The sequence below is a fragment of the Mesorhizobium sp. B2-3-13 genome, assembly GCF_006442195.1.
In the GTDB taxonomy this organism is placed as follows: Bacteria; Pseudomonadota; Alphaproteobacteria; order Rhizobiales; family Rhizobiaceae; genus Mesorhizobium; species Mesorhizobium salmacidum.
In genome coordinates this window covers 1-53158 of the sequence record NZ_VFVQ01000030.1, presented here as the reverse complement: position 1 = coordinate 53158, position 53158 = coordinate 1, and the positions used below count along the sequence as shown (strand labels likewise).

Below are 53158 nucleotides of genomic sequence, written 5' to 3'. Positions count from 1 at the left end.
CGCTGGACTGCCTTCCCAAAGAATCTCTTCTCAGACCAATTTCAACTCCCAAAACGCCATATGCGATTCCCCTGCCCACTTGGGGGAGACCGGATATCACGCCGGCTTTCGCCAAATTCCAACGTTGCAGGACACGGCGGGGCGCCAAAGCTGCCGATCTCCCTCCTCGTGGGGGAGATATCCGGCAGGGCGGAGGGGCGCCGGCCCGCCAGCTTCTAAATAAGCGCCCCTCAATGCTTGAGCCTATCCCGCATCGCGTACCACAGCATTCCCAGCACATAGAGCGGCCCGCGCAAGGCCGTCCCACCCGGGAACGGCATTGGCGTCAGCGTCGAGAACAGGTCGAGCCGCGAGGCATCGGCGGTGATCGCTTCGGCGAGCAGCTTGCCCGACAGCGTCGACAGGATGACGCCCTTGCCGGAATAGCCATGCGCGAAATAGACCTCGCCATAGTGCCCGACATGCGGCAGCCGCGACGTTGTCACCGACACTAGTCCGCCCCAGGCGTGGTCGATGCGGCATCCCTTCAACTGCGGGAAGGTGCTTTCCATGTGCGGCCGCACGAAGCCGGCAATGTCGGCCGGCGGTGACGGCGTATAGCGCTCGCCGCCGCCGAACAGCAGGCGTCCATCCGCCGACATGCGGTAATAGTTGACGACGAAGCGTGTGTCGGACACCGCGACATTGGCGGGGATGACGTTGCGAGCGCCCTCCAGCGGCTCAGTGGCGACGATGTAGTTGCCGACCGGCATGATGCGGCTGTTGACGCGCGGCTCCAGCCCGTTGAGCAGCGCATCGCCCGCCAGCACGACATGTCTGGCACGGACCGATCCCTTTGCCGTCGAAACCCGGATCGACGGCTTCCGCTCCAGCTTCACGGCCACCGAATTCTCGTGGATGGTGACGCCGGCCGCGACGGCCGCGCGGGCAAGGCCCAGCGTGTAGTTCAAGGGATGCATGTGGCCGCCGAGCGGCTCGTACATCGCGCCATGATAAGGCGTGTCGACCTTGGCCCGCGCGTCCGCCGCCGAGAGAATCTCGACGTCGCGGAATTTCATCACGCTCTCGAGGCACCTGGCCTCTTCTTCCAGATCCCTGAGGTCGGAGCCGTTGACCGCACCGACCAGATGGCCGGTCAGCCTGAGATCACAATCGATGGCGTTGCGCTCGATGATGTCGAGCACCAGTCCGCGCGCCTCGAAGGCAAGGTCGAACAGCACCTTGGCGCGCTCAGGCCCATAGAGCTTGACCAAACCCTTGGCGCCCTTGCGCAGGCCGGGGATCATCTGGCCGCCATTGCGCCCCGACGCACCCCAACCGATCCTGCCGCCTTCGAGCAGCACCACCTTCAGGCCGCGCTCGGCGGCGTGAAGGGCGGCCGACAGCCCGGTGCAGCCGCCGCCGACGACGACCAGGTCGGCATCGACATCGCCGGCGAGCGCCGGATGGTCCGGCGCCGGATTGGCGGTGGCGACGTAGTAGGATTTGTCGATATCGAGACCGGAATTGAAACCCGTTGAAGATGCCACGGTCACACCTTCAGCAAGAGGTGGTCGCGCTCCCAGCTCGTCACCACGCTCTGGAACAGGTCGAGCTCGACACTCTTGACGCGCACATAGGTCTGGAAGAAGTCCTCACCCAGCAGTTCCCGCACCGGACCGCAAGCCGTGAAGCGGTCGAGCGCTTCCTCCATGGTCTTCGGCAGCGTGCTCCTGATCTTGTAGGCATTGCCCGAGGCTTCGGCCGAGCGCGCCAGCTTCTGCTCGACGCCGAGATAGCCGGCAAGCAGCGAACCGGCGATCGCCAGATAGGGATTGCAATCGGCGCCCGGTAACCGGTTCTCGACCCGCCTTGCGGCGCGCCCTCCCGCCGGCACGCGCAGCCCGCAGGAGCGGTTGTCATGCGACCACTCGATGTTGGCCGGCGCGCTGTGGTTGGGCCGGATGCGGCGGAACGAGTTCACGTTGGGCGCGAACAGTGGCATGATTTCGGGAATGTATTTCTGCAGGCCGCCGATGAAATGGCCGAACATCGTGGTGTCGGCATCGTCAGCGCTGGCGAAAAGCGCGTTGCCGGCCTCGTCGGCGACGGACATGTGCAGATGCATCGAGCTGCCGGCCTGGGCCGCGATCGGCTTGGCCATGAAGGTCGCATGCATGCCGCATTGCTGCGCGGCCTGCCGCGTAAACCGCTTGAACAAAAGCACCTGGTCGGCCAGCGGCAGTGCGTCGCCATGCAGCAGGTTGATTTCCAGCTGCGCCGTGCCCGATTCATGGATCAGGGTGTCGAGCGGCAGGCCGGCCGCCGCTGAATAGTCATAGATACGCCGGACCACCGGCTCGAACTCCTCGAGCGCCGCCATGTCATAGGGATGCTGCACGCCCTCGGCCCGGCCATTGGCGCCGAGCGGGGCGGTCAGCGGCTTGTCCGGATCGGGATTGTGTGCGGTGAGATAGAATTCGAGTTCCGGCGCCACCACCGCGCGCCAGCCGCGCTGGCGGTAGAGATCGAGCACGGCGCGTAGCACATGGCGCGGCGAGGCCATCCACGGCCTGCCGTCCATGTGGAAAGCGTCGGCAAAGACATAGGCCTTGCCAGCGCCAGCGCCCGGCGCCAGGCACAGCGTCGAGACATCGGGCACCATGCGCATGTCGGGGTCCGAATAGGCAAAACCCTCGTCGATAGAGCCGGAATAGCGGCCATCGATGCTGACCAGGAAGGCGCTGCTCGGCAAATAGAGCGCGCGGTCTTCCAGCGCCTTGAGGAATTTGGCCGTCGGCAGCGCCTTGCCGCGCAGCACGCCATTCATGTCGGGCACCAGGCACTCGACCTCATTGATGCCGTGCTGCGTGAGCCAGGCCTTGGGGTCGTTGATTGCGGTATTCGTGTTCTTATCGAGCATTTCGTTCATGTCCGTATCAGGGAGAGTATGGCTTGCGCGGCCACGTCCGTTCCGGGTTTCAGCGCCATCTCGGCTGCATTGTTCCTAAGGCGGGCGCGCATGGCGTCATCGGCCAGCAGGCCGAGAATGGCTCTCTCCAATCCTCCTTCGGTCCAGCCGTCACGGCCGATATGGTCGCCGACGCCGGTCTCTCCGGCGCGTTGCGCATTGTCGTGTCCGTCCCAGCAATAGGGCATGATCAGCGACGGCACGCCGAAACGCAGCGCTTCGCAAAAGCTGTTGTTGCCGCCGTGGTGGATGAACAGGTCCGACTTCGCCACCACCGAGGGCTGCGGAAACCAAGCGTCGAGATAGACATTGTCGGGCACCGCGCGATGCTGGATGAAGGCTGGGCGCCCCGGGCCCGCAAGGCCTGTGCGATGCCCATGGAATTCAGCGCGGCGCCAGAGCCCGTCTTGGAAAACAGCGCCATGGTCGGGCTGGCTTTACGCGTCAATTCATCCTCTTCAATCCGGCCGGCTGATCGCGCCGAACAGTGCGGCCCCGTGCCTGGCCGCCTGCTGTCACCGGCTGCGAGGCGCAGGTGGACGCGAAACAGATCGGCACCCATTTCATACTTCCGGTTTTCGAGATGGTCGAGTGTATTGAGGTGTTCGCGCAACGATTGCCTCGGCCGGAAGACGCCGTCAGTTGCGGCGGCCCGCCAAAGGACGCCAGCAGCAGATTGGCCGCCATTGTCGCTGACGGTCACGGCGGCCTCGCACAACCGCGCCACCGTCATCTCGCTGCCGGCGAATTCTGGTCGTCGGAGAGTTGGCGACGGCGGCGTCATGCGGAACCTTGATGCCGCGGTCGAGCTGCTCGATGCCGCCGTCGACACGATGCAGGACGAGCGCCGCCATAAGCGCCTTGAACGTGCTGCACACCGCCTTGTCGTTAAACGGGAACGGCTCCAGGAAAAACAATGCCGCCGGGCGAAGCCCAGCGGCATCTTCTTTGACTGGCTACCGCCTTTTCAGTGACGATCCGCTACGGCGTCGTTCCCGCTTGAAGCTTGGCCGCCGTCTGGTCGATCTTGCCGCCAAGGACGCCTTGGGCCCAGGCCGTGACCTCGGCGTCGACAGGCTTGTTGGCCATGTCCGTCAGCGCCGCGTCGAGCGATGCGTCATCGGTGCCGACCGCTGCCGCGGTTGCCGCGGCCGCGGCTTCGTCGGCAGCCGCATTATCGGCGGCGACCACAGCCTGCTGAGCTGTGACATCGGCCTGCAAGGCCGATATCTGCCCAGGCAGGGCCGCCTGCTGTTCGGGTGTCATGGCGTCGATCTCGGCCTGCGACAGCGACGTCAGTGCGCTCAGCTGCGAATTCAGCGCATCCAGCTGGGCCTGGGCAGCGGCAGCCGTGGTGGCAGCCGCCGCAGCCGCGGTCTGCGCATTCTTGGCTTTCGCCGATTGTGTCACGAATGCCTGAATGGCACCGAACTTCTTGCTCTTGGAGTTCATATAGGCGTTGATGTTGCGCTGCAGCGAGTTCAGCCGGCCGAGTTTGGCGTGGATGTTCTTCTGCTTCGACGAGACTTCTGTATCGACCGTGGTGCTGGCCGTGATGTCCGTTTCCGTCTTGGCTGCCCGTCCCGGTGCCGACGACGACTTGCCGTGCGAAGCGCCGCTGTTGCCGCCACTATTCCCGTGGGTGCCGCTATTGCCGTTGCCCCCGGAATTGCCGTTGCCGCCGCCATTGCCTCCAGCATTGCCGCCGCCGTTGCCATGCCCATTGCCGGCGAGCGCCGGAGACGCCAGAAGCGCCAATGCAACCAGCGCCGCGAACAGAGTTTTCCGGTTTGTCATGGTAATCTCCTCGGGAATCGCGTTCTCGCCCACCGCTGAACCATCTGCGTATGAGAAATCGCTAATTGTACCCGGTAAACTTTAAACAAATGCGGTCGCAATCCGAGAGCGGGCGCCAAGCCGGAAACGTAAGCCACTGAAAAGCAACTGAATTCACTGCCTTTGACTTGCGATGGCACTGAAGTCCCATGCCAGCCAGACCTTGGTCTTGTGCCGTCCGGCGCCACGCGAAACCGCAGGAAAAAGGGGGCTGAATAGGTAGGGCGATAGATAAAAGCAGAGGTCTCAGCCGATGCTTTCACCGCCGTCGATCACCAGCGCCTGGCCGGTCATGAAGGACGATCGGTCCGACACGAGAAACAGGATCGCTTCGGCGATCTCTTCGGCCACGGCCCAGCGCCCCATCGGGATTTTGGTGCGGACATAGGTTTCGATCGCCGCGCGTCCTCCCATCTGGGCGATGAATGGCTCGTTGAAGGGCGTGTCGACCCAGCCCGGGCAGAGCGCGTTGACGCGCACATTGTGCCGGGCATAGTCGAGCGACATCTGCCTGGTCATCGCCACCACGGCATGTTTCGACGTCGCATAGGCGATCATCTCGCGGTCGTAGAAGACGCCCGAATTCGAAGCCGTGTTGAGGATGACGCCGCCCCCTTGCGCGATCATCGACGGCATGACGATCCGGGCCGCGAGGAATTGCGCCCGCACATTGACCCGCCAGGAGGCGTCCATGCCGTCGGTCTCGACCTCGGTCAGCGTGCCGCCGACCTGGATGCCGGCATGATTGTGCAGGATGTCGATGCGCCCATGCTTTTCCAGCGTACGGGTTATGAGTTGCTCAACAGCCGCGTCCTCGCCGACATCGGTGGCGATAGCCTCGGCCCGGCCGCCCATTACCCGAATGCCTGAGGCCGTTGCCTCGCCGTTGGCCGCATCCCTGTCGGCGATGACGACCATAGCGCCTTCCCTGCCCATGATCATGGCGCCAGCACGTCCGATGCCGGAGCCGGCGCCGGTCACCACGGCAATGCGGTCTTTGAGGATCATGGAGCGGCTTTCAGTTTGATGGCCTGCGCTGGCGCAGCTGCCATTGGGCAAGCACCACGAGCAGGACGGAAGCGACGAGCACGATGGTCGCGACGGCGTTGATCTCCGGCGTCACGCCGCGCCGGATGGAGGCGAAGACATAGATCGGCAGCGTCGTCTGCGCGCCGGCGACGAAGAAGGCGACGATGAAATCGTCGAAGGAGAAGGTGAAGGCGAGCAGAAAACCGGCGACCACCGCCGGCATGATCTGCGGCAGGACGATCGAGCGGAACGTCGTCAGCGGCGTGGCGTAGAGGTCGCTCGACGCTTCGACCAGATTGCGGTCGAGGCTGCCCAGCCGCGTGCCGACGATCATCGCCACCAGCGCCATCGAGAACAGGCCATGCGCGGCGATGATCGAGCCGTAGCCGAGCGACAGGCGCGGCGGTTGGTCGCCGGGCCAGACTGAGGCGAGGAACGGATTGACGACTGCGAACAGCTGGACAAGCGCGACCAGCGTCGAGATGCCGATGACGACGCCGGGAACAACGATCGCCGCGCCGAGCAATCCGTCGAAGACGGCGCGGGTTCTGATGCCGACACGCGCCAGGCCGAGGGCTGCCGCGGTGCCGAACACCGCCGCCAGAAAGGCGCTGGTGCTGGCAATGAACAGGCTGTTCTTCAGCGCCTCGACCAGGAACGGATTGGACAGCGCCTTGCCATACCATTGCACGGAGAAGCCGGTGAGCTCGCTGGCATGGTGGCCGGCATTGAAGGAGAACAGCACGACCAGCACGATCGGCAAATAGAGGAAGGCGAAGACGGCAATGACGAAGGCGCGCATCAGATCAGGTCCACCCTGCGGGCGCCCGAGACCCGGGTCGAGATGCGGTTGGCGGCAATCAGCACCACCACCGAAACCAGCACCAGCGTGATCGCGATGGCCGACCCGAATGGCCAATTGCGCGACTGCAGGAACAGATCGACCAGCGCATTGCCGATGAAGAAGACCTTGCCGCCGCCAAGCAACGTCGGGATCAAATATTCGCCGAGCAGCAGGATCATGACCAGCGAGAAGCCGGTCATCACGCCCGGCAGTGACAGCTTCAGGGTCACGCCCAGAAAGGTTGACAATGGCGTCGCGCCGAGATCGGCGGAGGCTTCCAGCAGCCTCCGGTCGAGCCGCTCGAGGCTGACATAGATCGGCAGGATCATCAGCGGCAGATAGCCGTAGACGATGCCGAGCAGGACGGCGCCCGGCGTGTTGATCAGCCTGACATCCTCAATGCCTGCAAAGGCGAGCAGCGCCGGTATGCCGCGTCCGCCCAGAATGTACATCCAGGCATAGGTCCGCATCAAAAGGCTCGTCCAGAATGGAATGACGACCAGCGCGAGCAGGATCAGCCGCCAGCGCTGCGGCGCCTGCAAGGCGAGGTAATAGGCGACCGGATAGGCAACGAGCAGGCAGGCAAGCGCGCCCACCGGCGCCAGCACCATCGTGTTCCAGAACGCGGTCGCCCGCGCCGGAAGATTGGCGTATTGCGCCAGCGTGAAGGCTGCCTGATAGCCGCCCTCGGGCGCCCGCTCGCCGACGCTGAACACGGCGATGGCGATGAACGGCAGCACCAGGAACACCATCAGCCATGCTGTCGCCGGCGCGAGCAGCAAGGCAGTCAGGAAATTATGCCGAAATCTGTTGCCGTGCATTTGAAAAACCGCCCCGGTACCGGCGGACATGGGCCCGCCGGTCGATTGTCTTTGTTCAGGCCAGTCTCAAGCCGATTTGAAGCGCGCCATCAGTTCGGCGCGGCCCGGATCGGTCAGCGTCGCCGCCGCGCCGAATTCGAGCGGCGTCAACAGGTCCGCCGCCGGATAGAGGATCGGATTGTCGAGCACCTCCTTGGGCAGCAGCTTGTTGACCCGCGCATCGGTCGAAGGCGCGCCATTGGCCAGGTGCTCCTTCACCGCGACCTGCGGGTTCATCAGATAGTTGAGCAAGGCATAGCCGGCAGGCTTGTTCGGCGCGTCTTTCGGGATGGCATAGAAATCGGTCCAGATCTCGCCGCCTTCCTTGCCAAGCACATAGGCGATCTCGGGAATGTCGCGATGCAGCTGCGCACCGTCATTGGTCCAGCACATCGTCATCCACGCGTCGCCCGCGCGCATGCCCGGCTGGTAGTCGGATGAGACGGCGAACAGGTGCGGCTTGACCTTCAGCAGCAACTCCTCCGCCTTGGCGAGCTCGTCCTGTTTCAGCGAATTGAACGAATAGCCGTAATATTTCAGTGCATTGCCGATGGTCGTGAGCTGGTAGTCATGCACCATGGTGCGGCTGTCGCCCTCGGCCATGGCGGTATCCCAGAATTCCTTCCAGCTCGTCATCGGCTTGGTGAGCTTCTTGGTGTTCACCGCAAAGCCTGTCGTGCCCCAGTTCTTCGGCACGGCGTAAATAGTGCCATCGATGGTACCCTCGGAGGTGAAGCGCGGATCTTCCTGGGTGCCGTCGAAATTCGGCAGCTTCGTCATCTCCAGCGCCTCGATGATGCCGAGCTTCTTGTAGGTCGAGATGGTATAATTGGTCGGCACGAACAGGCTCCAGCCCGAGGCCCCGGCCTGCAGCTTGGCCAGCATCTCCTCGTTGGAGCCGAACACGTTGACCTCGACGGCGACGCCGGTGTCCTTCTTGAAGTTCTCGAAGGTCTGCGGGTCATGGTAGTTCGGCCAGGTGGCGATCGACATACGGTCGCCAAGGCTTTCGGCGGCGAAAGCCGGCGTCGGCATGATGCCGATCTCGCGCGCCATCATCGCCGTCGCGATGCCGAGTCCGGTGAGGCCGAGGAAGTCGCGGCGGCCGATTGAGCCACGCTTCAGGCGCATCAGTTGGTCGACGAAATTCTCGGGGCTTATCGGCAGTCCGTCACGATATGATTTCGACATGTTTGTTTACCCTCTGGTTGGTCCCGTTGTTCTTGGTTTCCGGAAACGCCAGCGGCGTTCCGGAGGCATAGCCGATGGCGACGGGTTCGCCCGGCTTGAAGAGATTGCCCTGGCCGATCAGGTGATCAGCCTTGGCGAGCAAAGTGCCGATGCCCTGGACCTCGATCGCGTATTCCGCCGTCGAGCCCAGGAAAATTCGGTTGCGAACAACGCCCTTGAGCGGACCGCTTGTCGGAGCGCCAAGGCTGAGTGATTCAGGACGCAGGCTGACCGAGACGGTCTCGCCTTGTTGCAGGGCAGTGCGCTTGCGCGCCGTAATGACGGTGCCGTCCGCCAGCGCCACGCTGACAAGATCACCCGCATGACCGGCAACCTTGCCGGCAAGAAGATTGGTCTTGCCGACGAAATCGGCCACGAACAGGTCGGCCGGTTCGTCATAGATCTCGCTCGGCTGGCCGAGCTGGACGATGCGCCCGCCATTCATGACGCAGACGAAATCGCTCATCGACAGCGCTTCCTCCTGGTCGTGGGTGACCAGCACGAAGGTGATGCCGATCTCGCGCTGCAGGTTCTGCAGCTCGATCTGCATGTCGGTGCGCAGCTTCTTGTCGAGCGCCGCCAGCGGCTCATCGAGCAACAACACTGCCGGCTTGTTGACCAGCGCGCGCGCCAGCGCGACACGCTGCTGCTGGCCGCCGGACAGTTCGTGGATTTTGCGGCCGCCATAGCCGGCGAGTCGCACCATTTCGAGCGCTTCGCCGGACCGCCGGCCGATCTCGCGCGACGACAGCCGTGGCCTTGCCTGGCGCAGGCCATAGGAAACGTTGGCTTCCACGTCGAGATGAGGGAACAGCGCATATTGCTGGAACACCATATTGACCGGCCGCCGGTAGGGCGGCGTGCCGGCCATGTCCTGGCCGCGGATGAACACCTGGCCCTCGCTCGGCTGCTCGAAGCCACCGATCATGCGCAGGCAAGTCGTCTTGCCGCAGCCGGACGGTCCAAGCAGGGCAACGAAGGCGGACGGTGGCACGGCAAGGTCGATGCCGCTGACCGCGGTCACCGCGCCATAGCGCTTGGTGACGCCGCGAAATTCGATGTCGGGCACTGCGGTCAAGGCTGTGGGCTCCAGCGACAGGACGTGATTTCAAGACGCTACCAGAGCCAATGGCAGCTAGTATATACCTCGCAGGTGGTATATCTGATCTATTTTCTCATTTGAGGGGGTATGGATTGAGTGGATCCCGCAGCGACGAATACAGCCGGCTCGCCACCCTTGTCGCGGCGACGCGGGAGACGAGCGGCGACCTTTTCGGCCAAGCGATGGTCGACTGGCTGCGGCAGCATGTCGGCTTCGACCACTGCGTGATCTTCGGCTATCGCGGCGCCGCGCGCCCGTCGCTGCTGTTCGAGACGTTCACACCGGCCGAAAGCCACGTCTTCGTCGCGCTCTATCAGGAAGGGCCCTACCTGCTCGACCCGTTCCATCACGCGGCGGTCGAGCGCAAGGAAGGGTTCTGGCGCATGCGGGAACTCGCGCCTGATCGTTTCTACGCCAGCGAATATTTCCGCTCCTACTACAGCCAGACCAGGCTGGCCGAGGAAGTCGGCTTCTTCGTGCCGCTGCCGGGCAAGGACGCGCTGGTGCTGTCGCTGATGCGGCTCAGCACTTCCGGCCCGTTCGGCACCGCCGATGCCAGGCTGCTGCGCGACATGGCGCCGACCGTGATCAGCTTCATCCGATTGCGCTGGCCTGCCCTTCCCGCCGACGAGCCGGCCGAGACGAAGCAGGACGAGGAAATAGCCGCGGTCAACGAGTTCGACCGCGCCCATATCTGGAAAAGCCTGTCGCTGACGCCGCGCGAAAAACACGTCGTCGACCTTGTGCTGCAGGGACACTCCACCGAGTCGATTGCCAGGGCCATGCGCATCGTGCCGGGAACGGTGAAGGTCCATCGCCGCAACATCTACCGCAAGCTCAAGATCAAGTCGCAGGCCGGCCTTTTCGCCCGCTTCGTCGAGATCATCGACGCGCGGATCCGATGATTCCCGCAGGCCGCTGACTACCCTCGGATCCCGGCTGTTGACCCGGCTTCCCAGGAGCCGGTCTCAGCCATCCGCTTCAGCAAAGGCGCTGGCTTGAAAACATCCTTGCCGGTCCGCTCGTGCCAATATTCGAGCCGCTCGACGATCCTGGCCCCGCCTTCCAGGCCGGCCCAGAACATCGGACCGCCCTTGCCGACGGGAAAGCCGTAGCCATTGACCCAGACGACATCGATGTCGGAGGCGCGGGCAGCAATCCCTTCCTCCAGTATCTTCGCCCCCTCGTTGACCAGGGGATAGAGGGTGCGCTCGATGAGCTCGTCGGCGCTGATCGTGCGCGGCGCGATGCCCTTCTCGGCTGCCTTGTCACGGATCAGCGCCTCGACCTCGGGATCGGGTACCGGCGTGCGCGAACCGTTCTCGTAGAGATAGAAGCCACGGCCGGTCTTCTGACCGAAACGGCCCTGTTCGCACAGCGTGTCGGCGATGACGGCCGTCAGGCCGCGCGCCTTGCGGTTGCGCCAGCCGATGTCGAGGCCGGCCAGGTCGCCCATCTGGAACGGCCCCATCGGCCAGCCGAAATCGGTGAATGCCTTGTCGATCTGGGTGGGAGCCGCGCCCTCCAGCAGCAGCGCTTCCAATTCCGAGCCACGCGCCGCCAGCATGCGATTGCCGACGAAGCCGTGGCAGACGCCGACGACGACAGCCACCTTGCCGATCCGCCTCGCCAGGTCGACCACGGTCGCCAGCGCATCCGGCGCGGTCTTTTGCGCTCGCACGATCTCCAGCAGCTTCATGACGTTGGCCGGCGAGAAGAAATGCAGGCCGAGCACATCCTGCGGCCGCGAGGTCGAGGCGGCGATCTCGTCGATGTCGAGATAGGAGGTGTTGGTGGCAAGGATAGCGCCAGGTTTCGCCACTGCGTCGAGCTTGCCGAAGATTTCTTTCTTGACCGCCATGTCCTCGAACGCCGCCTCGATAATCAGGTCGCAATCCGCGAGATCGGCATGGTCGATCGAGCCTTTGAACTGACCGAGCCGCTGCCGCTTGGCGTCTTCGCTCAAGGAGCGGCGCGCGACCGAGACGGCATAGTTCTTCTCGATCGTCGCCAGCCCTCGCCGCAACGCTTCCTGGCTGGTTTCCAGCAAGGTGACGGGAAAGCCGCCATTGGCGAAAGCCATGGCGATGCCGCCGCCCATCGTGCCGGCGCCGATAACGCCGACGCGGGCGATCCTGCGCTTGACGACATTGCCGGGAAGCTTGGCCGCCTCGCGTTCTGCGAAGAACAGATGCCGCTGCGCGCGCGACTGGTCGCTGGCGACGAGCTTGGCGAACAGCGCCCGCTCCGCCGCCAGCGCCTCGTCGAAGGGCAGCGTGACGGCATTGCGCACCGCCTGTACACAGGCCATCGGCGCTTCCAGGCCACGCGCCTTCCCAGCCAAATCCGCCGCCTCGGCATCGAAGGCCGCCAGGTCGGTTCCGCGAAGCAGCTCATCGCGGTCGCGCACCGGCGTGAAGGGACCACCCTTGCGGGCTATTTCGCGGACGAAGTTCACGGCGCGGGTGCTCAGATCGCCCGCGAAGACGGCGTCGACCAGGCCGGCCCCGTGCGCCTCATCCGCGCCGATCGGTGTGCCGGAAACGATCATCTTCAATGCCTTGGCGGCGCCCACCAGACGCGGCAGCCGCACCGTGCCGCCGCCACCGGGCAGGAGGCCGAGCTTCACTTCGGGCAGGCCGAGCTTTGCGCCTTGATCGGCAACGCGGAAATGGCAGCCTAGCGCCAGTTCCAGCCCGCCGCCGAACGCGGTGCCGTGGATGGCGGCGACCGTCGGCTTGGCGATGGCTTCAAGCGTCGCCACGATGGCACGCAGGTCGGGCTGTCGCACCGGCTTGCCGAACTCGGTGATGTCGGCGCCGGCGACGAAGGTCCGCCCGGCGCATGCAATAACGATTGCCGCGACCGATGCGTCATCGCGCAGAGCGATCAGCGCCTGCATCAGCGGCTCGCGAACGTGAAAACTCAGCGCGTTGACCGGCGGATTGTCGATGGTGACGATGGCGATGCCACCCTCGTTCGCGACGCTGACAGAACTGGACAAGTGGAGGCCTCCCAAGACCGACTGAGATCGGGGACCGGTTTACAAGGCCACGCCGCGAATGGGAACCGGCTGGTCCAACGGTTGGCCCGACAGGCTGAGGTCGCGCCCTAGACGTTGCAGTCAGCGCACTGCCTTCTCGCCACCCGCCGCCGTGATCACCCCTACGATGATCAGCCCGGTCAGCAAAAGCCGCACGCCGGCGCTGACGCCGAATGTGTTGAGCATGGTGAGCAGCAGCACCAGGAACAGCGCCGCGCCCCAGACGCCGGGCACATTGGCCTTGCCGCCGGCCACCGACGTGCCGCCGATGACGACGACGGCGATCGAGGCGAGCAAATATTCATTGCCGATATCGACATTGGCTCCGCGGAAATAGCCGGCGAGCAGCGCGCCGTCGATGCCGCCGAGCGCCCCCGAAAACGTGTAGGTGAGGAAGCGGATGCGCCCGACCTTGACGCCGGCGAGCCAGGCGGCACGGATGTTCTGGCCGATCGCCAGCACCGAGCGGCCGTAGATCATGCGCTGCAAGGCGATGGCCGCACCGATGGTGAACAGCACGGTGAGGATCGCCAGCACGGGAATGCCGAGCACCTGCCAGTTGGTGAAATCGGCGAAGCCGGGCGGCGGCTTGATCTGCAGCCCGCGCCCATAGCTGATGTCGACCGACTGGATGATGAAGCTCGCCGACAGCGTCGCGATGATCGGCGGGATGCGCAGCGCCCAGATCAAGAGATAGTTGATGACGCCGATCGCGGCACCACAGGCGAGCGCCGCCAGCAGTCCGACCACGATCATGGCATCGCTGCCGCCCATCACCTTCATGGCAACCGCGCTGGCGAGGCCGATATTGGCCGGCAGCGACAGGTCGACATTGCCGGGCCCGAGCGTGATGACGAACATCTGGCCGACGCCGACGATGACGGTGAACACGGCAAGCGACAATGCGGCCGTGACCATGCCGCCGCCGCCATAGCCGCCGGTGAAGGCGATCGTCGCCAGCCACACCAGCAGCGCGCCGATAAACGACCAGATCCAGGGTTTTGTGAGCAGCGTTTTAAGCGAAGCCATCGCTCACCTTTCCTTGCGGCTGATCAGCACGCGCGCCGCCAGCACGATGATTAGGATGGCGCCGTTGGCGGCCACCTGCCAGTCGGGCGGAATGTGCATGAAGGTGAGCAGCGGCGAGGCGGCCAGCGCCAGCGTCAGCGCGCCGATGACAGCACCGATCGGCGAGACCCGGCCGCCGACGAACTCGCCGCCGCCGAGGATGACGCCGGCGATGGCCAGCAGCGTGTAGCCATTGCCGATATTGGCATCCGCCGAGGTGGTGATGCCGATCAGCGCCATGCCCGACAGCACGCCGAAAAGACCGGCCAGCGCGAACAGCACGATCTTGGTCTTGAGCAGCGACCAGCCGGCGCGTCGCAGCGCCGCCGGATTGCCGCCGGACCCGCGCAGGATCACGCCGTAGGAGGTGCGCATCAAACCAAAATGCACGACCGCGGCGATCAGCAGCGCGGCGATGATCGGAAACGGAATGAAGGGCGGCTTGAAGGACATGATCGCCAGCAACCAGTCCGGCGCCTTGCCGCCGGGTTTGGGCAGGACGAGGATGGCCAGCCCCTGCCAGACGAAACTCATGCCGAGCGTCACCACGATCGAGGGCAGGTTGCGCATGTGGATCAGCGCGCCGAGCAGCGCATAAATGCCGATCGACCCGACGAGAATGAGGACGCCGATGAGCGGTGCGTCCTTCAGCCAGGTCGCGGTGACGCAGCCGACAAAGCCGACAAAGGTGCCGATCGAGAGGTCGAGCTCGTTGCCGGCGATGACGAACATCTGCGCGATCGTCGCCAGCGCGATCGGAATCGCCAGGTTCAGCATCAGGCTGAAGCCGAAATAGCTGATGGCGCGCGGGTTGAGCCAGGCGATTGCCGCCAACACCAGCGCCAGCGACAGCGCCGGCAGCAGGCCACGCAACAGCCGCGCCCGCGCCGCCGCATTGCGTGCCGCCGACCCCTTGAAGCCATTGTCCATTGGCGTCGCCGTCATTTCAGGCCGCATCGCCGAAGGAGGACTGGATGATCTTCTCCTCGGTCAGCTCGTCGCGCGTCAAATTGGCGACGATGCGGCCGTTCTTGAAGACATAGATGTGGTCGCAATTGTCGAGCTCTTCGGTTTCGGTCGTATACCAGAGGAAGGTGCGGCCGCGACCCGCTTCTTCGCGCACGAGGTCGTAGACCTCCAGCTTCGTGCCGATGTCGACGCCGCGCATCGGATCGTCCATCAGCACGATTTCGGCATCGGAGCCCAGTGCGCGGGCAAACAGGGCCTTCTGCTGGTTGCCGCCCGACAGCGAGAAGATGTTGTTGTTCATATCGGGCGTGCGGATGCCGATCTTCTTCTTCCAGGCATCGGCGAGCTCCGCCTCGCGCCGCGGCGAGATCAGCAACCCGTTGCGCAGACGCCCCAGCGAGCGGATGCCGATATTCCGCGCAATCGACCATTGCGGGAAAATACCGTCCGACTGGCGGTCGCCCGCCACCAGCGCCACCGGCGCCGTGACCTCGATGCCGGCCTTGGCGCGCGCGGCGGCATTAAAGATCCGCAGTAGCAAGTCGGTCTGTCCGTGCCCGGCCAGCCCGGCAAGGCCGATGATCTCACCCGCGCGGGCGACAAGGTCCTTACCGTCAGTCTGCCCGGCGGGCCGCGCCCGGACGCGCAGCGGACTGGCGCCTGGCTTGGCGGCAGCCGCCTGTGCGGCGATCTTCTCGCGCGCCTCGGCTCCGCCCATCACCGTCACCAGCCGGTCGCGATCGAAGGCACCAGCCGCGTCCGACGCCACCACCTTGCCGTCGCGCATCACGACGATGCGGTCGGCGTTCCGCAACACTTCACCCAGCACGTGCGAGATCAGGATGCAGCTTTTGCCGCCGGCGACGAAGCGGCGCACGAAAGCCAGCAGCTGGCCGGCCGTGTGCGCGTCGAGCGACGAGGTCGGCTCGTCGAGGATGACCAGGTCGAGCCGGTCCTGTGTCACCGTGAAGGCGCGCGCCACCTCGACCATCTGGCGCCGGCCGATCGAGAGATCGCCGACAATGTCCCAGGCCGAGATGCCGTGGTCCGGGAAGATCTCATCGAGCTTGGCGGCGATCAGCTCGGCCGCCCTGCGCTGCCAGCCGAAGCCGGAGAGCGAAGCATGGTTGATGCGCGTGTTTTCGGCGACGCTGAGATTGGGACAGAGCGAGAGCTCCTGGAACACGCAGCGTATGCCGAGCTGCTGCGCTCGCGACACCGAGTAGTTCTCTTCGATACCGCCATGCACCCCGATCGTCCCGCTGTCGGGCGTCGAGGTGCCGGCCACCATGTGCATCAGCGTCGACTTGCCGGCGCCGTTATGGCCGACGAGGCCGACGCATTCGCCGGATCCGACATGGAAATCCACCCCGCCCAGCGCCCTGACGGCGCCGAAATGCTTTTCGGCACCGTCAAGTCTTACGATGTCAATATTGGCGGCGCCGAATTGTTTTTCGGCGCCGCTCAGTCTGATGACGTCCGTATTGCCTGCAGCCATGCTCAACGATATCCGTTCAGTGGTGCGCGCGGCAACGCGTGTGCGACTTTCACTTGATATTGGCTTTGATCGCCGCGATGGCATCTTCCTGCGTGTATTCGTGGGTGGCGACACCGCCCTCCTTGATCTTCGGCAGGGCCGCCTCGAAATCGTCCTGGGTGAAGGCGAGATACGGCACCAGCAGATCGTGCGGGATGTCCTTGCGGCCATCGAGCACCTGCTGCGCCACCCAGAAGGCGAGCGTCGACACGCCAGGCGCGATCGAGGCCGACCAGGTCTGGTAGCCGTCCTTGTCCTTCTGTTCCTTCCACCACTTCAATTCGTCCTGCCGGTTGCCCATGATGATGGTCGGGCGCGGCTTGTTTGCGGCGGCGAAGGCTTGCGCGGCGCCATAGCCGTCGCCGCCCTGGTCGACGATGCCGACGATGTCGGGCAGCGACGGCAGGATGGTCGCCACCGCCTTCTGCGCCGTGGTCTGGTCCCAGTCACCGGTGACCGAGCCGACGATCTTGAACTCGGGATGGGCGGCAACGCCCTCGAGGATACCGGCATGGATGGCGTCGTCGATCGAAGTGCCGGCCAGGCCTCGGATTTCAAGCAGATTGCCGCCCTTGGGCTGGAACTTGGCCATATGCTCGACTTCCTGCTTGCCCATGTCCTTGAAGTCGACGACGACGCGGTAGGCGCAAGGCTCGGTTACGGTGCCGTCGAAGGAAACGACGGTGATGCCAGCGTCGCAGGCCTGCTTGATGGCGCCGTTGAGCGCATCCGGCGAGGCGGCGTTGATGACGATGGCGTCATAGCCCTGCAGGATCAGGTTCTGCACCTGAGCGGCCTGGGTCGGCACCTCCTTGTCGGCGGTGGTGAAGACATCGGCCGCGCCGACGATCTTGTCGTCGACCGCCTTCTTGGTGACGATGCCGTAGCTGTCGAGCATCGCCTGCCGCCACGAATTGCCGGCGTAATTGTTGGAGAACGCGATCTTCTTGCCGCTGGTGTCGGCCAAAGCCGTACCTGCTGCGAGCACCGCCGCAAGCGTGCTGAGAACCAATAGCTTGTTCATGTGATACTCCTCCCGAGAGTTGCTGATCAGGTTGGTTGTCGACGATTTCGCGGTTGCGATCCTGTTTTTTATCTATTGTCAGACAAAAGTGCAGAAGGCCGGCGGGCTGTCAACTGCAATCCGATGTACGCCGGCGATCAACTTGCGGTGCGCTGATTGAAATGGCTCCGGTTGATGGCTAGGCATACGGGCCAGGAGAGCGAACAAGCATGACACCGACTGTGCCGCCGGGCGCACCGGGAATTCCCGCGCGCTGGACCTCTAGTGCCAAGAGCGGCGTGGGATCGGCGCTTTCGCCGTCCAGTCGCGTCTGGTTCACCATCAGCCACGGCATCCTGAACGAGGTGTACTATCCGCGCGTCGACAGCGCTTGCACGCGCGACCTCGGCCTGATCGTCACCCGCAGGGATGGATATTTTTCCGAGGAGAAGCGGGATGCCGCGCACGGCATCGAGCCGTTCGAGGACGGCGTGCCCGCCTACAGGCTGGCCAACACGGCCGATGACGGCGCCTACCGGATCGAGAAGCGCATTCTGGCCGATCCGGCGCGCCCGACCTTGCTGCAGGAGATCACCTTCAACCCGCTGAAGGGCTCCGTCGCCGACTACCGCGTCTACGCGCTTCTGTCGCCGCATCTGGTCAATGCCGGCATGGGCAACAGCGCCTGGGTCGGCGAGTACCAGGGAAAGCCTGTCCTGTTTGCCTCGGGGCGCGGCACCTGCCTGGCGCTGGCCTCGTCGCTGTCCTGGCGGGATTGTTCGGCCGGCTATGTCGGCTTCTCCGACGGTTGGCAGCAATTGAACCATGCCGGCAAGCTCGATCCGGCTTGGCGGCGCGCCGAGGACGGCAATGTAGCGCTGACCGGCGAGATCGGTTTCACCGCCGTCAACACAAAAGCAGTGTTGGCGTTGGGTTTTGGCGCGGCTCCAGACGAAGCGGCCGAAAACGCCTTCGCCAGCCTGAAACGGGGTTTTGAACCGACGGCGAAATCCTATGTCGAAAAATGGCGCAAATGGCAGGCGGGGCTGCTGCCACTGGACCGCGACCGCACGCCCGGGGTGCCGGGAGTAAACAGCTACCGCGTCTCCACCGCGATGCTGGCCACCCACCGGTCATCGGCCATGCCGGGCGCGGCGGTGGCCAGCCTATCGGTTCCGTGGGGGTTCGACAAAGGTGACGACGATCTCGGCGGCTATCACCTGGTCTGGCCGCGCGACCTGGTCGAAACGGCGGGCGGCTATCTCGCCGCCGGCGATGCCGCTTCGGCACTGCAGATCCTGGAATACCTCCGCTCCATCCAACAGCCGGACGGCCATTGGCCGCAGAACGCCTGGCTCGACGGCTCCGCCTATTGGCCCGGCATCCAGATGGACGAATGCGCCTTCCCCATGCTGCTGGCCGATGCCCTGCATCGCGCTGGCCACCTGCCGACTGCCAGGCTCAGGGCCTTCCTGCCGATGATTGAGCGCGCGGCGTCCTATGTCGTGCGCAATGGTCCCGTCACCGGCGAGGACCGCTGGGAAGAAGACGCCGGCTACAGCCCGTTCACGCTGGCCGTCGAGATTGCGGCACTGCTTGCCTGCGCCGACCTGCTCGATGCCTGCGGCAAGCCGGACGCAGCAAGCTATCTGCGCGAGACCGCCGACTGCTGGAACGACCAGGTCGAGCGCTGGACTTATGTCACCGGCACCGCCATCTGCAGGGCCGTGGGCGTCGGCGGCTACTACGTCCGCATCGCGCCGCCCGACAGCGCCGATGCCGGCTCGCCGAAGGATGGCTATGTCCCGATCAAGAACCGGCCGCCCGGCGACACGGAACGGCCGGTCGAAGAAATCGTCAGCCCGGACGCACTGGCCCTGGTGCGCTTTGGCCTGAGGGCCGCCGACGATCCGCGCATCGTCGGCACCGTCAAGGCCATCGACGCGCAGTTGCGCTGCGAGCTGCCGCAAGGACCGCTCTGGTACCGCTACAACAGCGACGGCTATGGTGAACACGAGGATGGCTCGCCCTTCGACGGCACCGGCCAGGGCCGGCCGTGGCCGCTGCTCGCCGGCGAACGCGCCCATTACGAGCTGGCGGCTGGGCACAAGGACAAGGCAGCCAGCCTGCTCGATGCGCTGGAACGGTCGGCCGGACCCGGCGGCCTGCTGCCCGAACAGGTCTGGGACGGCGCCGATATTCCTGAGCGCGAACTGTTGTATGGCAAGCCATCAGGCAGCGCCATGCCGCTGGTCTGGGCGCATTCCGAACATATCAAGCTGTTGCGCTCGCTGCGCGACCGCGCCGTCTTCGACATGCCGCCGCAAGGCGTGAGGCGCTACATCGAGGACAACACCGTTTCGCTATTCAGGACATGGCGCTTCAACAACAAGATCCGCGCGCTGCCGGCCGGCAAGACGCTGCGTATCGAATTGCTGGCAGCAGCCACTGTCCACTGGAGCACCGACAGTTGGGCAACCGCCCACGACAGCCAGACGGGGGAGAACGCTTTCGGCATCCACCTTGTCGATCTGCCCACGGCCAGCCTCCCCGGCGGAAGCACGCTGATCTTCACTTTTTTCTGGCCCGGAACCGGCGATTGGGAGAATGTCGACTTCTCCGTCATGTCAGGCGTTCAGGACAGCCAGTAGATCCTTCCTCGACAAACCCAGCAAATCTCTAGGAAACAGGACGAAACCATGCAGATCGGAATGATGGGACTGGGCCGGATGGGCGCCAACATGGTGCGGCGCTTGATGCGCGACGGCCACGAATGCGTCGTCTACGACATCAATCCGGCCAGCGTCGCGGCGCTGGTGAGCGACGGCGCGTCCGGAGCAGCCTCGATGGCGGAATTCATCGGCAAGCTCGCCAAGCCGCGCTGCGTGTGGCTGATGCTGCCGGCGGCGATCACCGGCAAGATCATCGATCAGGTCGCGGCGCTGATGGAGCCTGGCGACATCGTCATCGACGGCGGAAATTCCTACTATCACGACGCTGTCGATCAGGCCGCGAAACTGGCCGCCAAGGGCATCCACCTTGTCGATGTCGGCACCAGCGGCGGTGTCTGGGGCCTGGAACGCGGCTACTGCCTGATGATCGGCGGCCCCGACGTGGCGGTGCAGCACCTCGATTCGATCTTTGCCACGCTGGCGCCTGGCGCCGATGCCGGCGCGCCCACCCCGGACAAGACCGCCGGCACCGCGCCCTATGGCTACCTGCATTGCGGACCGAGCGGCGCCGGCCACTTCGTGAAGATGGTGCACAACGGCATCGAATATGGCGTCATGGCCGCCTATGCCGAAGGCATGAACATCCTGAAGTCGGCCAATGCCGGCAAGCGGCAGCGTATGGCGGACGCCGAGACCAGCCCGCTGGAAAACCCGCAATACTACCAGTTCGACGTCGACCTGCCGCAGGTGGCCGAGGTGTGGCGACATGGCAGCGTCATCGGCTCCTGGCTGCTCGATCTCACCGCCGGCGCGCTGAAGAGCGATCCGGGTCTGGCGCAATTCGGCGGCCGGGTCTCGGATTCCGGCGAGGGACGCTGGACGCTGAAGGCGGCGATCGACACCGGCGTGCCGGCGCCGGTGCTGTCCTCGGCCCTGTTCGATCGTTTCTCCTCGCAAGGCGAATCCGAATTCGCCGACAAGCTGTTGTCCGCCATGCGTTATGCCTTCGGCGGTCACATCGAAAAGCCGAAGGACGGCAAGTGACGGCGGCAGGGGAGACGCAGGCATGAGCCAGGAACGGTCCGACACGCTGGTGCTCTTCGGAGCGACCGGCGACCTCGCCCACAAGAAGATATTTCCAGCGCTTTACCAGATGATCGCCAAGGGCACGCTTACCGAACCGGTGATCGGCGTCGCCTTCGATGCCTGGGATTTGAGGCAATTGCAGGACCGGGCTCGCGACGGCATCGTCAGCGCGCTCGGCGCCATCGATGAGAAGGTGTTCGCCAAGCTGGCGTCGCTGCTGCGCTATGTCAGCGGCGACTATCGCGATCCGGCCACGTTCGAGAAGCTGAAGACGGCACTCGGCAGCGCCCAGCGGCCGCTGCACTACATGGCGGTGCCGCCGTCCATGTTCGAGACAGTCGTGCAAGGCCTGGAGCAGTCGGGCACCGCGCATGGCGCGCGGCTGATGGTGGAAAAGCCCTTCGGCCACGATCTGCAGTCGGCGCGCTGGCTGAACCGCGTGCTGCACCTCGTATTCGACGAACAGTCGATCTTCCGCATCGACCACTATCTCGGCAAGGAAGCGATCCAGAACCTGCTCTATTTCCGCTTCGCCAACGCCCTGCTCGAGCCGATCTGGAACCGAAATTACGTCGAGAGCGTCCAGATCACCATGGCCGAGGACTTCGGCGTCGAAGGCCGTGGCCGCTTCTACGACGATGTCGGCGCTATCCGCGACGTCATCGAGAACCATCTGCTCAACATCCTGCTGCTCCTGGCCATGGAGCCGCCGGTCGGCCGCTCCGCCGACGACCTGATCGACGAGAAGGTGCAGGTGCTGCGCGCCATCCGGACATTGACGAAAGACGATGTCGTGCGCGGCCAGTTCACCGGCTATCTCGCCGAGCCCGGCGTGGCGCCGAACTCGCCGGTCGAGACCTTCGCAGCGGTGCGCTTCTTCGTCGACACCTGGCGCTGGCAGGACGTGCCGTTCTTCATCCGCGCCGGCAAGAACATGCCGGTGCATGTCACCGAGGTGGTGGTGCGGCTGAAGCGGCCGCCGCTCGACGTCTTCGATCCGATCAAGCCCACCGACCAGAATTACGTCCGTTTTCGCATCGACCCGCAGGTGACGATCGCCATCGGTGCCCAGCGCAAGGCGCCCGGCGACGACATGACCGGCGAGCAGGTGGAACTGACCGCGCTTGACGATTCGAAGGGCGACATGCCGCCCTATGAACGGCTGATCGGCGACGCCATGAACGGCAATGGCCAGCTCTTCACCCGCCAGGACGCCGCCGAACTGGCATGGCGCATCGTCGGTCCGGTGCTCGGCGACACCACGCCGCCGCATCTTTACGAGCCGAAGACGTGGGGACCGGCGGACGCCATGGCCGGCTTCGGGCCGCCCAATGGCTGGATTGATCCGGTGGCATGAACGGAGAGGACAAGATGGCCAAGGCGGTGAAGGAGGCGGCGTCGGACACCGGGAAGATAGTGCTGGCGATCGACATTGGCGGGTCGCACGTCAAGATCCTGACCAGCGACGGCGGCACCGAGCGCCGGGCGGATTCCGGGCCTGACCTGACGCCACGGCAGATGATCGGCAAGGTGAAGAAGCTCGCCGAGGGCCTGTCCTATGACGTCATCTCGATGGGTTATCCGGGCCCTGTGCGTCACAACAAGCCGGTGCTTGACCCCATGAATCTCGGCAAGGGCTGGGCCGGCTTCGACTTCGCCGCTGAGTTCGGCAAGCCGGTCAAGGTGGTCAATGATGCGCTGATGCAGGCCCTCGGCAGCTATGAGGGCGGGCGCATGCTGTTCCTGGGCCTCGGAACCGGCCTCGGCGCGGCGATGATCCTCGACAATGTCGGCCAGCCGATGGAACTCGCCCATCTCCCCTACAGAAAAGGCCAGAGCTTCGAGGACTATGTCGGCGAACGCGGCCTGGGAAAGCGCGGCAAGAAGAAGTGGCGCGGCTATGTCTTCGACGTCGTCAACCGCCTGCGCGCCGCCCTGCAGCCAGACTATGTCGTCATCGGCGGCGGCAATGTCGACAAGCTCGACGAATTGCCCCCCAACTCCAGGCGCGGTGACAACACACGCGCTTTCGAAGGCGGATTTCGTCTGTGGCGCGACAAGGCCCTGATCGTCTGATATTATTACAGTTTAGTATAGTTGTTCAAAATGGCGTGTGATGTCGCGCCGATAGATTGCATTGTGCAGATTTGCCGACTAGGAAGTCAGCCCCACTACATCGCGTCGCGCGCGACGCACAAAGACGACGCACTTTAATTTTGCGCATCATCCTTTTTGAAAACGGCCCCATTTTCGAGGTCATGCGCCATGGATGGAGGAAAATAGATTGACCGACGAGAACAGCCACGCCAGCAAAACCCTCGACCTTCTCGAACTGACGGCCCATATCGTATCGGCCTATGTCGAGAAGAACCGCCTGCCTGCGTCCGGCCTTCCCGAACTGATCGCCAGCGTCAGCGCCTCGATCAGCGGGCTCGGCCAGCCGGTCGCTCCGGTGGCGGCACCGCTGGTCCCCGCCGTCAACCCGAAGAAGTCGGTGACCCCGGATTTCATCATCTGCCTCGAGGACGGCAAGAAGTTCAAATCGCTGAAGCGTCATATCGGCGTGCATTTCGGCCTGACGCCGGACGCCTACCGCGCCAAATGGGGCTTGCCGTCGGACTATCCGATGGTCGCACCCAACTACGCCGCTTCGCGCTCGGAACTGGCGAAGTCGATCGGGCTCGGCCGCAAGGCCGTCGCGCCGGCGCCTGCCAAGTCGAAGGGCAGGAAGGCCAAGGTTTCGGCCTGAGCGGTTTCATCTGAGCCAATGTTTTGTCTGAAGCCTGCCGGCGGTTACGCCTTGGCAGGCTTCATGCTTTTGTGGCTTGGATGAACCAGACAAGCTTTGAGCAATTCCAGGAAAAGTGTGAAACGGTTTTCCGTCCGGAATTGCGTCTAGACAAAGGGGATGGAGCTCTTGCCGTTTCCGTGAAACGGTGAACCGCTCCGGAGGGGAAGCGATGAACTACACCAGGATGGTGATCGAGAGAGAAGCCCCGGAGGAGTACGGCTATGAGCGTATCCGCTACAATCTCTCCGAAAGCTCGATTACCGACCAGAAGCTCTCCGACATCGGCCTCTCGCTGCCCGACCTGACGCTCTTTTACGGCGAGCACCGCGGCGACAAGGCGTTGCGCGACCTGATCGCCGCGCAGGATGCCGGCATCGCGCCCGACGATGTGCTGGTCACCGCCGGTGCCGCCGGTGCGCTGTTCATCATCTCGACCTCGCTGCTGTCGGCCGGCGATCACCTCGTCGTCATCAGGCCCAACTACGCCACCAACATTGAAACGCCGAGGGCGATCGGCTGCGCCATCAGCTTCGTGGACCTGGCTTTCGAGGAAGGCTTTGCCATCGACGTCGAACGCATCAAGGCAGCGATGCGGCCGAACACCAGGCTGATCAGCGTTACTTGCCCGCACAACCCGACCGGGACCATGATGAGCCGCGCCGATCTCGACGCGCTGGTCGCGCTTGCCGAGGCCAGTGGCTGCCATTTGCTGGTCGACGAAACCTACCGCGATCTTTCCTATGGCAAGCGCCTGCCAGCGGCGGCTTCCCTGAGCAAAAAGGCCATCAGCGTCTCGTCGCTGTCAAAAGCCTTCGGCATTCCCGGCATCCGCATCGGCTGGCTGATCACCAGGGATGCAGCCCTCCAGGAAAAATTCCTCGCCGCCAAAGAGCAGATCGGCATCTGCGGCAGCGTCATCGACGAAGGCATTGCGCGCGGCATGCTGGATCGCCGGGACGCGTTTCTGGCAAAGCTGCTTCCCGAAATGGCCAAGCGCCGCGACATCGTCCAGGCCTGGATCGACCGCGAGCCGCTGGTCGACTGGGTACGGCCTGAGGGCGGTGTCGTCGGTTTCCCGCGCCTCGATGTCGCACCCGGCTTCGACCTAGACCGGTTCTATATCAGGCTGTTGGAAGACCACGGCACCTATGTCGGGCCCGGCCACTGGTTCGAGATGGAAAAGCGCTTCTTCCGCGTCGGCTTCGGCTGGCCGACGGAGGCCGAATTGAGAGGCGGATTGAACGCGATTTCGGCCGCGCTACGGCAGTAACTTCCGCGTGCGATCGACGACGCGGATCGAAAGTCCCTTGATCCAGACCTGTTTTTGACGCATATCCGCGCCGAATTTTACCAAGTTCCATTGGCCGGAACAGCGCCCATCCGGGAAGTGCCCCGCCAGCCGATGCCAAAGCAACCGGGGCCCTATCTTCATGATACCTGAACAAACTTTACCGGAGCAGCGTTACGCCGCTTTCCGGCACAAAGCCTTCCTCAGCTATTGGACGGCGCGCTTTCTCACCACCTTCGCGACCATGATCGTTTCCGTCGCCGTCGGCTGGGAGATCTATGACCTGACGCGCGATCCGTTCGATCTCGGCATCGTCGGCATCGTCCAGTTCCTGCCATCGCTGTTGCTGGTGCTGGTCACTGGCGCCGTCGCCGACCGCTTCGGCCGCCGGGTGATCATGGCGCTGGCAACGGTGGTCGAGGCAGCCTGTGCGCTCGTTCTCCTGTACTTCACGCTGCGCGGCCTCGTCAGTCCGCTGCCGATCTTCGTCATTCTGGCGCTATTCGGCATGGCGCGCGCCTTTTACGGACCGGCCTCGTCGTCGCTGTTCGCCAATCTGGTGCCGCCGGAAGATTTCGGCAATGCGATTGCCTGGAACTCCTCCGCCTGGCAGACGGCCACGATTGTCGGTCCGGTCGCCGGCGGCCTGCTCTATGGCGTCTCGGCCGAAGCCGCATACGCCGTCGCCTCTGTGCTGATGCTGGTGGCCGGTCTGCTGATCTTCACCATTCCCAAACCCGCCCAGCAAAGCGCCACCGATAAGCCGACAATGGAAACACTATTTGCCGGCTTCCGCTACATCTGGAGCGAGAAGATCGTGCTCGGCGCCATCTCGCTCGATCTGTTCGCAGTGCTTTTGTCCGGCGCCTCGGCACTGCTGCCGGTCTATGCGCGCGACATTCTGCAGCTCGGCCCCTGGGGCCTCGGCCTGCTGCGCTCGGCGCCGGGCATCGGCGCCATCTGCGTCGCGGTATGGCTCGCCGGGCACCCGATCCGCGACCACGCCGGCAAGATCATGCTGAGCTTCGTGGCGGCGTTCGGCGCCTTCACCGTGCTGTTCGGTCTGTCGACCCTCACCTGGCTGTCTATCGTCGCTCTAGTCTTCCTCGGCGCCACCGACATGTTCAGCGTCTATATCAGGGAAACGCTGATCCAGCTGTGGACGCCCGACGAACTGCGCGGCCGCGTCAACGCCGTCAACCAGGTCTTCGTCGGGGCGTCCAACGAAGTGGGTGAGTTCCGTGCCGGCACCATGGCGGCGCTGATCGGCACGGTTCCGGCGGTCGTCATCGGCGGCGTCGGCGCCGTCGCGGTTGCTGGCCTGTGGGCCTATCTATTCCCGGCGCTGCGCAAGGTGCGGCACCTCAAAGGACGAAACTGACGGCTTCATCGCTATCGGCGGGGCAGCGAATCTGTGCTAAGCCGCCCGCCCAACCAACCAAAGGACGACACCTGTGAGCGAACCGACTGTGGCCGAGGCGACCGAAAGTATCTATGCGTCTCTTCGGGCGGACAATGCCGACATCGACGCACATATCGCGACGCTCAAGGCAGCGCTGGCACGAGAAGGGATAAAACAGGCGGTGTTCGATCCTGCTAAATTGGCGCAGAGCAACCGCTCGGGCCGCAAGTTGATGCAGGCTTATTTTCGGCAGCGCGGCGTGAGCGTGAGCTTTTCGGACTAGAGCGGTTCAGTGTTTGTTGGAATCGCCGAACCGCTCTAACCCTTTGTCTTCACGCAATTCCGGATGGAAAACCGCTACGCACTTTTCCTGGAATTGCTCTAGTTTCACGCGCCGAAAGCCGCCGGTCGGAAGTCGGCCGGATTTGGCCGTTCAGAGCACCGGTTCGACTCTACCGCGCCACCGGTCCGCCAAAAATCATGCGCAAGAACTCGTCCAGCCAGCGCCTCAAATGCATGTCCCAGATCAGCCGGCCGCCGAGATGATCGCGGCCGGGCTGGGCGCCGGGCAGCTCGAAGCGGTGGGCGCCGCGCACCACCCAGCGTTGCATCATCACCCGGGTCAGTTCGCCATGGAACTGGATGCCCCAGGCATTGTCGCCGTAGCGGAAAGCCTGGTTGGGATAGGTCTCGTTCGTGGCCAGCAGCATCGCGTCGGTCGGCAGCGAAAAACCCTCGCGATGGAACTGGTAGACCATTTCGGGCCAGTGCATCAGTTTCTTGCCGGCCTCGGTCGCCTTCAGCGGATACCAACCGATCTCGACCAGCCCTTCACCATGGCCCTCGACCTTGCCGCCGAGATGATTGGCCAGCATCTGCGCGCCAAGACAGATGCCGAGCAGTGGCCGGTTTTCCCTGAGCGGGATTTCCAGCCAGTTGGTCTCGCGGCGGACGAATTCGTCCTCGTCATTGGCGCTCATCGGCCCGCCGAACACCACCGCGCCGGCATGACCATCCAGTGTTTCGGGCAAGGCGTCGCCGAGCGGCGGGCGGCGGATGTCGAGATCGAAGCCTTCTTCCAGCAACATGTGGCCGACGCGCCCGGGGCTCGAATTCTCCTGATGCAGCACGATCAGGATTCTTGGCTTCGGGCTCGTTATGGGCGGCATCGTTGGACGAGATCCCGTCTATTCGTCGCTTGACGTCCCACGGGCACCCGGTACCTCGGCCGCGGCCTTGCGGCGCGCCTCGATCCGGTCGTGGCGCTCGACGCCGATCAGCTCGGCGACCCGCCACACCGTATTGTCCTCGAGCTCATGCAGCTCGCCATCGGCATAGACGATCTCCCACATCAGGCCGATGAAGGCCTTGCGCCCCTCCGCGTCGAGATGGCGCTTGAGCACGCTGGTGAAGGCGTAGAGATCGATCGCCTCGTTGTCGGCGCGCTCGCCTGCGGCGGCCAGCGCTTCGAGTTCGGCACCGTTGATCGAATAGCTCTGCGCCAGCACCGCCTTGAACCGCTCCCACTCGACATCCTGGCGAACCCCGTCGGCATTCATCACATGGTAGAGCAGCGCCGAAGCCGCGACGCGCGGGTCGTCCGTGCTGGTATGGCTGGCGGAGCCAGCCGGCAAATCCCTGAGAAACGACAGAACGCGCTCGAACATCGATTCATTCCCAACGGCCCGATGGCCGGCCCAAATCAAAACAGCCGGAACCGGCGTGGCGACTTTTCCGCCTCGTCGTCCGGATCGACGCCTGGATCGTCCGGCAGGCGCGCCAGTTCTTCCGCCGGCTCGACGGCTTCGGCATCGGCCGGCACCGCGGCAAAGGCGGCTGCCGTGACCGGGGTGACATGATCCTCGCGGCTTTCGGCGTCCTTGCCCGTCGCCTCGTTGCCCGAGGCGGCATGATCGATCACGTCGACCGGCTTTTCCGGCCTCGCCGGGGCCTCGATGGCCACTACCGGGGCATCCGGCTCATCGCGGCTGTCGATCAGTTGGCCAAGCCGCTCCATCGGCGCGCGCCATTCGAAGGCGTCGAGACGGCCGGTAACCGGCGATACCGGCGCCCAGCGCTCGGAGACGACGCCGTCGGCCACCCAGGCCGGATCGCGCGGCGCCCGAACCGCCTTGGAGAGCAGCTGCCGCACCTTGCCCTGGTCGCCGGTCTCGGCCTCCTCGATATCGGCAAGGAGCAGATAGGCACCCTCGCGGCGATCCATGCGGATCGCGGCTTCGGCCTCGCGCCTGGCGGTCGACAAATCCTGCGCGTCGAGCGCGGCACGCGCCACTGTCATCGACGATTCGGCGTGGTTCTTCTTCATCTCCTGCAGCCTCTTTGCCCGGTTGAGCCGATCAAACACGGCGTCACCCGGCCTTGCATGGGTATAGAGCTCCGCGATTTCGGGATGCGGCTCGGCCTTCCATGCTGCTTCGAGGATCTTCGAGCCCTTGCGTACGTCGTTCTGCTTGAACAGCGCCGCGGCGGCGGCAACGGCGGCGGGGGCGAAATCCGGCTGCAGTCTGTTAGCCTCGAGCGCCGCTGTCCTGGCAGCCGCGGGATCGCTATCGGCGAGCGACTGCGCCTTGGCGGTCAACAGCACGGCGCGGCGGCGGTTGGCGGCGTCGCGTTCGATTTGCCGCGTCGACTTCTGCGCATCGACCAGTTTCAGCGCCCCGTCCCAGTCACCGCGCGCGGTCAGCTCCTCCAACGTCGATTCGGCTGCCCAGGCCAGTTGCGGCGCCACGGCGGCGGCGCGGCCGGCATAGTGCCGGGCTGCGTTGCGGTCGCCCAGACGCTCAGCCTCCAGGTAAAGCCCTCGCAGGCCAAGCAGCCGCATTTCGGGGTCGTCGAGCATGCTCTCGAACTTTTGGCGCGCGCCTTCATGATCGCCTTCGAGCAGCGATGCCTGCGCCTCGAGCAGATGGATCAGCGGCTCCTGGTCGGAGCGGATCAGCTTGGCCGCTTCCTTGGTCTTCTTGCGGGCCAGCGCCCCGTCGCCGGCACCGGCGGCGATCATGCCGGTCGACAGCGCCTGATAGCCACGGTCACGGCGGCGCACGCGGAAATAGCGCGAGATGGTGTAGGGGCTGTTCCACAGCGACTTGATGAGCCACCAGACGATCATCACCGCCGCAACGACGGCAACGACGGCCACCGCCGCCACCATCAGGCTCACCTGGTATTGGTAGCCGTTGAAGGTGACGACCATGTCGCCGGGCCTGTCGGCCAGCCAGGCAAAGCCCAGCCCGAGCGCGAAGACGACGATGAGGAAGGCGAGCAGGCGGATCATCGTGTTGCCCTCATGCCTTCATCGCGCCGGAGATCAGTGCGTCGACCTGGGTTTCGACCTCGATGCGGGCTTTCAGTTTGCCGGCAAAGTCGGCGCCCGCGGCCTTCACGGCTTGCGGCAACGTGTCATATTCGCTGAGCGCCTTGGCATAGTCGCCCTGAGTGACCGCAACCTCCATGCGCGCCACGGTTTCCGGTGCGCCGGCGCCTTCGACGGCACCGATCGGCCGGACCTTGACCAGCGATTCGGCGCTCGACATCAGGTTCTGCAGGAAGCCGGCATTCTGGTCGGCCGGCGTGGCCGCTGCGACCATGGCATTGGCGGCCGCATCCATCTGCGAGGCGATCTCGGTGCGGGTCGGCACGCCTTTTTCGGCATAGGGGCGCAACGTCGCGAGCTGCGGCGCATCAGGCGAAATCGCGGCCAGCGTATCGAGTTCGGCCGAAAACGGCGCGCCGCGATCGAGCGCGGCCTTCAGCGCCGAAGCCGCGATGGCGAGCGCGACCTTCGGCTGCGATGCCTGTGCATCGACCTTGCCGGAAAGCTGCGACACCGACTGTTCGAGCGCGGCGAGCCGGCCTTCCTGCGCCTTCGCCGCCTCGCTCGTCGACTTCACCAGCGCATCGAGACCCGCCATTTTTTCGTTGAGCGGACCAAGGTCGACCGGTGCCGTGCTGCCGGCCTTGCCGAGGGCCGCCACCGTGGTTTCGATCTGCTTGACCTTGTCGCCAAGTGCTGCAAGCCCGGCATTGTCGCCGGCGCCGCCCTGTTCGACCGCCGATTTCAGCGCCGCGACATCGCTCTTGACCTGGTCGAGCCCCGACGACAGGCCATCGACCCTGGCCGACGCACCATTGTTGTTGCCGGCTTCCCTCATGTCCGCGATTTCGCTCTTCAGCGAGGCAATCTCGCCATTGACACCAGCGAGCGAGGCACCGGGAGCGGATCCCGGCGCGCCGAGTAGGCCGGCAAATTGCAGGCCGCCGGCACCGACCAGCGCGATGACACCACCGATGATGCCGGCGGCGACGCCGTTGAGGCCGCCCCGCTTCGGCTGCACTGTCATCGGTTCGCTCCTTGCGTCGGCTTTTCCGGAAGCCGCCTTGGTCTCGGCGGTTTTGGCGGTTGCATCCTCAAAATTATAGTCGGAAGCCTTGGCGCGGTTGGCGGGAGTATCCGAACCGGGATAAGGCATTTCCGGCTCGGCGGTCTTGGCCTCGGCATGCGGTGGCGAATCCGTGCCAGACTGCCCGGCGGCATCGCCATGCTCCCAGGGTTCGAGATCCGCCTGATCGGCATGCACCGGCTCTTCCGGGGGCTCTGGCCGTGAGGCATTCGCTGCTTCCTCGGCCTTCGCCTCGTCCGTCTGGGCAATATCCTTGGCGGCATCCCCGTCGACGATGCGTGAGACGGCGCCCGGATCGAGGTCGATGGTCACCGGCTCGCGGCGGCCTTTCGAGTGTCGCATCTTCGGCGTCTTGACCATGCATGGGCTCCGCAAAATTCGCTTCGTCTCAACGCCCGGCGGCGCGTGATGGTTCAGAAAGGGTCTAGCACATCACCAAGCGGTGAAAAGGGGCGGTGTGATGACGCGGGTCAGGGCCGTGCCCGCAAAAGTGCCAGCAGCTCCTCCTCGTCGGCTCGTGCGGCGACGCGGATTGCTTTGCCGGCACTGTCGCCGAAGGCGGCGGCGATGCGCGCGGAAAGGACAAAAACCCGCGTCTTTTCAAAGACCTTTTGCAGGGCAGGCCGGCTGGCCAGGACCTGCATCGCGGCAGCGGCCTTGGCCGAATAGAGCAGCACCGCATCGACGGATTGGCCTGATATCAGCGGAAGAATCGCTTCGTCCGAATAGCTTACCGCTATCGTGTCATAAGTCTCGACGGCATGGACCTGGACATGAGCAGCTTCCAGCTTCTGTTCGAAGGCGGGAAACCGCACGCGCCCACAGAGATAGACGAGCGCTTTACCGGAAAACGCGATTCCCATGCCCGCGGCCAGCGCCTCGGCATCGCCAGGCCCCTCGCTGACCGAGAGAAAGCCTGCGTCGCGCGCCGCCTCCGCTGTCCTCTTGCCGACAGCATGGCAAGGCAGGTTGGATAGCACCGCCATCAGATCTCCAGGGGCATGGCGCACCGCATTAGCGCTGGTGATGGCAACGGCGGCCACGTCGTTCGGAACCGCCCTGGCATCGACCGGCAGTGCCATCGTCTCCGTCAATGGCAGCAGAAGAGGCTCAAAACCCATTTCCTCCAGCTTTCGCGCCGTGCGCGACGCACCCGGCTCCGGTCTGGTGACCAGGACCCGGAGCATTTTCAGAGCCAACCGTCGAAGAACTTTTCGCCGGCCCTGGCGCGAACTGTCCGTGCGGCATCAGCCCCAATTTCCGCTGCGTCCGCGGCCTCGCCTTCCAGCCGGACGTCATGCCACTCCGTGCCGTCGGGCGAGATGATCAGCCCGGCAAAGGACAGTTTCCCGCCTGATACCGTCGCATGGCCGGCGATCGGTGTGCGGCACGAGCCGTCGAGCGCGGCGAGAAACGCGCGCTCGCAGGCCAAGGCCTGGCCGGTCGGCGCATGATGGATCGCCGCAAGCATATTCTCGATATCACGGTCGCCGACGCGTGTTTCGATGCCGATCGCGCCTTGTCCCGGCGCCGGCGGAAAACCCTCCAGCGGCATCAGGTCGGTGACCACGCCTTCGAGCCCGAGCCGCTTCAGCCCGGCATAGGCGAGGATGGTGCCCTCGGCGATGCCTTCATCCAGCTTGCGCAGCCTCGTCTGCACATTGCCGCGGAACATCACCACCTCGAAATCCGGCCGCATCCGGCGGATCAGCGCCTGGCGACGGAGCGACGACGATCCGATCTTGGCGCCATGCGGCAGATCGGCGATCCGCTTGACCGCCTTGCCTATGAAAGCGTCGCGCGCGTCTTCGCGCGGCAGGAAAGTGGAGAGCTCCAGTCCGTCAGGAAGCATCGTCGGCATGTCCTTCGACGAATGCACGGCGATGTCTATACGACCATCGAGCAGCGCTTCCTCGATTTCCTTGGTGAACAGGCCCTTGCCGCCGGCCTCCGACAGTGGCCGGTCCTGAATACGGTCGCCGCTGGTCGAGATGGGCACCACTTCAAACGCCTGCTCGGGAAGGCCATGCGCTTTCATTAGCCGCATACGCGTCTCATGCGCCTGGGCGAGCGCCAGCGGGCTGCCGCGTGTTCCGATTTTCCGTGTTCCGATTTTCAAAGTTTGCATGGCGCGCGGTCCGTGATAACCCCCGAGCGAAATCGAGGTCTTGCCGGCCTTTTCCTAATGGGGAATAGCCTCATAAACAATCTCTTGGGATAGCGACGAATTGATCCGCGTTCTGGGCATTGAGACGAGTTGCGATGAGACCGCCGCCAGCGTCGTGGCGCTGGAGGGCGATGCCGCGCCGAAAATCCTGTCCAATATCGTGCTCTCCCAGATCGAGGAGCATGCCGCCTTCGGCGGTGTCGTGCCGGAGATCGCCGCGCGCGCGCATGTCGAGGCGCTGGACGGCATCGTCGAGGCGGCACTCGCCGATTCGGGCGTGGCGCTTGCCGATATCGATGCCATCGCCGCGACCGCCGGGCCGGGCCTCGTCGGCGGGCTGATTGTCGGCCTGATGACGGCCAAGGCTATCGCGGCGGCGGCCGGCAAGCCGCTGATCGCCGTCAATCATCTCGAAGGCCACGCCTTGACGGCGCGGCTGACCGACGGCCTGGAATTCCCGTATCTCTTGCTGCTGGTCTCCGGCGGTCACACGCAGATCCTCGCCGTGCGCGGCGTCGGCGACTACCAGCGCTGGGCCACCACCATCGACGACGCGCTCGGCGAAGCCTTCGACAAGACCGCCAAAATGCTCGGCCTGCCCTATCCCGGCGGTCCCAATGTCGAAAAGGCGGCGCTGTCGGGCAATGCCTCGCGCTTTGCCTTCCCGCGGCCGATGAAAGGCTCGGCACAGCCCGATTTCTCCTTTTCCGGTTTGAAGACCGCCGTGCGCCAGGCGGCAACCGCGATCGAGCCCTTGAGCGACCAGGACGTCGCCGACATCTGCGCCTCGTTCCAGGCGGCGGTCGCCGATGCGCTGGCCGACCGCGTTTCTCGCGCCCTGGCACGCTTTCGCAAGACATTCCCTGGCACCAAAAACCCGGCGCTGGTCGTCGCCGGCGGCGTCGCCGCCAACCGCGCCATCAAGGCGACGCTGGAGCGGCTATGTACCGAGAATGGTTTCACCTTCGTCGCGCCGCCGCTGAAATTGTGCACCGACAATGCCGCGATGATCGCCTGGGCCGGCATTGAGCGGCTGCGCGAAGGCATGGCGCAGGAGAACGGCTTCGATTTCGTGCCACGCTCGCGCTGGCCGCTGGATAGCGTCTCGACGCCAATGGTCGGCTCCGGCCGGCGCGGAGCCAAGGCATGACTGACAAAGCCATGAAGAGCGCGGACCCCGGCAAAAGCGGCTGGCGTGTCGCCGTGCTCGGCGGCGGCGCTTGGGGCACGGCGCTGGCGCTGGCCATGCTGCGCGCCGGCCACTCGGTACGGCTGTTCGCGCGTGACCCTGAAACCGTGGCCTCGATCGGTCGTGGCGAGAACCCGCGCTATCTCCCGGGCATTGCCATCGCGCCCGGTATAGACGCGACGAGCGACATCGAGGCAGCGCTTGCCGGGGTCGATTGCGTGCTGGCGGTGACGCCTGCGCAAGCGTTGCGGGCGACCCTGGCGGCCGCGAAGGATCATATGCCGGCTGGCATTCCACTCGTGCTTTGCGCCAAGGGCATCGAGCGCGACACCGGTGCCTTGCTGTCGGCAATCGCTGCGGAAATCCTGCCGCGAAACCCGGTCGCCGCCCTGTCGGGGCCAAGCTTCGCCAACGATGTCGCCCGCGGCCTGCCGACGGCGGTGGTTGTGGCTGCCGGCGACGACGCCCTAGCGGCCGACCTTGCCGCCCGTTTCTCGGCTGAAAACCTGCGCTGCTATTCGAGCGACGACCTGATCGGTGTCGAAATCGGCGGCGCCTTGAAGAACGTCTTCGCCATCGCCGCCGGCGCTGTCACCGGTGCCGGGCTCGGCGCCAGCGCGCAGGCCGCCATGGTCACGCGCGGCTTCGTCGAGCTGCGCCGCATCGGTGCCGCCTTCGGCGCCAGGCCCGAGACCCTGATGGGGCTTTCCGGCCTTGGCGACTTGCTGCTCACTTGCTCGTCGACGCAATCGCGCAATTTCGCCTATGGGCTGGCGCTCGGGCAAGGCAAGGCGCTTTCCGGACTGCCGCTGGCCGAGGGCGTGCCGACCGCGGCGATCGCCGCCCGCATCGCCGCCGAGCGCAATATCGATGCGCCGATCATCGCCGCCGTGGCCGCCATACTGGACGGCGGGATCACCATCGGCCAGGCCGTGACGGCCCTGATGACCCGGCCGCTGAAGACCGAAACCAACGATTGATCCCCTGATCCAACCACCCAGGAGAAAGACCATGCTGTTTGCTCTGATTTGCAAGGACAAGCCCGGAAGCCTGCAGGTGCGCCTCGACACGCGGCCCGAGCATGTCGCCTTCCTCGAAGGGCTGAACAGCGACAAGAAGCTGGCCTTTGCCGGTCCGTTCCTCGACGCCGACGGCAAGTCAAACGGCAGCCTCGTTGTCGTCGAGGCGCCCGATCTGGCAGGCGCACAGGCCCTGTCGGCCGCTGACCCCTATGCCAAGGCCGGCCTGTTCGAAAGCGTCGAAATCCGCCAGTGGAACTGGACGTTCAACAAGCCGGCGGCTAGTTAATTTCCGGTCGCCCGCGACGGGGTCGCAAGGAGGAGAGAAAAATGAACTACTGGCTGTTCAAATCCGAACCCTCGGTTTTCTCCTTCGAGGCGTTGAAGGCCAAGGGCAACGCCGGCACGCAATGGGACGGCGTACGCAACTACGCCGCCCGCAACAACATGCAGGCCATGCAGATCGGCGATCTCGGCTTCTTCTACCATTCCAACGAGGGGCTGAACGTGGTCGGCATCGCCGAGGTCTGCGCGCTGGCCCATCCCGACACCACATCCGATGATCCGCGCTGGGAGTGTGTCGACATCCGTGCCGTCAGGGACATGCCGAACCCGCCGACGCTGGAAGAAGTCAAGGCCAATCCAAAACTGGCCGAGATGGCGCTGGTGCGGCTCGGACGGCTTTCCGTGCAGCCGGTGACCCCGGCCGAATGGAAGGAAGTCTGCCGCATGGGCGGCCTGACGCCTGCGCCGTGACGGCACTCACCCCCGACAGCGCCAGGCAGTTCATCCTCGACAACACGGCGCTGATGGCACCGCCGCATGTACCGGAGATTCTTCTCCACCTCGCCGACGAAGCGCATGATCTTTGGCAGCGGACCGAGGATGAACTGGTCGAGATCGGCCTGCCGCCACCCTTCTGGGCTTTCGCCTGGGCCGGCGGCCAGGGCCTCGCCCGCTACGTCATCGACAATCCCGACACAGTGCGAGGCAAGCGCGTGCTCGACTTCGCCTCGGGCTCCGGGCTCGTCGCCATCGCCGCCGCCAGGGCGGGGGCTGCCGAGATAACCGCCGCCGACATCGACCCGTTCTGCGCCACCGCGATCCGGCTCAACAGCGACGCCAATGGCGTCGTGAACAAATTCCTCGGCACGGACTGTATCGGCACCGATGCGGATTGGGATGTGATCCTGGCTGGCGATGTCTTCTACGACAAACCCTTCGCCGACCGGCTGATGCCGTGGTTTTCGGCGCTCAAACGGCGTGGCGCCGAGGTCCTCGTCGGCGATCCCGGCCGGTCCTATCTGCCGCGATCGGGGCTGGAGCCGCTTGGCGTCTACCAGGTGCCGGTGACAAGGGCGCTCGAGGATGCCGAAGTCAAGCGCACGACCGTGTGGCGACTGCTTGACGCCATCGCCGAACAGGCGTTTCCATAAAGCCGCACAGGAGGGGGAACTCGTGGATTTTTCAGCAGTGAACTGGATAGCGGTGGTTGCCGCCGCCGTCGTCGCATGGCTGTTCGGCGCCGCCTGGTACATGGCGTTGAGCAAGCCCTGGCTGAAGGCCGTCAAGCTCGATCCGGCGACGATGAAGAAATCGCCGCTGCCCTTCGTCATCTCCTTCATCGCCGAGCTGCTGATGGCCTACATCATGGCCCTGGTCGTCGGCGCGATGACGGGTGGTGAGCCGACCTGGCTCGCCGGCCTGATCTTCGGCTTCGTGCTTTGGCTGGGTTTCGTCGCCACGACGCTGTCGGTCAACCATCGCTATGAGAATTTCGGCTGGGACCTGACCCTCATCGACGGCGGCCATTGGCTGGGCGTGCTGCTGATCATCGGCGCGGTGATCGGCTGGTTCGGCGCCGCGGCGAGCTGAGATAACGCTTTGACGACGACGGATGAATCCGGATTTCCCCGCGACCTGGTGTTCACCCGGATCTGCCACGTCAAGCATGGTTATGACGAACGCCGCCGCCACATTGTCCGCGAGTTTGAGCGGCGCGGCGTGCCCGTCTACTTTTACACGGACTGGGACAAGCCAGATATCACCTCGGAGATTCGTGCTGAATTGGTCGCTCCCGATTTTGTCCACCCGGCGCAGGTCTCTCTGGCGCTGAAGCATGTCGGCATCTGGCGCGACTTCCTCGAAACCGACCTGCCCTATTGCCTGGTGTTCGAGGATGACGTCTTCCTCGCGCGCGACTTCGTCGCCAAATTCCGGCAAGGGCTGGCCGAACTCGGCAGCCCGATGCGCAAGGCCGTCATCTATTTCGGCAACGGCAGCAACTACTACACGCCGAGCTGGAAATTGCGCAGGGGTCAGAGGCTCTACCCGGCACTGCATGCCAGGTGCGCGGATTCCTATCTCATCACCCGCCCGGTCGCCGAAGCCCGTTGTGCCTGGATCGATCAGCACAAAATATACACCGTGATCGACCACCAGATCGAGCAGATGGACGAAAAACTGGGCATTGAGATGCTGTGGTTCGAGCGGCCAATTGTCGAGCAAGGCAGCGAAAACGGCGCTTTCCAGACTTCCGTCGCCGGCAAAAAGCACCCGCTTCTGTACAAGAAGCTGAAATGGAAATGGAAGAAATACACAAGGATGATCTTCGGCCACAACGCCCGGTCCTGAGCGCGGAGCAATTCCAGGAAAAATGCGTCGTGGTTTTCCCGGGAAAAGCGCGTAGCGCTTCCCTGGGGAATGCATAAGACAAGAGATTAGACCTTGTCCGCCGTCCGCGTCCTAGCAACTTCCTCGAGGATCCATTCGCGGAACGCGACGATACGGGGATCGTCCGCCATGGCCTGGGGATAGACCAGGAAATAGGCGAATTCCGGCGCAACCCTGATGCTGAGTTCGAAGGGCCGCACGAGCCGGCCCTCGGACAGGTCGTTCGCCACCATGGCGAAATCGGCAAGCGCGACGGCATTGCCGTCGAGCGCCGCCTGGACAGCATCCGTGGACGTGCCGAAGACGACGGTGCGGCTGTCGTCGAAATCGTTGATGCCGGCCGCCGCCATCCACATGCGCCAGTTCGGCCAGGTCACGCCCTGGCGGGCCCATTCGATATGGGCAAGCGTGTGGTTGAACAGGTCGCGCGGCTCGCGCAGGGGCGGCCCAGATGCCAGGAGGCCCGGACTGCACACCGGAATAATGATGTTGTCGAACAGGCGATGCGCGCAGAGTCCTGGATATTTGCCGGCACCGAAGCGGATGCCGACATCGACGTCGTCGAGATCGAAATCGCGCAAGCCATAGGCAATGTCGAACCTGAGTTCGATGCCCGGCCGCTGCTTGCGGAAATTCTCGACACGCCGCATCAGCCATTTCGCCGCGAACTGCGCGTCCAGCGTCACCTTCAGGAATTCCGTGCCGCGCGCCAATTTGCGCGCCCGCATCACGGCCCGGCCAAGCAGGTCGAGCGTGTCGGTCGCCGCCTCGTACAGCACCGTGCCCGCTTCCGTCAGACGGATGGTGCGGCTGGTGCGGGTGAACAGCACGATGCCGAGCTGATCCTCGATTTCCTTGATCTGGTGGCTGACGGCGGCGGGCGTCAGGCCGAGCTCGTCGGCGGCTCGGGTGAAATTGAGGTGCCGGGCCGCCGCCTCCAGCGTCCTGAGCGCCCGTGTTCCAGGCAAGAGGGCTGCCATCAGCGCGCGGCCCGATCGAAGCGGTCCATGGAGGCTCAATCCTCAAATAAAACTTGACGATGAGAAAAGAACTACTCGTTTCCCGTTTGTTTTTCAATCCGGCATGATTGCAACATCAAAACACCATCAAACCGGATTTGATGTCCGGAGAATACGGATCCCATCATGTCTCACATCGTTCTTCACCCTGCCTACATCGCCCGGCCGGGCTGGCTGTCGGCTGTCCGTGATTGGCTGCGGCAGGCCAGGGTCGCGGTCAATCTTGGCCACCAGAACGTCGAGGATCTGTCCGATCGCCAGTTGCGCGATATCGGCGCCGCCCGCAAGGACATCACCCGAGCCATGGACCGCGAGACCGGCCGGCTGGGCCTTCTAGACATCGGCTGGCAGCGAAACAGGAAGGGATAAGGGCGTAGCATTGATGATGCGGCTTGGGCGTGTCTGCTGCTTCTGAAGACTTCCTATTCCCCTATTCCCCTATTCCCCTATTCCCCTATTCCCCTGTTCCCCTGTTCCCCTATTCCCCTATCTCACCACCCTCACCACCGTCCGGTCCGACAGCAGCGGCAAAAGCCGTGCCATCGTGCGCGCGGTGACCGCCACACAACCTTCCGTCGGCGTGAAGCCGGGACGCGCCAGGTGGAAGAAGATGGCGCTGCCGCGCCCGCGGCGGCGCGGCGCGATGTTCCAGTCGAGCACCAGGCAGGCGTCATAGAGCCGGTCGTCGCGCCGCATGCGTTCGTGGCTGGCGCCATAGGGCATCTTGACCGGCCTGTTATAATTGCGGTCGTCTGGGACCTCGCACCAGCCGAGATCCGGCCCGATCGGCGCCATCGCCAGCCGCGTCCTGCGGCCGGCGGCAAACTGATCCCCCCGGAAATAGCCCGCCAGGATGCGCATCGAAGCGAGCGGCGTCGCCTTCGCGCTTGTCGGACGAGATGCCGCCACGCCCCAGCGCGCAGGCAAAAACCGTTTTGCCGGCCTGCAGCAGGCCCTGGCTTGGGTGGCCGGGCCTCGCCCGCACGGTCATCACGCGCAGCCGTTTTGCCAAAATTGCGCCGGCTGCATTGCGATCGCGTTTTTTCTTGTATGATCGTGCCACGGAACAAATCACTGTGATCGGCTATTGTGCCGGCAAGCTTCCGCATAAATACGCAGCGGTCAACTGAATTCACTTTTCAAAACAACGGATTGATCCATGACCTCACGTACCATCCTGATCGTCGATGACGATGACGACCTGCGCGGCACACTGGTCGAGCAATTGTCCCTCTACGAGGAATTCGACGTGCTGCAGGAATCCACTGCGGCAAAAGGCGTCACCGCTGCGCGTGGCGGGCTCATCGATCTGCTCATCATGGATGTCGGCTTGCCCGACATGGACGGCCGCGAGGCGGTGAAGATCCTGCGCAAGGGCGGCTACAAGGCGCCCATCATCATGCTGACCGGCCACGACACTGATTCGGACACGATTCTGGGTCTCGAGGCCGGCGCCAACGACTATGTCACCAAGCCATTCCGCTTCGCGGTGCTGCTTGCCCGTATCCGGGCGCAGCTGCGCCAGCATGAGCAGAGCGAGGACGCGACCTTCTCGGTCGGCCCCTATACCTTCAAGCCCAGCCAGAAACTGCTCATCGACCCGCGCGGCGGCAAGGTGCGGCTGACGGAAAAGGAGGCCTCGATCATCAAATATCTCTATCGCGCCGACCAGAAGGTGGTGACGCGTGACGTGCTGCTGGAGGAAGTGTGGGGATACAATTCCGGCGTCACCACGCACACGCTGGAAACCCATGTCTACCGTCTGCGCCAGAAGATCGAGCGCGATCCTTCCAATGCTGAAATTCTTGTGACAGAAAGCGGCGGCTACAAGCTGGTTCCTTAAACATTGCACTATCCAATGAGCGGTCTGGGCGGGGCCGCTTTCGGGTACGATCCTGTTGGAGGGGGATTCAGGGACCGTACCGCAGAGGAGGGATTGGACTGACCGTTCGGGGACAAAGCTAGATGGCGCTGGATGACGACATCCGCATCCTGTCCGCCGTGAGGCTTTTCGAAGGCTTCACGCAGGAACAGCTGCGCCTGCTCGCCTTCGGAGCCGAGACCACTCTCGTGCAGGCGGACCACAAGCTTTATCGCGAGGACGACGTGGCCGACTCGGCCTATGTCGTGGTCAGCGGGCGTATCGTGCTCTATCGCGAGCAGAATGGCGAGCGCATCCCGATCGGCAAAGTCGGTCCCGGCACGATGCTCAGCGAACTGGCGCTGATCGCCGACACCAACCGGCTGACCAGCGCCTCGGCCGAAATCGATTCGGAGGTGATAAGGCTGAGCCGCAAGATGTTCCGGCGCATCCTGGAGGAGTATCCGGAACTGGCGGTGAAACTCCACCAGCGCATCTCCGAGGAATTCCACGAAATGATCCGCCGCATCGAGGAACTGGCCCCGCGCTTTTCGGGTTGAGGCCGTTTGCCGCGAGAGAACTCGATGCTTGGCGGGAACGATCGCGACGAACGCCTTTTTATCGACGACTCCGTTAATCCAAGTCGAACCGGGCGATGACCGGCACATGGTCCGACGGCCGGTCCCAGCCGCGTGCCTGGCGCAGGATCTCGTAGCCGGCAAAATCAGGCACCAGGTTCGGCGACGACCAGACATGGTCGAGCCGCCGGCCACGATTGGACGCCTCCCAATCCTGCGCGCGATAGCTCCACCAGGTATAAAGCTTCTGTTCCGATGGCACGTTGAGCCGCATCAGGTCGACCCAGCCGCCGGCCAGCCGCATCGCCTCGAAGTTCTCGGTCTCGACCGGCGTGTGGCTGACCACGTTGAGCAATTGCTTGTGCGACCAGACATCATGCTCCAGCGGCGCGATGTTGAGGTCTCCGACCAGCACCGAGGCCGACACCTCGCCGTGCTCGGCCCGGATGGCGTTCATCTCGGCGACGAAATCGAGCTTGTGCCTGAACTTTCTGTTGATCTCGGGATCCGGTTCGTCGCCACCCGCCGGAACGTAGAAATTGTGCACCAGGATCGTCTTGCCGCCGGCCCGCACGGTCACCGACAGATGCCGGCTGTCCTCGATGTCGCAGAAACGGCGCCTTTCGACCACCTCGATCGGCCGCCGCGCCACCGTCGCCACGCCGTGATAGCCCTTCTGGCCATGGAAGGCGATGTAGGGATAGCCGACCTTACGAAAGGCTTTTTCGGGAAAGAGCTCGTCCGGGACCTTGGTTTCCTGCAGGCAGAGCACATCGGGCGCGTACTCATCGAGCAGGCGTTCGATGATCGGCATGCGCAGGCGCACGGAGTTGATGTTCCAGGTGGCGATCGAAAAGGGCATGCGGCAAGATCCGGCGATAGATCGCCGAACTACTGCCAGCCACACGCCGGAAAAACAAGCGAGGCGACGAAGACTACCGTGTCTTGGTGTTCAGCTCGCGATTGGCCGTATAGTCGATGGCGAAGGTGTCGGGCGCGAAACTGACGCCTTCCTTGGTGTTGAAGATCATCACCGTCGTGTCCTTGCCCTGCGCGTCGGTAATCGTCCACTGCCGCAGATCATAGGTTTTCGGGTCGAACATCATGGTGATTCGCGCATTGCCGAAAACCGACTTGTCGGAGAGCTGGATGGTGGTGAGGTCGTCTTCTTCCTTGACGCTCTTGACGCGGTTGCCGGAGAGGTCGATGCGGTCGTCGAGCAGCAGCTTCAGCGGCGTCTTCGATAGCGGATAAAGATCCGACGTGTTCAGTCTCTTGTTGAGGATGGCAACCGATCTGCCGTCGGAAATCACCCGGAAATTCGAAGCCCCGTCATAGTTGAAACGGATCTTGCCCGGCCGTTCCAGGAAGAATTTGCCGCCGGTCTGCTCGCCCTTGGGTCCGAACTGGACGAATTCGCCGCTCATCGATTTGACCGCCGAGAAATGGTCGGCGATCTTCTGCGCCGCCGCAGGCACGGCCGCCTGCGCCGAGGCGAGCAGCTCGAATCCGGGCACCACGTTGAGCGCGGCGGCACCCGCGAACACCAGGCCGAGGCCAAGCAGTTGGCGGCGTGTCGGGGCAAAATCGCTCAGCGCTGAAAGATCGTTTTTCATATCGGTCACTCTCGTCTGATTCCTTGATCGCTGTCGTGAACCCCCAGTTGGGCTGAAGTTTGGCGAGGCGGTCGCTGCTCAGCCGGTTGAACGCGCCAGAAGGTTCGAAGTTGCCGCGAACTCCCGCTGTCAGAATTTGTCGTCCTCGGTCGGCACCAGGATTTCGCGTTTTCCGGCATGGTTGGCCGGACCGACAATGCCTTCCTTTTCCATCTTCTCGATGATCGAGGCGGCACGATTGTAGCCGATGCCCAGACGCCGCTGGATGTAGCTGGTCGAGGCCTTGCCGTCGCGCAGCACCACCGACACCGCCTGATCGTAGGGATCATCGGAATCCTCGAAATTGCCACCGCCTCCGCCGCCGGAACCGCCCTTGCCGGACGGCTCGTCGTCGTCCTCGCCGTCATCTTCGGTGATGGCGTCGAGATATTCCGGCACGCCCTGCAGCTTCAGGTGCCCGACGATCTTCTCGACCTCGTCATCGGAGACGAACGGCCCGTGCACGCGCTGGATGCGGCCGCCGCCGGCCATGTAGAGCATGTCGCCCATGCCGAGCAGCTGCTCGGCGCCCTGCTCTCCCAAAATGGTGCGGCTGTCGATCTTCGACGTCACCTGGAAGGAGATGCGGGTCGGGAAATTGGCTTTGATGGTGCCGGTGATGACGTCGACCGAGGGACGTTGCGTCGCCATGATCACATGGATGCCGGCGGCGCGCGCCATCTGCGCCAAGCGCTGGACGGCGCCTTCGATGTCCTTGCCGGCGACCATCATCAGGTCGGCCATTTCGTCGATGATGACGACGATGTAAGGCATCGGCTCGAGATCGAGATTCTCGGTCTCGTAGATCGCCTCGCCGGTCTGGCGGTCGAATCCGGTCTGCACGGTGCGCGAGATCTTTTCGCCCTTCTTCTCGGCCTGCTGCACGCGCGCGTTGAAACCATCGATGTTGCGCACGCCGACCTTGGACATCTTTCGGTAGCGGTCCTCCATCTCGCGCACGGTCCATTTCAGCGCCACCACCGCCTTTTTCGGGTCGGTCACGACCGGCGTCAAAAGATGCGGAATGCCGTCATAGACGGAGAGTTCGAGCATTTTCGGGTCGATCATGATCAGCCGGCATTCCTGCGGGGTGAGCCGGTAGAGCAGCGAGAGGATCATGGTGTTGATGGCGACCGACTTGCCCGAACCGGTGGTGCCGGCGACCAGCACGTGCGGCATCTTGGCGATGTCAACGATGACCGCCTCGCCATTGATGGTCTTGCCCAGCGCCAGCGCCAGCTTGGCCTTGGTGGTCTCGAAGTCGCGGCTGGCCATGATCTCCCTGAGATAAACGGTTTCGCGCTTGGCGTTTGGCAGTTCGATGCCGATGGCGTTGCGGCCCGGTACGACGGCGACGCGGCAGGCAATCGCGCTCATTGAGCGTGCGATGTCGTCGGAGAGGCCGATCACCCGCGACGACTTGATGCCCGGCGCCGGTTCGAGCTCGTAGAGGGTGACGACCGGACCCGGGCGAACGGCAATGATTTCGCCCTTGACGCCGAAATCCTCCAGCACGCCTTCGAGCAGGCGCGCGTTCTGTTCCAGCGCGTCCTTGGAAAGACTTGGGTCGCGCGCGACATTCTTCGGTTCGGACAGGAAATGCAGCGACGGCATTTCGAACATGTCCGAGCCGATCAGCGAGGTCTGCGCCTCGCGCTGGACGCGGGCGCCCGGCACGGGTCGCGCTGCGGGCGCCTCGACCCGGGTGGCGGCATCGGAACGGAACTGCTGGACCTTGGCCGTCGGGGCACGTCGCTGGGCGACCGGCTCGTCGTCAAAATCCATGTCCTCGTCGTCGCGGCCGAAGACATCGTCGTCGGCCGGATCGACGGAAACACCGCGGTCGTTGACCATGGCGGCGAAGAATTCCGGCTCGACCCGGGCGCGGCCGTCCTGGCTCATGCGGGATTCGGCGAATTCGGCCGACTCGACTCGTTCGGCGGCACGGCGCCAGGCGCTGGCGCGCGGCTCCATCTCCGGTTCGAACTCGTCCCGCTCCTGCCTGCGGCGCACAGCGCGACGATGCATCCAAGCGCGGAACGAAAGCCACCAATGGGTGATCGCGCCGAGCGCCAGTATGCCCTCGTCGCCCTCGTCCTCGTCATTGTCGAACAGAAGCTCGTCCTCGCGCGGATCCGCGGCGGCCGGTTCTTCCATCACGGCGAAGCCGTTCTTGCGCCCGATCAGCGCCGCGCCATAGGCGAACAGCCAGAGCGCGGGTGCCGCCAGCAATATGGCGAGCACGCTGGCGATCAGCCCGGTCGGATATCCGCCGATGAGGACGCCGGGAATCTTGAGCACCATGTCACCGAAGACGCCACCGAGGCCGGTGGGCAGCGGCCAGGTCTTGGGCGGAACGATGCAGCCCGCGATCGCGGCGGCGAGCAGCGCGAAACCGAACCAGAACAGCCCGCGCTTGGGCAGCCTGTCGACGCCGCGCGCCGAAAACAGGAGATAGCCCCAGATGACGGCAGGAACCAGCGCGGCGACCGCGGCAAGGCCGAAGAACTGCATGGCGAGGTCGGAGAAGACGGCGCCGGCATAACCCATGGCGTTGGTGACGATGTTGGCGGTGGCGTGCGAGAAGCTCGGGTCGGCGACGTTCCAGGTCGCGAGGCTTGCGACGGCGAAGGCGGTGAACGCGAACAGGCCGGCACCGACCAGACGGCCGACCTGGCGCCGCGCGAATGCCTGGATGCCGTGCCCCGTATCGGTCAGCGCGAGCGGTGCTGAAGCCCCTGAACGCATGCTCTTCCCCGTCAGTGATTGCCTGGCCCGAGCGCATGACGCACTCCGGCAGATTCGGATGCCAGACTAGGCGTGGGAAGGTTAAGGGCGCATTAACTATAAGGCTGCGGCGACCGTCCTTTTGACATCAATACCTCCAGTGTCCGCACCACATGAAAATGGCGGGCGCCCTGGCCCGCCATCCATCCGTCGGGTCGGGTCGCGTGTTACTAGTTGGCGCCGCCGAGCATCTTCACATTGGCGCAGAACTCGGCGTGCGGCTTGCTCATCGCCGCATCCTGGCATTCCTTCATCATGGCCTCCTGCTTCTCCTTCGGCATGGCCATGAAAGCTGTCTTGAATTCCGCCATCGGCTTCATGGTTTTCATGCTGGAATCGGTGAAGAACGGCGCCATGTTGTCCGGCTCGTCCAGTGCGCCGGCAAATGCAAAGCCGCTGACCATGGAAAGCGCGAGTGCCCCGAGGCAGATATTCTTGAGGTTCATGAGAAAATTCCTTCCCTGTGTTTCAAAACGCGAGCGTCCGAACGACGGTCGCCTCCACAGTTCGGAGACTGGCTGGTCGATGTTCCCTCGAAAATCTGCTTCACGCGAACGTGATTGCGCGAAGTTGATCTTCACCAGAAGGAATTGCCAAAAAAAGAGGCCCGGAGCGATCCGGGCCTCAAGGCGTGAGGTCCTTGTGGGAGCGTCACGACGGGATGCTTTTCAAACAATTCCAGGAAAAGTGCTTTCGCGGTTTTCCGTCCGGAATTGCGTGGAGATAAGGGACCGGCGGGAGGAGGTTTCCGCCGGTCCCTTGGCAAGGATGCCTTACGGCACCACTTCGCCATGCTGGGAGATGTCGAGGCCTTCGACCTCTTCCTGGGTCGACGGACGCAGGCCGACCAGCGCCTTGACGACGTAGAGGATGACGAAGGTGGCGACCGCCGTCCAGATAATGGTGACGGCGACACCGTAGATCTGCTTGCCGAGCGAAGCGCCCGACGAGAGGCTGTTTATCGCCGGGTCGGCAAGCACGCCGGTCAGCAGGGCGCCGACCACGCCGCCGACGCCATGCACGCCGAAGGCATCGAGCGAGTCGTCATAACCGAACATGTGCTTCACCTTGACCGCCGAGAGGTAGCAGACGACGCCAGCCACGATACCGACGATGAAGGCGCCGGTCGGGTTGACAAAACCGGAAGCCGGCGTCACCGCGACGAGGCCGGCGACGGCGCCCGAGATGATGCCGAGCACGGAAGGCTTCTTGGCGATGATCCATTCGGCGAACATCCAGGCCAATGCCGCAGCGGCGGTGGCAACCTGGGTGTTGAGCATGGCGGCACCGGCAAGGCCGTCGGCCGCCAGTTCCGAACCGGCGTTGAAGCCGAACCAGCCAACCCACAGCAGCGATGCGCCGATGACCGAATAGACCAGGTTATGCGGCGCCATGTTGGTGGTGCCATAGCCTTCGCGCTTGCCGAGCACCAGCGCGCAGACGAGGCCCGCGACACCGGCATTGATGTGGACGACCGTGCCGCCGGCGAAGTCGAGAACGCCAGCCGTACCGAGGAAGCCGCCACCCCAGACCCAATGCGCGATCGGCACGTAGACGATCAGCAGCCACAGCGCCATGAAGATCAGCAGTGCCGAGAACTTGAAGCGCTCGGCGAAGGCGCCGGCAATCAGCGCCGGCGTGATGATGGCGAACGTCATCTGGAACATCGAGAAGACGAATTCAGGGATGTTGGCCACACCCGGCAGCCACAGGCTGGCCGTGGTGATGCCGTGGTGGAAGAATTTCGAAGTGCCGCCGAGATAGGCATTCATGCCGCTGCCGTCGGAAAAGGCCAGCGAATAGCCGAACATGAACCAAAGCACCGTCACCAGGCAGGTGATGGCGAAGCTCTGCATGATGGTGGCGAGCACGTTCTTCTTGCGCACCATGCCGCCGTAAAACAGCGCCAGGCCCGGGATGGTCATCATCAGCACCAGCGCCGTCGAGGTCAGCATCCAGGCGGTGTTGCCGGTATCGAGCACCGGGGCCGGAGTGGCGGCCGGCGCGGCAGCCGCGGCAGCGGGTGCGGCTTCCTGCGCGAAGGCGGCGACGCTGCCCAACGCTGCAAGAGCGAGCGAGCCCAGCAGGGCCGCCCTTCCCGTCGTCTTCAAGGTGGAAGGAATATTCATTGAACTCTCCATTGGAATACGTGTTCGCCGCTCAGAGCGCGTCGCTGTCTGTTTCGCCGGTACGGATGCGCACCGCCTGGTCGATGCCGAAGACGAAGATCTTGCCGTCGCCGATCTGGCCGGTCTTGGCCGCGGCGGTGATGGCTTCGACGGCCTTGTCGACCATGTCTGCCGCGACCGCGACTTCGATCTTGATCTTCGGCAGGAAGGAGACCGCGTATTCCGCCCCGCGATAGATTTCAGTATGTCCCTTCTGACGCCCGTAGCCTTTGACTTCGGTGACGGTCAGGCCCTGGATGCCGACGGCGGTAAGCGCTTCGCGTACCTCGTCCAGCTTGAACGGCTTGATGATTGCCATCACGATTTTCATAAGGTTTCACCCTTTGCTGTTGCGGTCCCCCGCGTTTGCACACCTTCACCGATCCCAAAGAGCCGGAGAGTGCCCCCAAGGATTCAAGCTCCGTGCCAACTGCCGAAGCAGGGTGTTAACCCATTGTAAACAAATGGATTGGAGCGGCCGGGGCCGGCAGGTGCCTGCGTGTGCGGCGCACCATCCGATTAAAAAATAGGCATTTTTGCGAAATTGCCTATTTTGCCGGCTTTGGGCGTGACTACAAAATATGGAACCGGCTTTCGGAAAGTATCTTGCTCAAACAAGACTCGCGATGCTCAACGCTTGAGCCGGATCAACCCCTCCTGGGCCATCGAGGCGATCAGCGTGCCGTCACGGGCATAGAGCGTGCCGCGGCTGAAACCGCGCGATCCCGAGCTCGAGGGACTGTCCTGCGCGTAGAGCAGCCAGCCGTCGAGCGAATGCGGCCGGTGGAACCACATCGAATGGTCGAGGCTGGCGGCCTGGATGTCGGGATCGAACAGGCCGCGCCCATGCGCGAAGGTCGAGGTGTCGAGCAGCGTCATGTCGGAGAGATAGGCGAGCAGCACCGACTGCAGCGCGCGATCGTCGGGAACCGGGCCGGCAAGGCGGATCCAGACATTCTGGCGGGGCGGCAGCTTGTCGCGGCTTTCATAGTGCTGGAGATTGACGGGCCGCAGTTCCAGCGGCCGCTCGCGCGCCCAGAAGCGGCGCACCGCCTCCGGCACCCGGTCGGCGGTTTCGAGTAGCTCGCGCTGCGTCTTCAGACCTTCCGGCGGCGGCACGTCGTCGGGCAGCGCGAACTGGTGCTCGAGCCCCTTCTCGTCGACCTGGAACGAAGCCTCCAGCGAAAAGATCGCCTGTCCGTGCTGGATCGCCAGCACGCGCCGCGTGGTGAAGGAACCGCCGTCGCGGATGCGGTCGACCTCGTAGATGATCGGCACCTTGATGTCGCCCGGCCGCATGAAATAGCCATGCAGCGAATGTACGAAACGGTCCGGCTCGACCGTTCGCTGCGCCGCCACCAGCGCCTGCGCGATCGTCTGGCCGCCGAACACGCGCTGCCATTCCACCTGGGGGCTGCGACCACGATACAGATTGTGTTCCAGCCTCTCGAGGTCGAGAATGCGCAGGAGCTCGTCGATCGCCGCCGTCATGTTTTGTGACCTCGCCGCAAAATTGCTATGGCGGTTTCCGACAGGAAGAACGAGCCGTCAAGGGCGCAGGGCCCCGGTCGGCGCGCAAGGAGCCAGGACAATGGAACGCAAGGCGGACGCCAAGACCAGATCCGGGCTCGATGTCCTCGTCGCCGGCGCCGGCTATGTCGGCCTGGCCGCCGCCGTCTCGCTGAAGCAGGCCCGACCGGGCCTTGCCGTGGCGCTGGTCGATGCGGCGCCCGCCGGTTCCTGGCAAAGGGATGGCCGCGCCTCGGCCATCGCCGCGGCCGCCTGCCGCATGCTCGACCAGCTCGGCGTCTGGGCCGAGATCGCGCCGCGGGCGCAGGCGATCACCGAGATGATCATCACCGATTCACGCAGCGCCGATCCGGTGCGCCCGGTCTTCCTGACCTTCGGCGGCGAGGTGGCGCCGGGCGAACCCTTCGCCCACATGGTCGCCAACAGGGCGTTGAACGGCGCCTTGCGGGCCAAGGCCGAAAGGCTCGGTGTCGACATCATCGAAGGCGTGGCGGTGCAAGGTTTTGAAACCAAGGGCGCCGGCATCACGGTGCATCTGGCCGACGGCGCTACGTTGACGGCGCGGCTGCTGGTTGCCGCCGACGGTGTCAATTCGAAACTGCGCGACATGGCTGGCATCAAGACGGTCAAGTGGGAATACGGCCAGTCCGGCATCGTCTGCACCGTGGCGCATGAACGCCCGCACAATGGCCGCGCCGAAGAACATTTCCTTCCCGCCGGCCCCTTCGCCACGCTGCCGCTGAAACCCGACGAGGACGGCACCAACCGTTCGTCGATCGTCTGGGTCGAACGGTCGGAAGATGCGAAAACGCTCGTGGAAGGCGATGATCTCGTCTTCGAACATGAACTCGAACAGCGCTTCGGCCTCAAGCTTGGGGAAATCCGCGTCGCCGACAAGCCGCGCGCCTGGCCGCTCGGCCTGACCATCGCGCGCGCCTTCGTCGCGCCGCGCATCGCGCTTGCCGGCGATGCCGCCCATGGCATCCATCCGATCGCCGGACAGGGCCTCAATCTCGGCTTCAAGGATGTGGCCGCATTTGCCGAGGTGATCGTCGAAGCCGACCGGCTCGGCCAGGACATCGGCGCGCTCGACGTGCTGGAACGCTACCAGCAATGGCGCCGCTTCGACACGGTGCAGATGGGCATCACGACCGATGTGCTGAACCGGCTGTTTTCCAACGACATCACCCCGCTGCGCACCGTTCGCGACATCGGCCTCGGCCTCGTCGAACGCATGCCACGGCTGAAGGAGTTCTTCATCCGCCAGGCATCGGGGCTTTCGGCCGGCACGCCGCGGCTATTGAAAGGCGAGGCGATCTGATCGCCTGTCGCGGGCTAGTTGACCTCGAAGCCGAGCTTCTGGCGCAAGCGCAATATCCTCTGGTCGGATATCTGCAGGCGCTGCTCGCCGCCCTGGGCGACGCGGTTCACCATCTGCAGCAGATCGTTTCGTTCCGCGATGTCGAGACGCTCGCGCAGGAACGGCGCCAGCTTGTCGATGACGACAGTGGCATCGTCGATCTGCGACGCCGCCCACTTGGCATAGATCACCGCCTCATCCGTCTTCTTCTTGTTGGCGATCTCGGAAATCACCGACCGGATGACAGCCTCGCGCTGCGGCAGGATAGGACCGTTCTCGGAGACGATGGATGCAATCAGCGTCGCGGCGGCCACTACCGGATCGTCGATCGCCGTCAGCGGCGAGAGTGCGGCCTGCTTGCGAAGCTTCTTGCGCCTGATGTTGCCTTGCACGCGCCCGACGACGTCGGCGACCTCGCGCGCGGCGTCGTTCATGGCCTTCATCCGGTACCACCACAACGCCGCCGCTCCGAGCACGCCAAGGACAGCAATCAGGAAAGGCATGTCCAAATCCCCCAAGGTCTTGAACGACGATAGGAGAACTCGTGGCTCGCTTCAACACGCAAGAGTTGAGCCCGGCAAAACGGGGACGTTCGCTCGACCGAACGTCCTCGGTTTCCAAGTGACCGCAACGCATGACGGGGATTATGACCCCGGCACGTTGTAGATCGCGCGCACCTCGATGGAACCGATTTCGCCCAGCGGAATCTCGCCGGCGATATCCAGCGCCTCGTCGAGATCCTTCGCTTCGATCATGACGAACCCGAGCAACTGCTCTTTGGTTTCCGCGAACGGGCCGTCGGTGACAAGTCTCTTGCCCTTGCGTCTGCGGACGGTTTTCGAGGTTTTCACCGATTGCAGCGCCTGCGCGATAATCAGCATACCGCGTTGGTCCAATGACCGGTCATGGGCCATCGAATCGGCGTCGAGCTTGGCCAACCGCTCTGTCGTCATGGCATGGAGATCTTTCTCTTCGCCGTAGACCAGGCAAACATACTGCATGTCCATCTCCTTATCGTGACGAACCATAGGATGAGGCGATCAAGTTGTCAGCCGGGCCTTTGTCCGCCGCATGATCGAGGAAGCACACCCCGACCCCGATGATGGCGACCGCCACAAGCAGCCGGCCAAAGCCGGACGCCGGCTGCCGCAACCAGTCGATTTCTTGTTCACCTGCCTGGCGGCCGGTGCCTGTCCAGTGAGCAGAAAATAGATTGTTCATGTGAACCTCCATCCGCCACGAAATCCGTGGCCGCTCGCAGGACGGCCGAGGCAGATGGAATTCGACATTTTTGCACGCACATTTTTTCAGAGATAAAAGCGAACGCCTCAGCCGGCACCTCGTCGAAAGAGCGCAGTGGCCTTCGCGTCTGCCCGCGCTATAGTTGACCGGACGCTGATCGACAGGCTTACCCAAATCAACCCAGGAGGACTCCATGGACCGCACCGCAAACGCCGTCTGGAAAGGCAATCTGAAAGAGGGCAAGGGCACGCTCGACACCCAGAGCGGAACCCTGAAAGGCACGCCCTATTCGTTCAAGGCGCGCTTCGAGGACGAAAGCGGCAAATCCGGCACCAATCCGGAAGAACTGATCGCCGCCGCGCACGCCGGCTGCTACGCCATGCAGCTCTCGCATTTCCTGGCCGAGAACGGCACGCCCGCGGCCGAACTCGACGCCAAGGCCGTGGTGACGCTGGTTCCAGGCACAGGCATCACCGGCAGCGCGATCACGCTGGTCGGCAAGGTGCCCGGCATCGATGCCGCGAAGTTCAAGGAATTGGCCGAGAAGGCCAAGGCCGAATGCCCGGTCTCCCAGGCGCTCGGCGCGATCAAGGTTTCGCTCGACGCCAGGCTTGGCTGATGAGCCTGGTCTGAAATGAGAAACGCCGGCCCCAGGGCCGGCGTTTCTGCATCGGAGATTGGCGAAAGCGGTCGCGGCATCCAATCTCCCCCTCGTGGGCAGGGCTATCGCATATGAGTGATGGCATTGATGAGATAGTCGTCATTCCAGGCGCATTTCT

52 protein-coding genes and 2 pseudogenes are annotated in these 53158 nt (G+C 64.1%); 22 read left to right on the top strand and 32 right to left on the bottom strand.

What is annotated here, in order from left to right:
* Positions 1 to 230: 230 nt before the first annotated feature.
* From FJ941_RS26470 to FJ941_RS26460, 3 genes and pseudogenes are all read right to left on the bottom strand, one after another.
* On the bottom strand, positions 231 to 1529 hold the full coding sequence (locus FJ941_RS26470) for an FAD-binding oxidoreductase (protein ID WP_140510269.1): 1299 nt from the start codon (positions 1527 to 1529) through the stop codon (positions 231 to 233).
* Between the two features lie 2 nt (positions 1530 to 1531).
* Positions 1532 to 2902, bottom strand: a complete 1371-nt coding sequence (locus FJ941_RS26465) for a glutamine synthetase family protein (protein WP_140510277.1) — start codon at positions 2900 to 2902, stop codon at positions 1532 to 1534.
* A 5-nt stretch (positions 2903 to 2907) separates the two neighbouring features.
* Positions 2908 to 3279, bottom strand: a pseudogene (locus FJ941_RS26460) (nucleotide disphospho-sugar-binding domain-containing protein); the annotation flags it as partial.
* Between the two features lie 357 nt (positions 3280 to 3636).
* Here FJ941_RS26460 and FJ941_RS26450 point away from each other — a divergent pair.
* Positions 3637 to 3924 (top strand): hypothetical protein, encoded by a 288-nt coding sequence (locus FJ941_RS26450; protein ID WP_140510267.1) that lies wholly within the window; start codon positions 3637 to 3639, stop codon positions 3922 to 3924.
* A gap of 7 nt (positions 3925 to 3931) precedes the next feature.
* Here FJ941_RS26450 and FJ941_RS26445 read toward each other — a convergent pair whose 3' ends face one another.
* From FJ941_RS26445 to FJ941_RS26420, 6 genes are all read right to left on the bottom strand, one after another.
* Positions 3932 to 4747, bottom strand: coding sequence for a hypothetical protein (locus FJ941_RS26445; RefSeq protein ID WP_140510265.1), 816 nt, complete (start codon positions 4745 to 4747; stop codon positions 3932 to 3934).
* 285 nt (positions 4748 to 5032) lie between these two features.
* The gene (locus tag FJ941_RS26440) at positions 5033 to 5794 is read right to left on the bottom strand and encodes a glucose 1-dehydrogenase (RefSeq protein ID WP_140510264.1); all 762 of its coding nucleotides are present in this window, start codon (positions 5792 to 5794) and stop codon (positions 5033 to 5035) included.
* Between the two features lie 10 nt (positions 5795 to 5804).
* Positions 5805 to 6617 carry an ABC transporter permease gene (locus FJ941_RS26435; RefSeq protein ID WP_140510262.1) on the bottom strand — a complete coding sequence of 271 codons (813 nt, stop codon included), beginning with the start codon at positions 6615 to 6617 and terminating at the stop codon, positions 5805 to 5807.
* Complete coding sequence (locus tag FJ941_RS26430; protein WP_140510260.1) at positions 6617 to 7480, bottom strand: ABC transporter permease; 864 nt, start codon at positions 7478 to 7480, stop codon at positions 6617 to 6619. Before FJ941_RS26430 ends, FJ941_RS26435 begins: the two co-directional genes overlap by 1 nt.
* Before the next feature lie 66 nt (positions 7481 to 7546).
* Positions 7547 to 8710, bottom strand: coding sequence for a spermidine/putrescine ABC transporter substrate-binding protein (locus FJ941_RS26425; RefSeq protein ID WP_140510258.1), 1164 nt, complete (start codon positions 8708 to 8710; stop codon positions 7547 to 7549).
* The gene (locus FJ941_RS26420; protein WP_140510256.1) at positions 8691 to 9827 is read right to left on the bottom strand and encodes an ABC transporter ATP-binding protein; all 1137 of its coding nucleotides are present in this window, start codon (positions 9825 to 9827) and stop codon (positions 8691 to 8693) included. Before FJ941_RS26420 ends, FJ941_RS26425 begins: the two co-directional genes overlap by 20 nt.
* 116 nt (positions 9828 to 9943) lie before the next feature.
* On the opposite strand from FJ941_RS26420, the gene FJ941_RS26415 reads away from it, so the two are divergent.
* Positions 9944 to 10756: a LuxR C-terminal-related transcriptional regulator gene (locus FJ941_RS26415; protein ID WP_140510254.1), complete on the top strand. Its 813-nt coding sequence runs from the start codon at positions 9944 to 9946 to the stop codon at positions 10754 to 10756.
* A 17-nt stretch (positions 10757 to 10773) separates the two neighbouring features.
* Here FJ941_RS26415 and FJ941_RS26410 read toward each other — a convergent pair whose 3' ends face one another.
* The 5 genes from FJ941_RS26410 to FJ941_RS26390 all read right to left on the bottom strand — a co-directional run bounded on the left by FJ941_RS26410 (position 10774) and on the right by FJ941_RS26390 (position 17492).
* Entirely contained in the window at positions 10774 to 12855 is a 2082-nt protein-coding gene (locus FJ941_RS26410) for a 3-hydroxyacyl-CoA dehydrogenase NAD-binding domain-containing protein (RefSeq protein WP_140510253.1), read from the bottom strand.
* Between the two features lie 120 nt (positions 12856 to 12975).
* Positions 12976 to 13923, bottom strand: coding sequence for an ABC transporter permease (locus tag FJ941_RS26405; protein WP_140510251.1), 948 nt, complete (start codon positions 13921 to 13923; stop codon positions 12976 to 12978).
* A 3-nt stretch (positions 13924 to 13926) separates the two neighbouring features.
* Positions 13927 to 14892 carry an ABC transporter permease gene (locus tag FJ941_RS26400; RefSeq protein WP_246674019.1) on the bottom strand — a complete coding sequence of 322 codons (966 nt, stop codon included), beginning with the start codon at positions 14890 to 14892 and terminating at the stop codon, positions 13927 to 13929.
* Positions 14893 to 14908: 16 nt separating this feature from the next.
* Entirely contained in the window at positions 14909 to 16429 is a 1521-nt protein-coding gene (locus FJ941_RS26395) for a sugar ABC transporter ATP-binding protein (protein ID WP_246674018.1), read from the bottom strand.
* 49 nt (positions 16430 to 16478) lie between these two features.
* Positions 16479 to 17492: an ABC transporter substrate-binding protein gene (locus tag FJ941_RS26390; protein WP_140510247.1), complete on the bottom strand. Its 1014-nt coding sequence runs from the start codon at positions 17490 to 17492 to the stop codon at positions 16479 to 16481.
* A 209-nt stretch (positions 17493 to 17701) separates the two neighbouring features.
* Between FJ941_RS26390 and FJ941_RS26385 the strand changes: the two genes are divergently transcribed.
* The 8 genes from FJ941_RS26385 to FJ941_RS26350 all read left to right on the top strand — a co-directional run bounded on the left by FJ941_RS26385 (position 17702) and on the right by FJ941_RS26350 (position 26993).
* Positions 17702 to 20122, top strand: a complete 2421-nt coding sequence (locus FJ941_RS26385; protein WP_140510245.1) for a glucan 1,4-alpha-glucosidase — start codon at positions 17702 to 17704, stop codon at positions 20120 to 20122.
* A 48-nt stretch (positions 20123 to 20170) separates the two neighbouring features.
* A complete protein-coding gene (gene gnd / locus FJ941_RS26380; protein WP_140510243.1) occupies positions 20171 to 21187 on the top strand; it encodes a phosphogluconate dehydrogenase (NAD(+)-dependent, decarboxylating) in 1017 nt (338 codons plus the stop codon).
* 22 nt (positions 21188 to 21209) lie between these two features.
* Positions 21210 to 22586 (top strand): glucose-6-phosphate dehydrogenase, encoded by a 1377-nt coding sequence (zwf, locus tag FJ941_RS26375; RefSeq protein WP_140510242.1) that lies wholly within the window; start codon positions 21210 to 21212, stop codon positions 22584 to 22586.
* A 14-nt stretch (positions 22587 to 22600) separates the two neighbouring features.
* Entirely contained in the window at positions 22601 to 23305 is a 705-nt protein-coding gene (locus tag FJ941_RS26370; RefSeq protein WP_140510273.1) for an ROK family protein, read from the top strand.
* A 208-nt stretch (positions 23306 to 23513) separates the two neighbouring features.
* Entirely contained in the window at positions 23514 to 23978 is a 465-nt protein-coding gene (locus tag FJ941_RS26365; protein WP_027144591.1) for a MucR family transcriptional regulator, read from the top strand.
* 211 nt (positions 23979 to 24189) lie between these two features.
* A complete protein-coding gene (locus FJ941_RS26360; protein ID WP_140510240.1) occupies positions 24190 to 25290 on the top strand; it encodes an aminotransferase class I/II-fold pyridoxal phosphate-dependent enzyme in 1101 nt (366 codons plus the stop codon).
* Positions 25291 to 25450: 160 nt separating this feature from the next.
* Positions 25451 to 26689 carry an MFS transporter gene (locus FJ941_RS26355; protein ID WP_140510238.1) on the top strand — a complete coding sequence of 413 codons (1239 nt, stop codon included), beginning with the start codon at positions 25451 to 25453 and terminating at the stop codon, positions 26687 to 26689.
* A 73-nt stretch (positions 26690 to 26762) separates the two neighbouring features.
* The gene (locus FJ941_RS26350) at positions 26763 to 26993 is read left to right on the top strand and encodes a hypothetical protein (protein WP_140510236.1); all 231 of its coding nucleotides are present in this window, start codon (positions 26763 to 26765) and stop codon (positions 26991 to 26993) included.
* A gap of 169 nt (positions 26994 to 27162) precedes the next feature.
* On the opposite strand, the gene FJ941_RS26345 is transcribed toward FJ941_RS26350, so the two are convergent.
* The 6 genes from FJ941_RS26345 to hemC all read right to left on the bottom strand — a co-directional run bounded on the left by FJ941_RS26345 (position 27163) and on the right by hemC (position 33259).
* Positions 27163 to 27879, bottom strand: coding sequence for a glutamine amidotransferase (locus FJ941_RS26345; RefSeq protein WP_140510235.1), 717 nt, complete (start codon positions 27877 to 27879; stop codon positions 27163 to 27165).
* An 18-nt stretch (positions 27880 to 27897) separates the two neighbouring features.
* On the bottom strand, positions 27898 to 28377 hold the full coding sequence (locus FJ941_RS26340) for a TerB family tellurite resistance protein (protein WP_140510233.1): 480 nt from the start codon (positions 28375 to 28377) through the stop codon (positions 27898 to 27900).
* A gap of 35 nt (positions 28378 to 28412) precedes the next feature.
* Positions 28413 to 30005 (bottom strand): heme biosynthesis protein HemY, encoded by a 1593-nt coding sequence (locus tag FJ941_RS26335; protein WP_140510231.1) that lies wholly within the window; start codon positions 30003 to 30005, stop codon positions 28413 to 28415.
* A 10-nt stretch (positions 30006 to 30015) separates the two neighbouring features.
* Positions 30016 to 31491, bottom strand: a complete 1476-nt coding sequence (locus FJ941_RS26330) for a COG4223 family protein (protein ID WP_140510229.1) — start codon at positions 31489 to 31491, stop codon at positions 30016 to 30018.
* Between the two features lie 110 nt (positions 31492 to 31601).
* Positions 31602 to 32318 (bottom strand): uroporphyrinogen-III synthase, encoded by a 717-nt coding sequence (locus tag FJ941_RS26325; RefSeq protein WP_140510228.1) that lies wholly within the window; start codon positions 32316 to 32318, stop codon positions 31602 to 31604.
* 2 nt (positions 32319 to 32320) lie between these two features.
* Entirely contained in the window at positions 32321 to 33259 is a 939-nt protein-coding gene (hemC, locus tag FJ941_RS26320; RefSeq protein ID WP_140510226.1) for a hydroxymethylbilane synthase, read from the bottom strand.
* A gap of 103 nt (positions 33260 to 33362) precedes the next feature.
* On the opposite strand from hemC, the gene tsaD reads away from it, so the two are divergent.
* From tsaD to FJ941_RS26285, 7 genes are read left to right on the top strand one after another with little or no spacing between them, the layout of a single operon-like run.
* Positions 33363 to 34448 carry a tRNA (adenosine(37)-N6)-threonylcarbamoyltransferase complex transferase subunit TsaD gene (tsaD, locus tag FJ941_RS26315; RefSeq protein WP_181166722.1) on the top strand — a complete coding sequence of 362 codons (1086 nt, stop codon included), beginning with the start codon at positions 33363 to 33365 and terminating at the stop codon, positions 34446 to 34448.
* Positions 34445 to 35467 (top strand): NAD(P)H-dependent glycerol-3-phosphate dehydrogenase, encoded by a 1023-nt coding sequence (locus tag FJ941_RS26310; RefSeq protein WP_140510223.1) that lies wholly within the window; start codon positions 34445 to 34447, stop codon positions 35465 to 35467. The genes tsaD and FJ941_RS26310 overlap by 4 nt, the downstream gene beginning before the upstream one ends.
* 31 nt (positions 35468 to 35498) lie before the next feature.
* Complete coding sequence (locus tag FJ941_RS26305; protein ID WP_140510221.1) at positions 35499 to 35795, top strand: YciI-like protein; 297 nt, start codon at positions 35499 to 35501, stop codon at positions 35793 to 35795.
* A gap of 41 nt (positions 35796 to 35836) precedes the next feature.
* The gene (locus tag FJ941_RS26300) at positions 35837 to 36262 is read left to right on the top strand and encodes an EVE domain-containing protein (protein ID WP_140510219.1); all 426 of its coding nucleotides are present in this window, start codon (positions 35837 to 35839) and stop codon (positions 36260 to 36262) included.
* Positions 36217 to 36942, top strand: a complete 726-nt coding sequence (locus FJ941_RS26295; RefSeq protein ID WP_181169998.1) for a methyltransferase — start codon at positions 36217 to 36219, stop codon at positions 36940 to 36942. Before FJ941_RS26300 ends, FJ941_RS26295 begins: the two co-directional genes overlap by 46 nt.
* A 22-nt stretch (positions 36943 to 36964) precedes the next feature.
* Positions 36965 to 37381 (top strand): DUF1761 domain-containing protein, encoded by a 417-nt coding sequence (locus tag FJ941_RS26290; RefSeq protein WP_140510216.1) that lies wholly within the window; start codon positions 36965 to 36967, stop codon positions 37379 to 37381.
* A 9-nt stretch (positions 37382 to 37390) separates the two neighbouring features.
* Positions 37391 to 38140, top strand: a complete 750-nt coding sequence (locus tag FJ941_RS26285; protein ID WP_140510215.1) for a glycosyltransferase family 25 protein — start codon at positions 37391 to 37393, stop codon at positions 38138 to 38140.
* Positions 38141 to 38226: 86 nt separating this feature from the next.
* Here FJ941_RS26285 and gcvA read toward each other — a convergent pair whose 3' ends face one another.
* Positions 38227 to 39159: a transcriptional regulator GcvA gene (gcvA, locus tag FJ941_RS26280; protein WP_140510213.1), complete on the bottom strand. Its 933-nt coding sequence runs from the start codon at positions 39157 to 39159 to the stop codon at positions 38227 to 38229.
* A 165-nt stretch (positions 39160 to 39324) separates the two neighbouring features.
* Between gcvA and FJ941_RS26275 the strand changes: the two genes are divergently transcribed.
* A complete protein-coding gene (locus FJ941_RS26275; protein ID WP_140510211.1) occupies positions 39325 to 39567 on the top strand; it encodes a hypothetical protein in 243 nt (80 codons plus the stop codon).
* A 117-nt stretch (positions 39568 to 39684) separates the two neighbouring features.
* Here the strand turns inward: FJ941_RS26275 and FJ941_RS26270 are convergent.
* Positions 39685 to 40189: pseudogene (locus FJ941_RS26270) on the bottom strand (L,D-transpeptidase).
* Positions 40190 to 40357: 168 nt separating this feature from the next.
* Between FJ941_RS26270 and FJ941_RS26265 the strand changes: the two are divergent.
* Positions 40358 to 41041, top strand: coding sequence for a response regulator transcription factor (locus FJ941_RS26265; protein WP_027145512.1), 684 nt, complete (start codon positions 40358 to 40360; stop codon positions 41039 to 41041).
* 122 nt (positions 41042 to 41163) lie between these two features.
* Positions 41164 to 41619, top strand: a complete 456-nt coding sequence (locus FJ941_RS26260) for a cyclic nucleotide-binding domain-containing protein (RefSeq protein ID WP_027145513.1) — start codon at positions 41164 to 41166, stop codon at positions 41617 to 41619.
* 73 nt (positions 41620 to 41692) lie between these two features.
* Here the strand turns inward: FJ941_RS26260 and FJ941_RS26255 are convergent, their stop codons facing one another.
* From FJ941_RS26255 to tesB, 7 genes are all read right to left on the bottom strand, one after another.
* Entirely contained in the window at positions 41693 to 42499 is an 807-nt protein-coding gene (locus FJ941_RS26255; protein WP_140510209.1) for an exodeoxyribonuclease III, read from the bottom strand.
* A 73-nt stretch (positions 42500 to 42572) separates the two neighbouring features.
* Positions 42573 to 43253 carry an outer membrane lipoprotein carrier protein LolA gene (locus FJ941_RS26250; protein ID WP_140510271.1) on the bottom strand — a complete coding sequence of 227 codons (681 nt, stop codon included), beginning with the start codon at positions 43251 to 43253 and terminating at the stop codon, positions 42573 to 42575.
* 129 nt (positions 43254 to 43382) lie between these two features.
* Positions 43383 to 46040: a DNA translocase FtsK gene (locus FJ941_RS26245; protein ID WP_140510207.1), complete on the bottom strand. Its 2658-nt coding sequence runs from the start codon at positions 46038 to 46040 to the stop codon at positions 43383 to 43385.
* Between the two features lie 209 nt (positions 46041 to 46249).
* Positions 46250 to 46525, bottom strand: coding sequence for a hypothetical protein (locus tag FJ941_RS26240; protein ID WP_140510205.1), 276 nt, complete (start codon positions 46523 to 46525; stop codon positions 46250 to 46252).
* A 327-nt stretch (positions 46526 to 46852) separates the two neighbouring features.
* A complete protein-coding gene (locus tag FJ941_RS26235) occupies positions 46853 to 48208 on the bottom strand; it encodes an ammonium transporter (RefSeq protein ID WP_140510203.1) in 1356 nt (451 codons plus the stop codon).
* A 31-nt stretch (positions 48209 to 48239) separates the two neighbouring features.
* Positions 48240 to 48578, bottom strand: a complete 339-nt coding sequence (locus tag FJ941_RS26230) for a P-II family nitrogen regulator (RefSeq protein WP_015315049.1) — start codon at positions 48576 to 48578, stop codon at positions 48240 to 48242.
* A 299-nt stretch (positions 48579 to 48877) separates the two neighbouring features.
* Positions 48878 to 49738: an acyl-CoA thioesterase II gene (tesB, locus tag FJ941_RS26225; protein ID WP_140510201.1), complete on the bottom strand. Its 861-nt coding sequence runs from the start codon at positions 49736 to 49738 to the stop codon at positions 48878 to 48880.
* A gap of 100 nt (positions 49739 to 49838) precedes the next feature.
* On the opposite strand from tesB, the gene FJ941_RS26220 reads away from it, so the two are divergent.
* On the top strand, positions 49839 to 51098 hold the full coding sequence (locus FJ941_RS26220; RefSeq protein WP_140510199.1) for a ubiquinone biosynthesis hydroxylase: 1260 nt from the start codon (positions 49839 to 49841) through the stop codon (positions 51096 to 51098).
* Between the two features lie 14 nt (positions 51099 to 51112).
* Here FJ941_RS26220 and FJ941_RS26215 read toward each other — a convergent pair whose 3' ends face one another.
* From FJ941_RS26215 to FJ941_RS26205, 3 genes are all read right to left on the bottom strand, one after another.
* A complete protein-coding gene (locus FJ941_RS26215) occupies positions 51113 to 51640 on the bottom strand; it encodes a hypothetical protein (RefSeq protein WP_140510198.1) in 528 nt (175 codons plus the stop codon).
* Positions 51641 to 51781: 141 nt separating this feature from the next.
* Entirely contained in the window at positions 51782 to 52138 is a 357-nt protein-coding gene (locus FJ941_RS26210; RefSeq protein ID WP_027145523.1) for a YciI family protein, read from the bottom strand.
* A 10-nt stretch (positions 52139 to 52148) separates the two neighbouring features.
* Positions 52149 to 52358, bottom strand: coding sequence for a hypothetical protein (locus FJ941_RS26205; RefSeq protein WP_140510196.1), 210 nt, complete (start codon positions 52356 to 52358; stop codon positions 52149 to 52151).
* 214 nt (positions 52359 to 52572) lie between these two features.
* On the opposite strand from FJ941_RS26205, the gene FJ941_RS26200 reads away from it, so the two are divergent.
* Entirely contained in the window at positions 52573 to 52998 is a 426-nt protein-coding gene (locus FJ941_RS26200; RefSeq protein WP_027145525.1) for an OsmC family protein, read from the top strand.
* The last annotated feature ends 160 nt before the right edge of the window (positions 52999 to 53158 follow it).

Coding starts and splice junctions, on each gene's coding strand:
- FJ941_RS26465 (WP_140510277.1), bottom strand. CDS start 2,902: ATGCTCGATAAGAACACGAATACCGCAATCAACGACCCCAAGGCCTGG.
- FJ941_RS26445 (WP_140510265.1), bottom strand. CDS start 4,747: ATGACAAACCGGAAAACTCTGTTCGCGGCGCTGGTTGCATTGGCGCTT.
- FJ941_RS26440 (WP_140510264.1), bottom strand. CDS start 5,794: ATGATCCTCAAAGACCGCATTGCCGTGGTGACCGGCGCCGGCTCCGGC.
- FJ941_RS26435 (WP_140510262.1), bottom strand. CDS start 6,617: ATGCGCGCCTTCGTCATTGCCGTCTTCGCCTTCCTCTATTTGCCGATC.
- FJ941_RS26430 (WP_140510260.1), bottom strand. CDS start 7,480: ATGCACGGCAACAGATTTCGGCATAATTTCCTGACTGCCTTGCTGCTC.
- FJ941_RS26425 (WP_140510258.1), bottom strand. CDS start 8,710: ATGTCGAAATCATATCGTGACGGACTGCCGATAAGCCCCGAGAATTTC.
- FJ941_RS26405 (WP_140510251.1), bottom strand. CDS start 13,923: ATGGCTTCGCTTAAAACGCTGCTCACAAAACCCTGGATCTGGTCGTTT.
- FJ941_RS26400 (WP_246674019.1), bottom strand. CDS start 14,892: ATGGACAATGGCTTCAAGGGGTCGGCGGCACGCAATGCGGCGGCGCGG.
- FJ941_RS26395 (WP_246674018.1), bottom strand. CDS start 16,429: ATGGCTGCAGGCAATACGGACGTCATCAGACTGAGCGGCGCCGAAAAA.
- FJ941_RS26390 (WP_140510247.1), bottom strand. CDS start 17,492: ATGAACAAGCTATTGGTTCTCAGCACGCTTGCGGCGGTGCTCGCAGCA.
- FJ941_RS26385 (WP_140510245.1), top strand. CDS start 17,702: ATGACACCGACTGTGCCGCCGGGCGCACCGGGAATTCCCGCGCGCTGG.
- gnd (WP_140510243.1), top strand. CDS start 20,171: ATGCAGATCGGAATGATGGGACTGGGCCGGATGGGCGCCAACATGGTG.
- zwf (WP_140510242.1), top strand. CDS start 21,210: ATGAGCCAGGAACGGTCCGACACGCTGGTGCTCTTCGGAGCGACCGGC.
- FJ941_RS26370 (WP_140510273.1), top strand. CDS start 22,601: ATGGCCAAGGCGGTGAAGGAGGCGGCGTCGGACACCGGGAAGATAGTG.
- FJ941_RS26360 (WP_140510240.1), top strand. CDS start 24,190: ATGAACTACACCAGGATGGTGATCGAGAGAGAAGCCCCGGAGGAGTAC.
- FJ941_RS26355 (WP_140510238.1), top strand. CDS start 25,451: ATGATACCTGAACAAACTTTACCGGAGCAGCGTTACGCCGCTTTCCGG.
- FJ941_RS26345 (WP_140510235.1), bottom strand. CDS start 27,879: ATGCCGCCCATAACGAGCCCGAAGCCAAGAATCCTGATCGTGCTGCAT.
- FJ941_RS26340 (WP_140510233.1), bottom strand. CDS start 28,377: ATGTTCGAGCGCGTTCTGTCGTTTCTCAGGGATTTGCCGGCTGGCTCC.
- FJ941_RS26335 (WP_140510231.1), bottom strand. CDS start 30,005: ATGATCCGCCTGCTCGCCTTCCTCATCGTCGTCTTCGCGCTCGGGCTG.
- FJ941_RS26330 (WP_140510229.1), bottom strand. CDS start 31,491: ATGGTCAAGACGCCGAAGATGCGACACTCGAAAGGCCGCCGCGAGCCG.
- FJ941_RS26325 (WP_140510228.1), bottom strand. CDS start 32,318: ATGCTCCGGGTCCTGGTCACCAGACCGGAGCCGGGTGCGTCGCGCACG.
- hemC (WP_140510226.1), bottom strand. CDS start 33,259: ATGCAAACTTTGAAAATCGGAACACGGAAAATCGGAACACGCGGCAGC.
- FJ941_RS26310 (WP_140510223.1), top strand. CDS start 34,445: ATGACTGACAAAGCCATGAAGAGCGCGGACCCCGGCAAAAGCGGCTGG.
- FJ941_RS26305 (WP_140510221.1), top strand. CDS start 35,499: ATGCTGTTTGCTCTGATTTGCAAGGACAAGCCCGGAAGCCTGCAGGTG.
- FJ941_RS26300 (WP_140510219.1), top strand. CDS start 35,837: ATGAACTACTGGCTGTTCAAATCCGAACCCTCGGTTTTCTCCTTCGAG.
- FJ941_RS26295 (WP_181169998.1), top strand. CDS start 36,217: ATGGAAGGAAGTCTGCCGCATGGGCGGCCTGACGCCTGCGCCGTGACG.
- gcvA (WP_140510213.1), bottom strand. CDS start 39,159: ATGGCAGCCCTCTTGCCTGGAACACGGGCGCTCAGGACGCTGGAGGCG.
- FJ941_RS26275 (WP_140510211.1), top strand. CDS start 39,325: ATGTCTCACATCGTTCTTCACCCTGCCTACATCGCCCGGCCGGGCTGG.
- FJ941_RS26265 (WP_027145512.1), top strand. CDS start 40,358: ATGACCTCACGTACCATCCTGATCGTCGATGACGATGACGACCTGCGC.
- FJ941_RS26260 (WP_027145513.1), top strand. CDS start 41,164: ATGGCGCTGGATGACGACATCCGCATCCTGTCCGCCGTGAGGCTTTTC.
- FJ941_RS26255 (WP_140510209.1), bottom strand. CDS start 42,499: ATGCCCTTTTCGATCGCCACCTGGAACATCAACTCCGTGCGCCTGCGC.
- FJ941_RS26250 (WP_140510271.1), bottom strand. CDS start 43,253: ATGAAAAACGATCTTTCAGCGCTGAGCGATTTTGCCCCGACACGCCGC.
- FJ941_RS26245 (WP_140510207.1), bottom strand. CDS start 46,040: ATGCGTTCAGGGGCTTCAGCACCGCTCGCGCTGACCGATACGGGGCAC.
- FJ941_RS26240 (WP_140510205.1), bottom strand. CDS start 46,525: ATGAACCTCAAGAATATCTGCCTCGGGGCACTCGCGCTTTCCATGGTC.
- FJ941_RS26235 (WP_140510203.1), bottom strand. CDS start 48,208: ATGAATATTCCTTCCACCTTGAAGACGACGGGAAGGGCGGCCCTGCTG.
- FJ941_RS26230 (WP_015315049.1), bottom strand. CDS start 48,578: ATGAAAATCGTGATGGCAATCATCAAGCCGTTCAAGCTGGACGAGGTA.
- tesB (WP_140510201.1), bottom strand. CDS start 49,738: ATGACGGCGGCGATCGACGAGCTCCTGCGCATTCTCGACCTCGAGAGG.
- FJ941_RS26220 (WP_140510199.1), top strand. CDS start 49,839: ATGGAACGCAAGGCGGACGCCAAGACCAGATCCGGGCTCGATGTCCTC.
- FJ941_RS26215 (WP_140510198.1), bottom strand. CDS start 51,640: ATGCCTTTCCTGATTGCTGTCCTTGGCGTGCTCGGAGCGGCGGCGTTG.
- FJ941_RS26210 (WP_027145523.1), bottom strand. CDS start 52,138: ATGCAGTATGTTTGCCTGGTCTACGGCGAAGAGAAAGATCTCCATGCC.
- FJ941_RS26205 (WP_140510196.1), bottom strand. CDS start 52,358: ATGAACAATCTATTTTCTGCTCACTGGACAGGCACCGGCCGCCAGGCA.
- FJ941_RS26200 (WP_027145525.1), top strand. CDS start 52,573: ATGGACCGCACCGCAAACGCCGTCTGGAAAGGCAATCTGAAAGAGGGC.